We start from the raw sequence: 55,638 nt of genomic DNA, 5'->3' as shown, positions 1-55,638 counted from the left end.
CAGCGCCTGCTCGCGTACACGGCCGCCGAGGTGGTGGGCAGCCAGGTGACCGGCCTGCTGTCCGCCGAGGACGCCGCGCGGGTGCCCGAGCTGGCCGAGCGGTGCCGCAGGGACGGCGGCTGGGCGGGGCTGCTGACCGCGCGGCGCAAGGACGGCCGGCCGGTGCGGGTCATGGTGCGGATCACGCCGGCGGTGGAACCCGGCGGGGCGCCGCACTGGCTGGTTCTCGTCTCCGACGTGTCCGGGGCACGCGGCTGGGACATGAGCCGCGAGGTGCTGGAGCAGATGGTGACCGACTCCGCCGTCGGCATGGCGATCGTGGACACCGAGCTGCGGTGCGTGTGGTCGAACGAGGCCCTGGAGCGGTACGGCGGCGGCTCCCCGCGCGAGCGGCTGGGGCGGCGGCTCTCGGAGATCCAGCCGGGCATCGACTTCGCGGACATCGAGACGCAGATGCGGCGCGTGCTGGCCACCGGCCGGCCGGTGGTCGGCTTCGAGCATGTGGGCCATGTGCGGTCCACGCCGCACCGGGAGACGGCGCACATGATGTCGTTCACCCGCCTGGACGACGACCAGGGCCACCCGATGGGCGTGTACTACACGGTCGTCGACATCACCGACCGGCACCGTGCCCGGCAGCGGCTGGCCCTGCTGGACCGGGCCGGCGAGCAGATCGGCCGCACCCTGGACATCGTGCGGACCGCGCAGGAACTGGCCGACGTGGGCGTGCAGGGCTTCGCCGACTTCGTCTGCGTGGACCTGCTGGAGTCCGTGCTGCGGGGCGCCGAGCCCGAACCGCCGAGCGACATGGACCAGGTGCCGCTGCGACGGGCCGGGCACCAGTCGGTGCGCCCCGGGGTCCCGGAAGCCGTCGTCGCGATCGGCGAGGTGGCCACCTATCTCGCCGGATCGCCCCCGATCCGCAGTCTGACCACGGGCCGGTCCTGGCGCGCGGAACGGCTCGACCCGCTCGCCAAGGAGTGGGCCACCGGCATCCCGGGCGGCCGGTCGGCGACCTTCCTGGAGCTGGGTCTGCACAGCGTGATGATCGTGCCCGTGCGCGCCCGGGGCATCACGATGGGCGTCACCACCTTCTTCCGGCGCCGCCGTCAGGAACCGTTCGACGAGGACGACCTGAGTCTCGCCGAGGACCTGGTGTCCCGGGCGGCGGTCTGCGTGGACAACGCCCGCCGCTACACCCGCGAGCGGGACGCGGCCCTGGTCCTGCAGCGCAGCCTGCTGCCGCGCCGGCTGCCCGAGCAGGACGCCGTGGAGGTGGCCGCCTGCTACCGGCCGGCCGACGAGCTGACCGGCCTGGGCGGCGACTGGTACGACATCATCCCGCTGTCCGGGGCGCGCGTGGCCCTGGTCGTGGGCGAGGTGCCGGGGCACGGGATCGACGCCGCGGCGGCCATGGGGCGGCTGCGCACCGCCGTACACACCCTCGCGGCGCTCGATCTGCCGCCCGAGGAGATCCTGGCGCACCTCGACGACCTGGTGGCGCGGATGGCCCGGGAGGAGGGCCTCCGGCTCGAGGACCCGGAGGCCGCCGGTGTCCAGGCGGTGGGGGCGGGGTGTGTGTACGTCATCTACGACCCCGTCACCGGGCAGTGCACGATGGCCGCCGCGGGTCATCCCGCGCCCGCCGTCGTCCTGCCCGACGGCGCCGTCCGCTTCGTCGACCTGCCGCAGGGCCCGCCGCTCGGGGCGGGCGGCCCGCCCTTCGAGGCGATCGGACTGGCCCTGGCCGAGGGCAGCACGCTGGCCCTGCACACCGACGGGCTGCTGGTCCACCCGGACGGCAGGGACGACGCAGACGGTGCGGGGGCCGTCGCCGCGGACCGCGACCGGCTGCGCCGCGCCCTGGAACGGCGCGCCCCCACACTGGACATGCGCTGCCGGGCCGTGGTCGACGCGCTGGTCCCGGCCCGGCCGCACGACGACGTGGCCCTGCTGATGGCCCGCACCAGGCTGCTCGGCGCCGGCCGGGTCGCCGACTGGGAGCTGCCCGCCGACCCGGCCGTGGTCGCCGACGCCCGCAAGGAGGCCACCCGGCAGCTGAGCGAGTGGGGACTGGACGACCTGGTGTTCACCACGGAGCTGGTCGTGAGCGAGCTGGTCACCAACGCCATCCGGCATGCGGAGGGCCCCGTGCGGCTCCGGTTGATCAGGGAGCGGGCCGCCGTGATCTGCGAGGTCTCCGACGGCAGCGCCACCGCGCCGCATCTGCGCCACCCGCGCACCACGGACGAGGGCGGCCGCGGGCTGCTGCTCGTCTCCCAGTTCGCCGAGCGGTGGGGCACCCGCTTCGTCCCGGGCGGGAAGATCATCTGGGCCGAGCAGTCCACGCCGGAGCAGGCGGCCTGACTCCGGCGGATGGGTGGTAGCCATGACCGAGGGGGCCATCGACTACGCGGGGGTGTTCCAGGCGCTGCCGGGCATGGTGGCGCTGCTGACACCCGACCTGCTCTTCGCGGACGCCAACGAGGAGTTCCTGCGGGTGGCCGGGCGCACCCGCGAGCAGGTGGTGGGGCGCTACCTCTTCGACGTCTTCCCGGACAACCCCAACGACCCCACCGCGTCGGGCATGCGCAACCTGGCCGCCTCGCTGACCCGGGTCGTGGCCACCGGCGAGCGCGACGCCATGGCCCTGCAGCGGTACGACGTCGAGAACCCCGACCGGCCCGGGGAGTGGGAGGAACGCTACTGGAGCCCCGTCAACGCCCCGGTGTTCGGTGCGGACGGCAAGGTGGTGCTGCTGGTGCACCGGATCGAGGAGGTCACCGAGCTGATCCGGGCCCGTGGCGGTCCCACCGGCAGCCGGTCCCGCGTCCTGGAGGCGGAGCTGTACACGCGCGCCCGCGAACTGCAGGAACTGAACGAGCGGTTGCGCCAGGCCCACGCCCGCGAGCGCGAGGTGGCCCTCGCCCTGCAGAAGGCGATGCTTCCGGCGCGCCGCCAGGTCGGCCACTATCGCGCCGCCGTGCGCTACCGGCCCGCGGTCGGCGCGCTGAACGTGTGCGGGGACTGGTACGACCTCGTCGACCTGGTGGGCGGCAACCGCATCGGCGTGGCCGTGGGCGACGTGGTCGGGCACGGTCTGGACGCCGCCGGGGTGATGGGCCAGCTGCGCAGCGCGCTGAGCGCCGCCTCCCGGGTCGCCGCGGGGCCGGCCGAGGCCCTGAACGTCCTGGGCCGGTACGCGCACGTCGTCGACGGCGCCGAATCGGCCACCGCCGTGACGACGTTCATCGACTGCGACCGCCGCACGATCACCTACAGCAGTGCGGGACACCCGCCGCCCGTCCTCGTCCACCCCGACGGCCGGGTGGAGTTCCTCGACCGGGCCACCGACCCGCCGCTCGACGCCCGCCCCGACCCGATACCGAGACCCGAGGCGAGCACGACCTACCGCGACGGCGCCACCCTCGTGCTCTACACCGACGGCCTGGTGGAGCGCCGTCGTGAGGACATCGACACCGGTCTGGCCCGGCTCGCCGACTCCCTCGCACGCCATCGCGACGAGGACCCCGAGAGCCTCGCGGACGCGGTCCTGCTGGAACTGCTGCCGCCCGGGGGCGCCACGGACGACACGGCGCTGGTCATCGTGCGGCTGTGACCCACCGGCGGCGATCCCGCTCTGCGTGGAACTCACGGGGGAGACGCCGATTACAGCAGGATCGCAGGGGAAGCAAGCGTCACATGTCTGCCAGTCATGGACGGCAATCGGGCCAGGCTGCGCCGGTCTGTTGATGTGTACCTACCAGGAGCAGCAGGCTGACCCAGTGATCATCTCCCCGTCCCCGGAACACCCGCGACGCCGGCCCTGACGGCCCGTCAACAACGTTGGCAACGCGTCAACATGGACACGCCCGGACCCGGTTCCCCGTGACTGCGCCCGCACCTACACTGACCCCACGACATGCCGTTTGACCTGCGAGAACGCGGCGGTTGAGCCGATCCGCCAGAGTGAGGAGCGACCCCTTGTTCTACTACCTGCTCAAGTACGTGTTGCTGGGTCCCCTGCTGAGACTGGTCTTCCGGCCCCGGATCGAGGGACTGGAGCACGTGCCGGACTCCGGTCCCGCGATCGTCGCCGGGAACCATCTGTCCTTCTCCGACCACTTCCTGATGCCGGCGATGCTGCGGCGCCGGATCACCTTCCTCGCCAAGGCGGAGTACTTCACCGGCCCGGGCCTGAAGGGCCGGCTCACGGCGTTCTTCTTCCGCAGCGCCGGGCAGATCCCGGTGGACCGCTCGGGCAAGGACGCGGGGCAGGCGGCGATCCGCGAGGGCCTGAAGGTGCTGGGCCGGGGCGAGTTGCTGGGGATCTACCCGGAGGGCACCCGTTCGCACGACGGCAGGCTCTACAAGGGCAAGGTCGGCGTCGCGGTGATGGCGCTGACGGCCGGGGTGCCGGTCGTGCCGTGTGCGATGATCGGCACGTTCGAGGCCCAGCCGCCCGGGAAGGTCGTCCCGAACATCCACCCCGTCACCATCCGGTTCGGCGAGCCCCTCGACTTCTCCCGCTACGCCGGCATGGAGCGGGAGAAGGCGATCCTGCGGGCCGTCACCGACGAGATCATGTACGCCATCCTGACCCTGTCCGAGCAGGAGTACGTCGACGAGTACGCGGCGGTCGTCAAGGCGGCACAGGCGGCCGAGAAGAAAGAGCGCAGGTTCCCGCGGGCACCGCTGAGCTGACCGCTGTTGCCGGCAGAAGGAACATGTGAGGGGCGGCCGGAGAGTCCGGCCGCCCCTCGTCGCCGTACCGGGTCCGGTTACGGCTTGGGCGTGGCGTGCGGGCCGCAGGTCACGTCCGCGCCGTCCAGCGTGCCGTCGAGCAGGTAGGCGTCGACGCGCTGGTTGATGCAGGGGTTGACCAAGCCGGTCACACCGTGCGAGCCCGCGTCCTTCTCGGTGATCAGACGGGAGTCCCGGAACCGCTTGTGGAGCTCGACGGCGCCCTCGTACGGGGTGGCCGCGTCCCGGGTGGACTGCACGATCAGCACCTGCGGCAGGCCCTTGTGGGACCGCACGTCAACCGGGGTCCGCTGCTTGACCGGCCAGGTGGCGCACGGCAGGTTCATCCAGGCGTTGGCCCAGGTCATGAACGGGTAGTCCTTGTTGAGCTCCGTGTTGTCCCGGTCCCACTTCTTCCAGCTGGTGGGCCACTTGGCGTCGGTGCACTCGACGGCCGTGTAGACGGCGTTGCCGTTCTCCGCGGAGATGTTCCCGGCCGTGTTCGACAGGTCGGGGGCGGCGGCGTCGACCAGCGCCTTGGTGTCACCGGCGAAGTACTTGCCGAACACCGTCGCGACCGGCACCCAGGAGGAGTCGTAGTACGGCGCGCTCTGGAAGAAGGAGATCAGCTCGGCCGGGCCGACGACCCCGCCGATGGGGCTCTTCTTGGCGGTGGCGCGCAGCTGGAGCCACTTGTCCTGGACGGCGGCGCGGGTGGTGCCGAGGTGGAAGGCGGCGTCGTTCGCGGCGACCCAGTCCTCCCAGTCCTTCCAGCGGCCCTCGAAGGCGATGTCCTGGTTCAGGTTGGCCTGGTACCAGATGTTCTCGCGGGCGGGGTTGACCACGCTGTCCACGATCATGCGGCGCAGGTGGCCCGGGAAGAGGGTGCCGTAGACGGCGCCGAGGTAGGTGCCGTACGACACGCCGAGGTAGTTGAGCTTCTTCTCGCCCAGGGCGGCACGTATGACGTCCAGGTCGCGGGCGGTGTTGGGCGTGGTCATCTGCTGCAGCACGGCGCGGCCGGTGCGGTCCAGGCAGCCGTCCGCGTACTGGCGGGCCAGCTTGCGCTGGGCCAGCTTGTCCGCCTCCGTGTCCGGCACCGGGTCCATCTTCGGCGCCTTCACGAACTCCTGCGGCTCCTCGCAGGAGATGGCCGCGGAGTGGCCGACGCCGCGCGGGTCGAAACCGACGAAGTCGTAGGCCTTGGCGACGTTCGCCCAGACGGGGTTCTTGGTGGTGACCCGGCGCGGGAAACGCATGCCGGAACCACCGGGGCCGCCCGGGTTGTAGACGAGGGCGCCCTGGCGCTCCTCCTTGGTGCCGGTGTTGCCGATGCGGTCCACGGCGAGCCTGATCTGCTTGCCGTACGGGTGGGCGTAGTCCAGCGGCACGCTGACCCAGCCGCACTGGATGGGCTTCTCCAGCCCCCAGTCGGCCGGGCAGTCCTGCCAGTCGATGCCGGCCTTGGCGGCGCGGGCGGCGGCGATCGCCGCGCCCTGGGCCTCCCGGTCCTGGCCGGGCCGGCCGGCGGCACTGGCCGCGGGTGCCGAGACGGCACCGGCGACCAGGGTGGCGGTGACGAGTGCTCCGGCCGAACCGAGCGCCAGCAGGCGGCTCTTCGGTCTGTTGTCCCTCAAGTGGGCCCCTCCCCCTACATGCAGGATCACTGCGAGTGGTCAGTCCGGGGGATCCTCTCGGCTGTGAGCCGTCTGAGAACAGAGGGGTGCCCGTCATCTTTACCAATCCGATAAACGGATGGTCGTGTCCCCTTGACGGTCAACGCCCCTTCGGAGGCGCGCGCTTCAGCCGAACTGGGCCAACGCCTGGTCCAGGACGCGCCTCAGGCGCAGGGCGTCGGGCGCGACGGCGCTGACCAGAACCGCCGGGCCGGCCAGCGGTACCAGGGCCGCGCACTCGTCCACCATCCGCGCCTGCACCGGCTCCTGCGCGAACTCCGGGCGTACGACGACGAGTTGGCCCACCGCACGGTGCCCGGCGAGTACGGCGGGTCCGTCCCATCCCCCCGGCGCCCCGGGCCCACAGGACAGTTCCTGGTCCAGCACCGTCCGGCCCGCGACCCGTACCGTCAGCCGGCTGGTGAGCCGCCCGGGCTCCTCTCCGGCTCGTCCGAGCACCTGCTCCTCGCGCAGCACGAGCCGGGCGCCGGCGGCGAGTTCGGCGCGCGTGGTGACGTGCAGGTCGCTGCCGCGGGCCGAGATCAACTGCTCGGGAAGCCAGCGCAGTTCGGCGCCGTCGGCCACGTCGAGCCGTACCTCGTAGCGGGCCTCGTCCTTGGCCTGGCCCGGCAGCGCGAGGGTGGCGGCGGCGGAGCCGACGTGCAGCCGGGCGCCCTGCTCCACCCGGGCGGTGAGCGTGAAGCGGTCGCCGCCGAGCGGGCCGCTCATCGCGCCGACCACCATGACCTTCGCCCCGGTGCCGCTCGACCGGGTGCGGCGCAGGGCCAGCGGGCCGTCGCTGTCCAGGACGGGCAGCGCGGTGCCGCCACGGCCGTCCGCGCGGGCCACGATCCGCGTGTCCGCCCGTACCCCGGTGGCCGTCACGCGGTCCACGCGGCGAGCCTCTCGCGCACCCAGGCGGCCACGTCGGCGACGCCCCGCTCGCCGCGCAACGACTGGAAGACCACGGGGAGTTCGGCCCGCTGGGCCTTGGCGTCGGCGGCCATCCGGGCGAGGTCGGAGCCGACGTGGGGCGCGAGGTCGGTCTTGTTGACGACGAGCAGGTCGGCGGTGGTGACACCGGGACCGCCCTTGCGCGGGATGTCGTCGCCGCCGGCCACGTCGATCACGAAGATCTGCGCGTCCACGAGCCCCCGGGAGAAGGTCGCGGTGAGGTTGTCCCCGCCGGACTCGACGAGGATCAGGTCCAGCGGGCCGACCGCGTCCTCCAGGTCCTCCACGGCTTCGAGGTTGGCGGAGATGTCGTCGCGGATCGCGGTGTGCGGGCAGGCGCCGGTCTCCACGGCCGTGATCCGCTCGGGCGGCAGCACGGCCTCGCGGAGCAGGAACTCGGCGTCCTCACGGGTGTAGATGTCGTTGGTGACGACAGCCAGCGACAGCTCGTCGCGCAGGGCCCGGCAGAGCGCGGCGACGGTCGCGGTCTTCCCGGACCCGACGGGCCCACCGAGCCCGATGCGCAGGGCCCGCCGCGAGCCGTCGGGACGGTGCGCGTCGGCACTGACGGCGGCAGGGCCGGTGTAGGTGTGGTCGAGGTGCATAACAGCGGCTCCATTTTCAGCCAGGTCCGGCATCAATCAGCCCGTCCGGCTTTTGAGGACGAGGCCGTTCAGGCCGATCGGGGGTCCAGGGGGCGGAGCCCTCTGGCGGGGTCGAAGGGGCGAAGCCCCTGGGTATGGGACGGGTAGGGGCGGCGGGGGCGATTCCGGCTACGACGCGAACAGCCGCACGGGCCAGGCCGCGTGCCACTCCGCCCCGACCTCCAGCAAGGGCCCCGACGCGGCCGGCAGCGCGTCGACACCCTCGTCGAGCACTCTCCGCGCCGCCTCCACCGCCGCATCCGCGACGCGGTCCAGCTCCGGCGCCAGCCGGGCCAGCACACCGGTCGCGTCGAACGGGTCGAGGCTCAGCAGTCGTACGGTCGCCGTCGTCGGCCCGCTGACGCTCTCGTACACCGCGCAGTACGCCGCGTCGTCCGGCCCCAGCCCGGCCGCCCTGGCTGCGAGGCCGAGGACCACCGGCTGGTGCGCCCCCTTGGGGAACCGCCGTGCCAGCGCGTCGAGTTCGGCCGACGGCCAGGCGGATCGCGCCGCCCGCACCAGCTGCCGGCCGAGGCGGCGCGCGGCGGCCCGCAGGGCGGGCGACGGCGTACGGGCGTCCGCCGCCGCGTCCAGCTCCCCGGGGTCCACGCCGAGTACGGCGGCGGCCGCCAGCGCGCCCGCGACCAGCCCGGCGGTGTGCAGCCGGCCCCGGCAGAAGTCCTCCAGGCTCGCGGCGGAGCTGATCCGGCCCGCCTTGACGGCGGCCTCCGCCCCGCCGGAGTGCGCGTGTCCTCCGGCGGGGAAGCGGCCGTCGGCCAGGACGAGAAGTGCTGCCCGTGACATGACGATCCCCTCAGAAGAGGAAGTAGCGCTGGGCCATGGGCAGTTCGGCGGCCGGGGTGGCCTCGACCAGTTCGCCGTCGATGTGGACGGCGAAGCTGTCGGGGTCGATCCGCACGTCGGGCCGGGCGTCGTTCTCGCGCATGTCGGCCTTGGTCACCGCACGCGTGGACGCGATCGCCGTGAACCGCTTGCCGAGGCCCAGCCGCTCCGGCAGCCCGTCCTCGATCGCCAACGGGGCCACGAAATTGACCGAGTTGGCGGCCGGGGCCCGGCCGATCGCGCCGTACATCGGGCGGGGCAGGATCGGCTGCGGGGTGGGGATGGAGGCGTTGGCGTCGCCCATCTGCGCGTAGGCGATCTGCCCGCCCTTGAGCACGAGGTGCGGCTTGACCCCGAAGAACGCCGGTTCCCACAGCACGAGGTCGGCGAGCTTGCCGGTCTCCACGGAGCCGATCTCGGCGGCGAGGCCCTGGGCCAGCGCGGGGTTGATCGTGTACTTGGCGACATAGCGACGCACGCGGTGGTTGTCCGCGCGTCCGTCACCGGGCAGCGCCCCGCGCCTGCGCTTCATCACATGGGCCGTCTGCCAGGTGCGCAGGATCACCTCGCCGACGCGGCCCATGGCCTGGGAGTCGGAGGAGATGATCGAGATCGCGCCGAGGTCGTGCAGGACGTCCTCGGCACCGATGGTGGACGGCCGGATCCGGGACTCGGCGAACGCCAGGTCCTCGGGGACGGCGGGGTTGAGGTGGTGACAGACCATCAGCATGTCGAGGTGTTCCTCGGCGGTGTTGACGGTGTAGGGCCGGGTCGGGTTGGTGGAGCTGGGCAGCACGTTGGGCTGCGAGACCACGGTCATGATGTCCGGCGCGTGCCCGCCGCCGGCACCCTCGGTGTGGTACGAGTGGATGCCCCGGCCCGCGATCGCGGTGAGGGTGTCGCCGACGAAACCGGCCTCGTTCAGGGTGTCGGTGTGGATGGCGACCTGGATGCCCGTGCGGTCGGCAACGGTCAGCGCGGCGTCGATGACGGCCGGGGTCGAGCCCCAGTCCTCGTGCAGCTTCAGGCCGGCCGCGCCGCCCCGGATCTGGGAGAGCATCGCCTCGTGCGAGACGGTGTTGCCCTTGCCGAGGAAGCCGACGTTGACCGGGTAGGCCTCCATCGCCTCGAACATCCGGGCGAGGTGCCAGGGGCCGGGCGTGACGGTGGTGGCCTTGGAGCCCTCGGCGGGGCCGGTGCCGCCGCCGACCAGGGTGGTGATGCCGGAGGCCAGCGCCTCGTCGGCGATCTGGGGGCAGATGAAGTGGACGTGCGCGTCGATGGCGCCGGCGGTGAGGATCCGCCCGTTGCCCGCGATGATCTCGGTCTCGGGGCCGATGACCAGGCCGGGGTGGACGCCGTCCATCGTGTCCGGGTTGCCGGCCTTGCCGATCGCCGTGATCCGGCCGTCGCGGATGCCGACGTCGGCCTTGACGATCCCCCAGTGGTCGACGATGACGACCCCGGTGATGACCGTGTCGGGGGTGCCCTCGGCCCGGGTGGCGCGGGACTGGCCCATGGACTCGCGGATGACCTTGCCGCCGCCGAACACCGCCTCGTCGCCGGACGCGCCGGGTCCGCCGGAGCGGTCCTCCTCGATCTCGATCAGCAGGTCGGTGTCGGCGAGCCGGATGCGGTCACCGGTGGTCGGCCCGAACAGGTCGGCGTAGGCGCCGCGGGAGATCTCAGGCATCGAGGGCACCTCCGGTCTCCCCGCGCAGCCCCGGCACGATCCGGGCGCCGGTCAGGGGCACGAGTTCGACGTCCACGGGGATCCCGGGCTCGAAGCGCACGGCGGTGCCGGCGGCGACGTTCAGCCGCTTGCCACGCGCCGCGGCACGGTCGAACTCCAGGCCGGGGTTGGCCTCGGCGAAGTGGTAGTGGGAGCCGACCTGGACCGGACGGTCGGCGGCGTTGAGAACGGTGAGGCGGGTGACCTCGCGGCCCTCGTTCACCAGGACGGGATCGTCCGCGAACAGGATCTCTCCGGGAATCATCGCGGCCCCCTCAGATGATCGGCTCATGGACGGTGACGAGCTTGGTGCCGTCCGGGAAGGTGGCCTCGACCTGGACGTCGTGGATCATCTCGGGGACCCCCTCCATGACGTCGTCCCTGGTGAGGAGCTTGCGACCGGAGGACATGAGTTCGGCGACGGTACGGCCGTCACGCGCGCCCTCCAGGATGTGCGACGTGATGAGGGCGACCGCTTCCGGGTGGTTGAGCTTGAGCCCGCGCGCCCTGCGCTTCTCGGCCACGTCGGCCGCCACGTGGATCAGCAGCCTCTCTTGCTCATGCGGGGTCAGTTGCACGTCCCACCTCACAGTCCTTGCTCCGGACCGTGCGGGGTCCGGGTTGCCGCAGCCATCGCGACGGGGATAGGTGTAACACACAGACAAATACCCGGATCGTCGTCAATCCGGGCAGAAAAACCCCTGATGGCGTGGATCGGCAGGCTAGAGCGCCGGAGTTTCAGTGACGTTAACCAGACCTTGATCCACCGATGACCGGGCGATGGGAGCCGCGATACCGCCGACAGGTCAGGACACGCCCGGGCCGCCGTGCCCGCCGGGCATGCCGTGACCGCGGTGCTCGGCGGCCACACCGTGACCGGAATGCTCGGCGGCGATCCCGAACCGCCGCTGTTCGCGCGGGGCGGAACCGACCTCGCGCACCCCGGACACCGAGCTGATCACCTGCTCCTCGGCCGGCTCCTCGAGCGCGTCCAGCCGCTCCAGGTCGGCGGCCGAGACCAACGCGACCAGCGGCTTGCCGTGCCGTGTCACGACGACGCGCTCACCGCCGTACACCACCCGGTTGATCAGATCGGCGAGCTCAGCCCTGGCTTGCGTCACCGGAATCTCGTAGGCCATACCGCCATCGTACGTCAGGTACGTCCTGTACATTTTTTACAGAAGCCGAGCCCGCCGGGCTCCGTGCGATGAGAAGGGGTGTCCCATGTCCCGAGCGTCCGCCCGTCATGTCCTGCCCGAGTTCACCGAGCGCACCGGCAGCGGTGCCCGCACGCTCGATCCCTACGGCAAGCTCTTCGAGGACCGGATCGTCTTCCTCGGTACCGCGCTGGACGACACGGCGGCGAACGACGTGATGGCGCAGTTCATGTACCTCGAACACGCCGCCCCGGAGCGGGACATCACGCTGTACGTCAACTCCCCCGGCGGCACGTTCAGCGCGCTGACGGCGGTCTACGACACGATGCGCTACGTCAGTTGCGACGTGGCGACCTACTGCCTGGGACAGGCCGCCTCTCACGCCGCGCTGCTGCTCGCGGCCGGCACGCCGGGCAAGCGGTTCACCCTGCCGGGCGCCCGCATGGTGATCGAGCAGCCGCAGCTCCCGGAACCGATGCAGGGTCAGTTCAGCGATCTGCTCATCCAGGCCGAGGAGTTGGCCCGGATGCGCACGGTGGCGGAGGAGATGCTGGCACGGCACACCGGGCGCACGGCCGAGCAGGTGCGGCGCGATCTGGAGCGGGACCTGGTCCTCGACGCCGCCGGGGCGGTGGCCTACGGCCTGGTCGACGCCGTCGTGCCCGGCCGGCGGAGCACCCCCGGCGCACCGGACGCGAGGTGAGCCGCCGATGCTGCCGGAGCTGCCGCCACTGCCCGCACTCACGCGTGCCGAGGGCGATCTGATCGACCGTTATCTCGAGGCCGCCGACCTGCTGGGCCGCATCAACCCCGCGCACGGCGGGGACACCTATCACGGGCTGCGCGCCGCCCAGGCCCTGGCACGCAAGGCCGCAGAGCTGCGTGACGCCCTCGCGTTGATGCACCGGCGGGGCGAGACGGAGCTGCACGGGGACACGCTGGCACGGGCCTTGCGGGTGCTGGACGGCGAACGCCGTACCGCGCGCGTCGCGCTCCCGCCCGACGGTGTCGGCTGATCCGGACGCCGGACCGGCCTGACGCGGCCCGGGTGTCGACAGGAGCCGCCCTCGCCGGAGTTGAAACGGCCCGAACGACGTACCGCCGACCGGTGTATATCCCGATCATTCTACGAGCCTCCCGACTTGCGCCCAGCGTGTGTCCGCCGTTCCCGAGAAAGCGCTTCTTCCCAGGTCGGGGGCTACGTCGGGGATCTGACGGCGCCTCGAACAGAACACTGTCCACCCGAACGGGCGAGTGGTGAGTAACACCACAAATCCACGGATGCATTGGGATTTTCGGACCGGTGTGGGCGAAGATCCCGTCCGACGACAAGCCCCCGCCACCGCGGCGGGGCGGTCCGGGCGGACGCCGAGTCCTGCCGCCGTCCCGGATGACCGGTCGACAGGAGTGGATCGGCAGGAGTGGAGGACCCAGGCAAGACGGGTCGCCGGAACGGATGTTCGTCTGCACGTCGCAGACGGCCGGACGTTCCGAGCAACCCTTGGGGTGAAGCCGCGGCAACGCGGCCGGGCAACTTCGCCAGCCCGAATCCGACAGGTCATCCTTCACAGGCGGCTGACGAAGGGTTGCGCATGACTGCGCCTAATCGTGTCCCGTCGCTCATGGTCCGGGCCGGCACGGCCTCGGCCCTCACCCTCGCCGCCGTCGGCGGCTCGATCGCGGTCCCCGGGCTCGCCACCGATGCCTCGGCCGCGACCCTCGCGACCAAAGCACTGCAGGTCGCGGCCTCGAAGAAGGGGTCCCCGTACCAGTACGGGGCCACCGGGCCGCGCAGGTTCGACTGCTCGGGGCTGACGCTCTACTCGTTCAAGAAGGCGGGCAAGACCCTGCCGCGGACCGCCGCGCAGCAGTACAACCGGACGAACCACATCTCCGCCAGCCATCGCAGGGCTGGTGACCTGGTGTTCTTCCACTACGGCTCGAACGTCTACCACGTCGGCATCTACGCCGGGCACAACAAGATCTGGCACGCCCCGAGGACCGGTTCCGTGGTCCGGCTCGAGAAGATCTGGACGTCGAGCGTCTGGTACGGCCGGGTCAGCTGACCCGCCGTCAGGGCAGGAGCGGCTCCAGCAGCAGGGCCGCTCCCAGCACCGTCAGCGCCACCCCGGTGCCCGCCTGGAGCCCACGGGCGGCCCGGGGCCGGCGCAGCCATCCGCCCAGCCGGTCCACCAGCAGCGCGACCACCTGGAACCACACCAGCGCCAGCGCGCACACGATGAGCGCGAGCAGCAGGGTCCGGGGCAGCGCGGGGCTCCCGGCGGGCACGAACTGCGGCAGCAGGCTGAGGAAGGTCAGCGAGGCCTTCGGATTGAGGACGTTGGTGACGAAGCCCTGCCGGAGCGGGTGCGCCGGCTCGGCCGCCGTGTCCTTCGGCGACTGGACGGCTCCCCGCAGCGACCACAGCGTGCGCACCCCGAGGTGCAGCACATAGGCGCCGCCCAGCAGTTGCAGCGCCCGGAACAGCGCGGGCACGGCCACCAGCACCGCCGCGACACCGGCCACCGCCAGGGTGGTGTGCACCAGGAGTCCGCCCGCGATACCGAGCCCGCAGACCGCGCCGGCCCGGCGTGAGACCAGCGCGTTGCGTACGACCACGGTGAAGTCGGCGCCCGGCATGGCGACCAGACCGGCGGCGATACCGGTGAAGGCGATGAGCTGTCCGTCCATGTGCCCAGACTGCCTTGGCAGAGCCTTCAGCAGGTATTTCGGCTTTTCTGGGTGAGCCTGAAGCAATGCTTTAGGCTGGTCCCATGTACGACCCCACCCGGCTGGCCGCACTGGTGGCCGTCGCGGAGGCCGGCTCCATCACCCGGGCCGCCGACCGGCTCGGCTACACGCCGCCCGCCCTCTCCCAGCAACTGGCCAAGCTGGAGCGGGAGGCGGGTACCGCGCTGCTGGTGCGGCACCATCGCGGGGCGCGGCTGACCGAGGCGGGCGAGGTGCTGGTGGCCCGGGCCCGGCGGGTGCTGGACGAGCTGGAACAGGCCCGGCACGAGCTGGCCCGGCTGACCGGTCTCACCGGCGGCGCGCTGCGGCTCGGCACCTTCCCGACCGCAGGGGTGCATCTGCTGCCACCGGCGCTGAGCGCGTTCCGCCGGGCCCACCCGGACGTGACGCTGTCGGTCGCGGACTACGATCCGCCGACCGGGGTCACGGCGGTGGCGGCCGGCGAGGTGGACCTGGCGCTGACCCACACCTACCACCCGGCCGAGCGCTCCCCGGTGCCGTCGTCGGTGCGTCTGGAGCCGGTCCTGGTGGAGGAGCTGGTGCTGGTGACCGCGCCCGGACACGCCCTGAGCAGCACCTCGTCCCGGCTGCCCCTGGCCGAGCTGGCAGGACAGCCGCTGATCAGCATGGCGCCGCACCATCCGGCCCGCCGGGACATCGAGGCGCTGCTGTCCGAGGCGGGCGCCACACCGGCCCTGCTGGTACCGACCCCGGGATACGCCGTGGTCTGCGCCCTCGTCAGCGCCGGGCTCGGCGTGGCCGTCGTCCCCGAGATGGTGGCCCGCACGGCCTCCACACCGGTCGGCGTACGCCCCCTGGAAGCGGGCCGCCTGCACCGCACCATCTCCGTGGCCTACCGCCCGGACGAATCCACGCCGGCCGCGGACGCCTTCCGCGCACTGCTCCGAGGAGCCTTCGGCCGAGCGGGCCGCTCGCCGGGAGCTTGAGCGCCCGAGCGGGCCGTCCCGGGGCCTTCGGTGTTGTCCTGCCGTACCGGGGTGACCTTGCCTTGCTCCCTCGGGCACCCTCGTGTGTCGTCACCCCGTCCTCCTCGATGCGGCACGCGGTGAGAGCACCAGCACCACGCGCCCGCGCCCCTGTCCGGAGGGCTACGGCTCCTGTGGTCCCGCCGCGGGAACCGGCTCGGCCGGGATGATCCACGGGAGTTCGATGGAGACCGTCTTGCCACCCTCGCGGGTGGGGCGGACACGGAGTCTGCCCCCGCACTCCGCGGTGAGCCAGCGGATGATGACCATGCCGCGGCCGTTGTCCTGCTGGACGGCGGCGGGCAGTCTCTTCGGAAAGCGCGGGTGACTGTCCGTGACGCCGATGCGCAGATGTTCGTCACGGTCCAGCGCGATGTCGACCGTGAAGGTGGGTGACTGACCGAAGGTGTGCTGTACGGCGTTCGTGGCGAGTTCGGAGACGATGAGCCGCACGGTGTCGGCCGTCTCGGTGTCCGACGGCAGGCCCCACTCCGCGAGCGTGCCCACGACATACGTGCGGGCCGCGGAGACCGAGGCGGGATCGCTCGGCAGAGTGACGGATGCTTCCAGATGGTCTGCCATGGCGACGTCGTCCCTTTCCCACGGGACCGCAGTCCGACACGGAGCCGGATGGTTCGAGTACGGTCCCGGACTGGTGCTTGCTCGTCAGACTGCCATCACGGGGCCGGTCACGGGGAGCGATCCACCAAGATATGCATATATCTGTCGCCCAAAGCGGTGAACTCTACGACGCGAGACCGTATTTGGGCGGCCCGGAAGGAGTAAGGAGGAGCCCATGCAGAACGGGCCGGCCGTGCGCCGCCGCAAACTGGGCGCCGAACTGCGCACGCTGCGCACCGGTGCTGGGCTCACGAGCGGTGATGCGGCCCGGCTGGTCGGCTGGCACCAGTCGAAAGTCAGCCGTATCGAGACCGGGGCCAGTGGTGTGAAACCAGCCGATGTGCGGTTACTCCTCGACGCCTACGAGGTACGCGACGGACAGCTGCGCGAGTTGCTGCTGATGCTGGCGGGCTCGGACGGTACGGGCGACCGGCACCGCTGGTGGCACGCCTACCGCGGGGTGCTGCCGCCCGCGTACCGGGACTTCATCAGCCTGGAGTCGCAGGCCAGCACGATGCGCACCCTGGAGACCACGGTCGTACCCGGCCTGCTGCAGACGCCCGAGTACGCCCGTGCGGTGACCCGGGCGGCCGTGTCGGACCTGGACGAGGAGGGTCTGGACGCGCTGGTCGAGGTACGGCTGGCCAGGCAGGACGTGCTCCGCGCCGACCCCCCGCTGGAGCTGAGCGCGGTGCTGGACGAGGCGGTGCTGCGGCGCGAGGTCGGCGGCCCCGAGGTCATGACCCGGCAGCTGGAGCGGCTGATGGAGGCGGCCCGGCTGCCCCAAGTCCGGCTCCAGGTACTGCCGTTCAGCGCCGGAGCGCATGTCGGCCTCACCGGGCCTTTCGTTATCTTGTCATTTCCGAGCACTTCTGATCTGGACGTGGTTGTTCTCGACCAGTTGACGAGTAGCCTCTACCTCGAACGGAAAGAAGACCTCATGGCCTACGCGGAGGCCTTCGACACCCTTCGGATGCACGCCCTTTCACCCGAGGACACGTTGGACTACATCGCCGGGATAGGTGACGGCGCGTAAGGAGGCACCATGTCAGCTCTGCCTCGGAACGTCCCTGCCAGTACCGACCTGCACGACGTGCGCTGGTTGCGCAGCAGCTACAGCACGGGAGCCAACAACTGCGTGGAGACGGCCCGGCCGCGCTCCGGCCCCGGGGCCGGACTGCTCGCCGTGCGCGACTCCAAGAACCCGGCCGGACCCGCGCTGCTCTTCTCCGCCGGGAGCTGGTCCGGTTTCCTCAGCACTCTCTGATCAGAACCGATCTCGACCGGTCACTCATAGCCATCCAAGGTTGAAGCACGGCCGTGTCACGCCGACTCATGGTCGCGTTTCGCCGATCACCCGTACAGCGCGTTCGATCTCGGCCCCGGACAGGTCCGCGCGGGCCGTCAGCCGCAGCCGTGAGATGCCGTCGGGCACGGAAGGAGGACGGAAACAGCCCACGGCGAGCCCCGCGGTACGGCAGTCGGCCGCCCAGCGCACGGCCTGCTCCGGGGACGGAGCCCGCACGGAGACCACCGCGGCGTCCGGACGCACCGCTTCCAGACCCGCGGCGGTCAGCCGTGCGTGCAGGTCCGCCGCCACCGCGCGGGCCCGCGCCGCACGCTCCGGCTCGCGGACGAGCAGCCGCAGTGCCGCGAGCGCGGCGCCGGCCGCCGCCGGGGCGAGGCCGGTGTCGAAGATGAAGGTCCGGGCCGCGTTGACCAGGTGGTCGATCACCCGCGCCGGGCCGAGCACCACTCCGCCCTGACTGCCCAGCGACTTGGAGAGAGTGGCCGTGACCACCACGTCCTCGGCACCCGAAAGACCGGCCGCGTACGGAGCGCCCCGGCCGCCGTCGCCCAGCACCCCGAGCCCGTGCGCGTCGTCCACGACCAGTCCCGCGCCGTGCTCCCGGCACGCCTCGGCCAGCCCGGCCAGCGGGGCCCGGTCGCCGTCGACCGAGAACACCGTGTCGGAGACGGCGATCGCCGGTCCCTGGTGGGTGGCCAGGGCCTTGCGCACCGCCTCCGGATCGGCGTGCCCGACGACCTGCCGCTCGCCCCGCGCCAGCCGGCAGCCGTCGATGAGGGAGGCGTGGTTGCCGGCGTCGGAGACGATCAGCGAGCCGTGCGGGCCGAGCGTGGTGACCGCGGCCAGGTTGGCGGCGTAACCGGAGGAGAACACCAGCGCCGCCTCGAAACCGCAGAAGGCGGCCAGTTCGCGCTCCAGCTCGGTGTGCAGCTCGGTGGTGCCGGTGACGAGCCGGGAGCCGGTCGAGCCGCCGCCCCAGGTCCGGGCGGCCCGCACGGCCCCCTCGGTGACCTCGGGATGGTGGGCGAGGCCCAGGTAGTCGTTGCTCGCCAGATCCAGCAGGGCTGACTCGGCGGGGCGCGGGCGCAGGGTGCGTACGAGTCCGGCGCGGCGGCGCGCCTCGGCCTGCTCGTCGATCCAGCCGAACGCCATGGGTCCTCCGGGGCTTTTGTAGGTAGCGGACAGACACTAGCGGCACTACCGGTCACCCACGGTGTGGCAATACCCACACGGTGATCCGCCTTCGTTGTGCGAACTCTCCTTGGCCCGGGGCGGTCCCGTAGGACAGGATCAGGCCTCATGGACCTGCTGAACACGCTGGTGGACAAGGGGCTGCGGCGCGAGCTGCCGACCCGCGAGGAAGCGCTCGCCGTGCTGGCCACCTCCGACGACGACGTGCTCGATGTGGTGGCCGCGGCCGGAAAGGTGCGCCGGCACTGGTTCGGGCGACGGGTGAAACTCAACTATCTGGTGAACCTCAAGTCGGGCCTGTGCCCGGAGGACTGCTCCTACTGTTCCCAGCGACTCGGCTCGAAGGCCGACATCCTGAAGTACACGTGGCTCAAGCCCGACGAGGCCTCCAAGGCGGCCGCCGCGGGCCTCGCGGGCGGCGCCAAGCGGGTCTGCCTCGTGGCCAGCGGGCGCGGCCCGACGGACCGTGACGTGGACCGGGTCTCGGAGACGATCCGGACCATCAAGGAGCAGAACGAGCAGGTCGAGGTCTGCGCCTGCCTCGGTCTGCTCTCCGACGGCCAGGCCGAGCGGCTGCGCGAGGCGGGCGCGGACGCCTACAACCACAACCTCAACACGTCCGAGGGGACGTACGCGGACATCACGACCACGCACACGTACGCCGACCGGGTGGACACGGTGCAGAAGGCGCACGCGGCCGGTCTGTCCGCCTGCTCCGGTCTGATCGCGGGCATGGGCGAGAGCGACGAGGACCTGGTGGACGTGGTCTTCAGCCTGCGCGAACTGGACCCGGACTCGGTGCCGGTGAACTTCCTCATCCCGTTCGAGGGCACCCCGCTGGCCAAGGAGTGGAACCTCACCCCGCAGCGGTGTCTGCGGATCCTCGCGATGGTCCGGTTCGTCTGCCCGGACGTGGAGGTCCGGATCGCGGGCGGCCGTGAGGTCCACCTGCGCACGATGCAGCCGCTCGCGCTGCACCTGGCCAACTCCATCTTCCTCGGCGACTACCTGACCAGTGAGGGCCAGGCCGGCAAGGCCGACCTGGAGATGATCGCGGACGCCGGGTTCGAGGTGGAGGGCGCCGGCGAGGTGACGCTGCCGGAGCACCGGGTCGAGGCCGCGGCCGGCTGCGGATCGGTCTGCGGCTCGCACGAGGGCTGTGGCTCGCACGAGGGCTGCGGCTCGCACGAGGGCGCGGACGCGTGCGGTCACGAGGGCGCGGGTGTCTGCGGTACGACGGCGGCGCCGGCCGCGCAGGAGGCGCGCACCGATCTCGTCGCCGTCCGCCGCCGGGGCGCCGGAACGGACCTCGCGCCCAATGCCTGACCTGCCCGGCCTGACCGTGCCCGAGCTGCTGGAGCTGGACCGACGGCACGTGTGGCATCCGTACGGCCCCATGCCCGGACGTGCCGAACCGCTCGTCGTGGAGTCGGCGAGCGGGGTCCGGCTGCGGCTCGCGGACGGCTCGGGCGAGTTGGTGGACGGCATGTCGTCCTGGTGGTCGGCGATCCACGGCTACAACCACCCGGTCCTCAACGAGGCGGCGCGCGACCAGCTCGGGCGGATGAGCCATGTGATGTTCGGCGGGCTCACCCACGAGCCGGCCGTACGGCTGGCGAAGCACCTTGTCGACATGTCGCCGAATGGTCTGGAGCACGTCTTCCTCGCCGACTCCGGTTCGGTCTCGGTCGAGGTCGCGGTGAAGATGTGCCTGCAGTACTGGCGCTCGCTCGGCCGGCCCGGCAAGCAGCGGCTGCTGACCTGGCGGGGCGGCTACCACGGCGACACCTGGAACCCGATGTCGGTGTGCGACCCCAAGGGCGGCATGCACGCCCTGTGGTCGGGCGTGCTGCCGCACCAGGTCTTCGCGGACGCGCCGCCGCCGGAGTACGAGGAGTCGTACGCCGACCATCTGCGCGAACTGATCGCCCGCCACGCGGACGAGCTGGCCGCGGTGATCGTGGAGCCGGTGGTGCAGGGTGCGGGCGGCATGCGCTTCCACTCCCCCGCCTATCTGCGCGTGCTGCGCGAGGCCTGCGACGCGCACGACGTGCTGCTGGTGTTCGACGAGATCGCCACCGGCTTCGGCCGCACCGGCGCGCTGTTCGCCGCGGAGCACGCGGGCGTCACCCCGGATGTGATGTGCGTAGGCAAGGCGCTGACCGGCGGCTATCTGACGCTGGCGGCCACGCTGTGCACCGCACGGGTCGCCGACGGCATCTCACGGGGTGAGGTGCCGGTGCTCGCGCACGGACCGACGTTCATGGGCAACCCGCTGGCGGCGGCCGTGGCCTGCGCGTCCATCGAACTGCTCCTGGGGCAGGACTGGCGGACGGAGGTCAAGCGGATCGAGGCGGGTCTGTGGGCGGGCCTGTCGCCGGCGCGCGAGCTGCCCGGTGTACAGGACGTCCGCGTCCTCGGGGCGATCGGCGTCGTCCAGCTCGACCACGAGGTGGACATGGCCGCGGCCACCGCCGCCGCCGTGCGGGAGGGCGTGTGGCTACGCCCGTTCCGCGACCTGATCTACACGATGCCGCCGTACATCACCTCGGACGAGGACGTGGCACGGATCGCGCGCGCGGTGTGCGCCGCGGCGCGGGAGGGATGACATGACGGTACTGGTGATCACGGGCACGGGCACGGAGGTCGGCAAGACCGTCACCACCGCCGCCGTCGCCGCCGCGGCGCTCGCGGCGGGGCGCTCGGTGGCCGTGCTGAAGGCCGCGCAGACGGGCGTACGGCCGGACGAGCGCGGGGACGCCGACGAGGTCGCGCGGCTCGCGGGGACGGTCACGGCCACGGAACTGGCCCGCTTTCCTGAGCCGTTGGCGCCCGGTACCGCTGCCCGGCGGGCGGGCATGGCCCCCGTCCACCCGCACGAGGTGGCCGAGCGGGCGGCCAAGCTGGCCGCTGAGCACGAGCTGGTGCTGGTCGAGGGGGCGGGCGGACTGCTCGTCCGCTTCGACGCGGCCGGCGGCACGCTGGCCGACGCGGCCGAGCTGCTCGGCGCACCGGTGCTGGTGGTCGCCCAGGCAGGCCTGGGCACCCTCAACACCACCGAGCTGACGGCGCTCGAACTACGGCGCCGGAACCTGGAGTTGGCCGGCGTGGTGATCGGCAGCTGGCCCGACTCCCCCGACCTCGCCGCCCGCTGCAACGTGGCCGACCTCCCGGAGGTCGCAGGCGCTCCACTGCTCGGCGCGATCCCCGCCGGGGCGGGGACGCTGGCACCGGCCGACTTCCGCACAGCGGCACGGGAGTGGCTGGCGCCCCGCCTGGACGGCACGTGGGATGCGGAGGCGTTCCGGACACGCTCGACGCCCTAGGCGAGAGACTGCGCATGCCCGGTACGACCACCACTCCGGCCGGGCTCGTTCCGGCACCCCGGGGACCGGCAGGAAGGTGACCGACGCGACGCGGGACCTCGGCCCTACAGGCGCCACAGCCAACCCGACAGGGGGCCCGGGCCTGGCAGGAGCCGTGCCCCGGGCGGCCTCCGGGCCCGGACGGCGCGTGGCCCGGGTTCCGCCTCCGCAGCCGACCGAGCCGAGTGGCGGGCCCACCCTCCAGCCGGCCGAGTCGGGTGGTGGGTGGGCGAGGGTGGGGTCCAGGGGCGGAGCCCCTGGCGGGGTTCGGGGCGGGGCCCCGTGACGCGCGCTGCTGCCAAGGGTGGGAGAGCCGTCGTACGGGGACACTCCTGGTAGGCCGTCCCCTGGGAGGTTCGCCATGCGGCTGCTGTCCGGCTCCGAGAAAGTGGCGCGGAATCCCGTCCACCACCCCCTGTTCGCCCGCTGCTACGCCCGGTACAGCGTGCGCGCGGAGACCCGGCTGGGCTTGGCCGGGATACGGGAGCGGATGCTGGCCGGGCTGTCCGGGCGGGTGATCGAGATCGGCGCGGGCAACGGGCTGAACTTCTCGCACTACCCCGGTACCGTCGCCGAGGTCGTCGCGATCGAACCGGAGCCGCTGCTCAGGAAGCTGGCGCTGGAGTCGGCCCTGCGCTGCGGGGTTCCGGTCGACGTCGTGCCGGGCGCGGCGGAGGCGCTGCCGGTCAAGAGCGAGGCCTTCGACGCGGCCGTGCTGTCCCTGGTGCTGTGCAGCGTCCGGGACGTGGCCCGCGCGCTGGGCGAGGTGCGGCGGGTGGTCAAACCGGGCGGACAGGTGCGGTTCTTCGAGCACGGTCAGGGCGGCGGCCGGGTGATGAGACTGACCCAGCGCACCCTGGACCGGACCGTGCGGCCCGCCCTGGCCGGGGGCTGTCATCTGGCCCGGCAGCCGGTGGCCGCACTGCGCGAGGCGGGGTTCGTCCTCGGACCGCAACGGCAGGTGGTGATGCCGGAGACGGGCCCGACGCTGCCGGCCTCCTACTGCACGCTCGGGATCGCCTGGCGGCCGGACGAGCCGGACGCACGCTGATCCCGGACTCGGGCCCCGTGCCCGCGGCCGCCCGCCCCGGCAGCGCACCCGAAGTCACAGGCTCCAGCGGCGCAGTTCGCGCGCGATGTCGTCCACCCCGGCAGCGCCCTCCTTCACCAGCCGGGCAAGGTCCCGCACCTGCTCGGCCGAGGTGGCCACCTTCTCGCCGCTGGCGACCAGGTAGGCATAGGCGACCGCCGAGGCGAACAGCGCGTTGGAGCGCTCCAGCGCCGGGAGGTGGATGAGCAACTGGAGCAGGGAGGCGGCACGGGCGTGCGGGTCGTCGTAGACGGGCACGCCGAATATCTCGGCCCGGTGCCGGGCGACGGCGGCGACCAGCGCGCCCCAGTCGGTGACCTGAGGGTCCCCGGGCGTCTTCTGTTCGGCGAGCATGAGGAGCCAGGCGAGGTCGATGCTGAGCTCGTTCAAGGGATCAGCGGCCGTCCCCGACAGCGGTGCCGGTGCCGCGGGTCTCGGCGAACTCCTCGGCGAACACGGACTCGTACTGCTTCATGAAGTCGGCGGCGGCCTCCACGAACGTACGGCCCGCCTCACCGGTGTCCTGTCTGACCAGCTCTTCGATATAGCGGTTGACGCTGATACCGCGGGCCAGGGCGCGTTCGCGGGCGGCGCGGGCGGTGCCCTCGTCCACGCGCACGTTCAGCTGGGTCTTCGCCATACCTCGACGCTAGCGCTCGGATGCTAGCAAGGCAAGGGCGCGTGAATCGGTGCGCCGGGCCGGCTTCTCGCCTACGCTCGCCCGGGACGGGCGGTTCCGGCGACCGGGAGGCGGTCTTGTCCACACCTGCTGCGCAGCACGCGCCGGGCGGCGCCGTCGCGGCCCGCGCCCGCGGGCTGACCAAGGCGTACGGCTCCGGCGAGACGGCCGTCATCGCCCTCGACTCGGTGGACGTGGAGATCGCGCGCGGCCGCTTCACCGCCGTGATGGGGCCGTCCGGGTCCGGGAAGTCCACGCTGATGCACTGTCTGGCGGGGCTCGACACGGTGTCGGCGGGTCAGGTGTGGCTGGGCGACACCGAGATCACCGGGCTCCGGGACCGGGACCTGACCCGGCTCAGGCGGGACCGGGTCGGGTTCATGTTCCAGTCGTTCAACCTCATCCCGACGCTGACGGCCGCCGAGAACATCACCCTGCCCATGGACATCGCGGGACGCAGGCCCGATCCGCGGTGGCTGGACCAGGTCATCGACACGCTGGGCCTGCGCGACCGCCTCACGCACCGGCCCGCCCAGCTCTCCGGCGGTCAGCAGCAGCGGGTCGCCTGCGCGCGGGCGCTGGCCTCCCGGCCGGAGCTGATCTTCGCCGACGAGCCGACCGGCAACCTCGACTCGCGGGCCGGTCTGGAGGTGCTGGGCTTTCTGCGCGGCGCGGTGGACGATCTCGGGCAGACGGTCGTCATGGTCACGCACGACCCGGGCGCCGCCGCCCACTCCGACCTGGTGCTCTTCCTGGCCGACGGACGCATCGTGGACGACATGGAACGGCCGACGGCGGACGCCGTACTGGACCGCATGAAGCGCTTCGACGTGGTCCGGGAGCGGCTGGTCGAGGGCGACGGCGACGACGGCACCACCCGAGAGGACTGACCGGGTGCTCAAGGCGACCCTGAGGAGTTTCCTCGCGCACAAGGGGCGGCTCGCGCTGTCCGCGCTGGCCGTGATCCTGTCCGTGGCGTTCGTCGCGGGCAGTCTCATCTTCTCCGACACCGTCACGCGCACCTTCGACCGGCTGTTCGCCTCCACCGCCGCCGATGTGACGGTCCAGCCGAAACAGCTGGACCTGCGCTCGGCCCGGGTGAGCGGTTCGGTGCAGACGCTCCCGGCCGCGCTGCGGGACCGGGTGGCGCGGGTCGACGGCGTCGCGGCGGCCCGTGCCGAGGTGTCGGTGCAGAACGCGGTCGTGGTCGACAGCCGCGACAGGTCCGTCGGCCCGACCACCGGCGCTCCGACCATCGCGCTGGCCTGGTACGTCACCCACCGCAGCCCGGTGCGCCTCACCTCCGGCCACGCACCGCACGGCGCCGGTGAGGCGCTGCTCGACGCCGACACGGCGCGCAAGAAGCACGTACGGATCGGCGACACGCTGACCGTGCAGGCCCAGCCCGGCATGTTCCGGGTGCGGGTCGTCGGCATCGCCACCTTCACCACCACCAACCCCGGCGCAGCCCTGGTCTTCCTGGACCCGGCGGTGGCGGGCCGCGAACTGCTCGGTTCGGCCGCGAAGGCGACCAGCATCGCGGTGGACGCGGCCAAGGGCGTGTCCGACACGGAGCTCAAGCGGCGGGTCGCCCGGGCGGTCGACACCGGCAGCTACGACCTGAAGACCGCGAACGAACAGGCCAAGTCGGCGGCGGCCAGCCTCGGCACGTTCCTGGACGTGATCAAGTACGTGATGCTGGGCTTCGCCGGTGTCGCGCTCCTCGTCGGCGTGTTCCTCATCGTCAACACCTTCTCCATGCTCATCGCCCAGCGCACCCGCGAACTCGGCCTGCTGCGGGCCCTGGGCGCGGACCGGCGGCAGGTGCGGCGCTCGGTGCTCACCGAGGCGCTGCTGCTCGGGCTGGTCGGTTCGACGCTGGGCCTCGCGGCCGGGATCGGGCTGGCCCTGGGGCTGATCCGGCTCATGAGCGCGTTCGGGATGAACCTGAAGGCCACGGAGATGGTCATCGGCTGGGGCACGCCCGCCGCGGCGTACGTCGTCGGTCTCGGCGTCACGTTCGTGGCCGCCTACCTGCCCGCGCGGCGCGCGGCGGCCGTCTCGCCGATGGCGGCGCTGGTGGACGCCGAAGTGGCCGGTGTGGGCAAGCCGTTGCGGACGCGGGCGGTCGTCGGTGCGGTGATCGGGACGGTCGGCGCGGCGGCGCTCGCGGGGTGTGCGGCGGCCACGAAGACCGCCCAGGCGGCCTCGCTGCTCGCTCTCGGCGTGGCCCTGACGCTGATCGCGACCGTCGTCGCCGGCCCGCTGCTGGTGCGGCCGGTGATCCGGGTGCTGGGCGCTGCCTTCCCCGCGCTGTTCGGTCCGGTGGGCCTGATGAGCCAGCGCAACGCCCTGCGCAATCCCCGCCGTACCGGCGCCACCGCCGCCGCGCTCATGGTGGGCCTGGCCCTGGTCGGCGGGATGTCGGTGGCGAGCGCCTCTATGTCCGCGTCGTTCGACCGGCAGATCGACCGCACGCTCGGCGCCGACTTCATCGTCCAGAACACCAACTTCACGCCGTTCACCCAGGAGGTGCGGAACACCCTGGCCCGCACGCGCGGTGTGGGGCTCGTCGTACCGCAGCGGCTCACCCAGGTCGCCGTACGGCTGCCGAACGGCGCCCGGGTCACGACGGCCGCCGCCGCGTACGGCCCCCGGCTCGACGACGTCGTGCACCTCACCTACGCCCAGGGCGGTTCGGCGGCGGCGCTGGCGGACGGGCACCTCGCCATGGACGCCGACTACGCCCGGGACCACGGTGTGCGGGTCGGCAGTGTCCTGCCGGTGGACTTCCCGGGCGGGCGGCACGCCGAGCTGACCGTCGCCGCCCTCACCAAGCAGGAGACGGCCGAGGGCTTCGGCGCCCAGGGCGGCCTGTTCTTCGGCCTCGCCACCCTCGAGAAGTACGCCCCGGACGCGCAGGACTCCGCGCTCTTCGTCAACGCGGCCACCGGCACGCAACCGCAGGACCTGCGCCCCCGGCTGGAGCACGCGCTGAAGCCGTTTCCGCAGGTCCAGGTGCGCAACCAGACCGACTACAAGCAGCTCGTGCACGACCAGATCGCCGTCCTGCTCTACCTGGTGTACGCGCTGCTCGGACTGGCGATCGTCATCGCCGTGCTCGGTGTGGTCAACACCCTCGCCCTGTCGGTGGTGGAGCGCACCCGTGAGATCGGGCTGCTGCGGGCGATCGGGCTGGGGCGACGGCAGTTGCGCCGGATGATCCGGCTGGAGTCGGTGGTGATCGCGGTGTTCGGCGCGGTCCTCGGGCTGGCGCTGGGGCTCGTGTGGGGCGTGTGCATGCAGCAGGTGCTGGCCCTGCGCGGGCTGACGGCGCTGGCGTTCCCCTGGAGCACGATCGTCGGCGTCGTGATCGGCTCGGCGGTGGTGGGCGTGGTGGCGGCCCTGCTGCCGGCGCTGCGGGCGTCGCGGATGAACGTGCTGGCGGCGATCGCGCACGAGTGATGGAATCACGGCGGTAGCCCAAGTCACCCGTCACCAGGGAGAGTTGATGTCCCGTCCGTTCCGCTTCGGGGTCAGTCTGCTCACGCCCGCGCCCGCCGCCGAGTGGCGCGCGAAGTGCCGGCGCGCCGAGGAGCTGGGCTACGACGTGATCCTCGTCCCGGACCACCTCGGGATGCCCGCTCCGTTCCCGGCCCTGGTCGCGGCGGCCGAGGCGACCGAGCGGCCCCGGCTCGGCACGTTCGTGCTCAACGCGGGGTTCTACAACCCGGCGCTGCTGGCCCGTGAGGTGGCGACCACGGACGCGCTCACCGGCGGACGCCTCGAACTCGGGCTGGGCACCGGGTACGTGCCGGCCGAGCACGAGACGGCGGGGCTGCCGTACGGCTCACCGGGCGAACGGGTGGACCATCTGCGGCGCACGGTCGAGGAACTGGACCGGCTGCTGGGCTGCGACAACCACCAGCCGTGTCCCGCCCAGTCCCGGGTGCCGCTGCTGATCGGCGCCAACGGCGACCGGATGCTGCGGCTGACCGCCGAGCACGCGGACATCGCGGCCTTCACCGGAGCCCGGCCGGGCTCCGCTCCGGGGTCGCTGGCACCGCTCACCGCCGAGGAGCTGGACGAGCGGGTGGCGCGCTACCGGGCCCTGGCGGCGGGCCGCGCGGAACCGGCGGAACTGAACCTGCTGATCCAGCTCGTGGCGGTCACCGACGACCCGGAGCCCGTGCTGAAGCCACTGCTGGAACGGCAGCCGCAGCTGAGCCTGGACTCCGCACTGGCCCTGCCCCTCGTGCTGGCCGGTCCCCTGGAGGAGATCGTGGCGCGGGTGCGGGCGCAGCGCGAGCGCTTCGGCTTCTCCTACCTGACCGTGCTGGAACCGTACATGGAGGCCTTCGCACCGGTGATGGAGCGGCTGCGCGAGGAGCCCGCCTGAAGAGCCCGCCAGAGGAGTCCGCATGATGGAAATCCCCGCGCACGGCTCGCGCCGCGTGCTCCGATGATCACATGACTCATCTGCGCATCCGCCCGGCGGCCCGCGACGACCTCGACACCGTGCTCGCCTTCTGGAAGACGGCCGCCGAGGGCACCAGCATCAGCGACGACCGGGACGGGGTGGAGCGGCTGGTGGCCCTCGACCCCGAAGCGCTGATCCTTGCCGAGCAGGCGGGCGAGCTGCTGGGCACGGTGATCGCGGGATTCGACGGCTGGCGCTGCCATCTCTACCGGCTCGCGGTGCATCCGGAGCGGCGCCGGCAGGGCATCGGGTCGGCGCTGCTGGCCGCCGCCGAGGAGCGGTTCGTACGGCTCGGCGGGCGCCGCGCGGACGCGATGGTGCTGGTCCGCAACGCGACCGCGCACCACGCCTGGAGCGCCGCCGGTTACGACCCCGAGGAACACTGGCGGCGCTGGGTGAAGCCGCTCACCGACTGAAGACACCAGGCCTTCTTTGCCCATCCTTTACCATGGAGGGAGCACTCGGCCCTCTATGAAAGGTTGTGAGCGTCCGCCCATGGGCGAGCCTCCCAGTTCGCGTCACCGCGCGTCCCGTCGCGCCCTGTCCGATCATGGGACGGGGGTGACCCGATGACCGAAGTGCTGCTCCTTCTGGTGGCCATCCTGCTGTCCATGGCCTGCGGGGCCTTCGTCGCGGCGGAGTTCTCGCTGACCACGGTGGCGCGCGGCGAACTCGAGCGGGCCGCCGAGCGCGGCGAGCGCGGTGCCGCCGGCGCCCTGAAGGCCGTACGGAACCTGACCTTCCAGCTGTCCGGCGCACAGCTCGGCATCACCGTGACCAACCTGGTCGTCGGCATGCTTGCCGAACCGTCGATCGCCAAGCTGCTCGCCGGTCCTTTCCGGGCCATGGGTCTGTCGGAAGGCGCGGCGAGCTCGGCCGCCCTGGTGCTCGGTACGGCGCTGTCGACGGTGTTCCTGATGGTCGTCGGTGAGCTGGTGCCGAAGAACTGGGCGATCTCCGCGCCGCTGGCCATGGCCAAGCGGGTCGGCAACCCGCAGCGCTGGTTCAGCGCGGCCTTCCGGCCCTTCATCACCCACCTGAACAACACGGCCAACCACGTCGTACGCCGGCTGGGCGTGGAACCCGCCGAGGAGCTGGCCTCGGCGCGCGGCCCGCAGGAGCTCGCGGCCCTCGCCCGGCACTCCGCCAAGGAGGGCGCGCTGGAGCCGGACACCGCCGAGCTGTTCGTGCGGACGCTGAACCTGGCCGACCTGACCGCGGAGAACGTGATGACCCCGCGCGTCCAGGTCATCGCACTCGACGCGCAGGCGACCTGCGAGGACGTGGCGAACGCGACGCGCGCCACCGGCCTGTCCCGGTTCCCCGTCTACCAGGGCACGCTGGACTCGGTCGTCGGGACCGCCCACATCAAGGACGTGCTGGCCGTCCCCGCCGACCAGCGGCGCCATCGCACGGTGGCCCAGGTGATGCGCGAGCCGCTGCTGGTGCCCGAGTCCCTGACCGTCGACCGGCTGCTGGACCGCCTCGGCGGCCGGCGCACCATGGCCGTCGTCATCGACGAGTACGGCGGCACGGCCGGTGTGGCGACCCTGGAGGACATCGTCGAGGAGGTCGTGGGCGAGGTGCGGGACGAGCACGACCCGCACGAGACGCCCGACCTCGCCCCCGCCGGGGCGGACGAGCAGGGCCGGGCCCTGTACTCGGCCGACGGCGCCGCCCGCACCGACCAGCTCGCGCGCGTGGGACTGCGGGTGCCCGAGGGGCCGTACGAGACCCTGGCGGGGCTGGTCGCGACCCTGCTGGGCCGGATACCGGTGACCGGTGACGCGGTCGAGGTCGAGGGCTGGCGGCTGGACGTGGTGGACGCCACGGGCCGCCGGGCGGCGCGGGTGCTGCTGCACGCGCCCCTGGACGACGAGCGGGCCCAGGAGTCCGCGGAGGGGGCGCGATGACCGCCGTACAGCTGCTGATCGGACTGGCGACCCTCGTTGTCAACGCCTTCTTCGTCGGCGCCGAGTTCGCGCTGATCTCCGTGCGCCGCTCGCAGGTCGAGCCGCTGGCCCAGGAGGGCGACCGGCGCGCGAAGGCCGTGCTGTGGGGCCTGGAGCACGTCTCCGCGCTGCTGGCCGCCGCCCAGCTCGGCATCACGCTGTGCACGCTGGTCCTGGGCGTGGTCGCCGAGCCGGCGATCGCGCATCTGCTGGAGCCGGTGTTCCACGCGGTCGGGGTGCCCGTGAGCGCGGGTCACGCCGTGTCCTTCGTCATCGCGCTGACCCTGGCGACCTATCTGCACATGCTGCTGGGCGAGATGGTCCCGAAGAACATCGCGCTCGCCGAACCGGTGCGCAGCGCGCTGCTGCTCGGCCCTCCCCTGGTCGCGCTGTCCCGGGCCCTGCGCCCGGTGATCTTCACGGTCAACGCCTTCGCCAACGGGCTGCTGAAGCTGCTCAGGGTGGAGGCCAGGGACGAGGTCGCGGCCACCTTCACGGACGCCGAACTCGCCGAGATCGTCAAGGACGCCAGTCAGGCGGGCCTGATCGACGACCGGGCGCAGGAACGGCTGCACGACGCCCTGGAGCTGGGCAGCCGACCGGTGCGGGATGTCGTGGTGCCGCTGCAACGGGTGGTGTACGCGCACATGGGCGTCACTCCGGAGCAGTTGGAGCGCCTCTCGGCCGACTCGGGCTTCTCCCGGTTCCCGGTGGTCGACGTGGGGCGTCGGATCGTGGGGTATCTGCACGTCAAGGACGCCCTGGACGCCTCGCCGCGGGACGTTCCGTTCCGGCTGCGGGACATGCGGCCCATCGCCCGCGTGCGGGAGCGGACCCCGCTGGACGACGTGCTCACCGCGATGCGCGGCAGCCGCACGCACGTCGCGGCGGTACTCGGCGACGACGGCCGCCTGGCCGGCCTGGTGACCATGGAGGACGTCCTACGGGAACTCTTCGGCCAGCCCGCGTGAGCCTCCGGCGGGTGCGGCGGGGGCTGGGGGCTGGGGCCGAGGCCAGGGCATCGGGGTGCCGGGGCCAGGGCATCGGGGTGCCGGGGCCGTGGGGGCTGACCGGCCGGGGCGAGGGAATCCGCGGCTGCGGGCGGGTCCGGGCGCCGGGCGGGCGGTGCGGCCGTGCGAGTCCGGCGCCGGTACTGCCCGGCCGGGCGCCGGGCGGGCGGGGCGGCCGTGCGAGTCCGGCGGCGGTACTGCCCGGCCGGAGGCCCGTGCGGGCCTGGAGGCCCGGCGAGTCCGGAGACCCAGGAGGCCACGGACTCGGGACCTGTGGGGCCGAGGAGCCGTGGGGCCGAGGGGCCGAGGGGCCGAGGGGCCGAGGGGTCGAGGGGTCGAGGGGCCGTGGGGTACAGGCGGGGCGGCGTGGGCCGGGCGGGCATAGGTTTCCGGGGCGACCGACCGGCGGGTATGTCGACGGGATACCATCGCTGGCGCCATGCAGACGAATCCCACACCTCCCCCCTACAGCAGCCTGGTCGCGGTCGGCGACTCCTTCACCGAGGGCATGTCGGATCTGCTGCCCGACGGCTCCTACCGGGGCTGGGCCGACCTGCTCGCCGCGCGGATGGCCGCCCGCACTCCGGGCTTCAGGTACGCCAACCTGGCCGTGCGCGGGAAGCTGATCAAGCAGATCGTCGACGAGCAGGTGGACGTGGCGGCGGCCATGAACGCCGATGTGGTCACACTGGTCGGCGGGCTCAACGACACCCTGCGGCCCAAGTGCGACATGGGCCGGGTGAAGGGCCTGCTGACTGAGGCCGTGGAGCGGCTGGCGCCGTCCTGCAAGCAGCTGGTGCTGATGCGCAGCCCCGGCCGGCAGGGCCCGGTCCTGGAGCGGTTCCGGCCCCGCATGGAGGAGCTGTTCGCCTGCGTGGAGGAGCTGGCCGACCGGCACGGCGCGGTCGTGGTCGACCTGTACGGGGCGCCCGCGCTGGGCGACCCCCGGCTGTGGGACGTGGACCGGCTGCATCTGACGGCGGAGGGGCATCGCCGGGTCGCCGAGGCGGTCTGGCAGACGCTCGGGTACGAGCCGGAGGACGCCGAGTGGCACGTGCCGATGCCGGCCACGCTCCCGCCGGGCTGGGTGACACGCCGGGTCGCGGACGCGCGGTTCGCCCGTGAGCACCTGCTCCCCTGGATAGGCCGGCGCCTGACCGGCCGTTCCTCCGGCGACGGCCGCCCGCCGAAGCGTCCCGAGCTGCTGCCGTACGAGGCTCAGGCGTAACGGAGTGACCGGGGTCTCGTAGCTTCCGCCGAACCACGGCATGGCGTTGGCCTGCACAAACCACCAGTACAATCCGTACACGTGACTTCTGCCGCGCCCGCCAAGCCCCGCATCCCCAACGTCCTCGCCGGACGCTACGCCTCCGCCGAGCTCGCCACGCTCTGGTCCCCCGAGCAGAAGGTGAAGCTGGAGCGGCAGCTCTGGCTCGCCGTCCTGCGCGCCCAGAAGGACCTCGGCATCGAGGTGCCGGACGAGGCGATCGCCGACTACGAGCGTGTCCTCGACACCGTCGACCTCGCCTCGATCGCCGAGCGCGAGAAGGTCACCCGGCACGACGTGAAGGCGCGGATCGAGGAGTTCAACGACCTCGCCGGGCACGAGCACGTGCACAAGGGCATGACCTCCCGTGACCTCACGGAGAACGTCGAGCAGCTGCAGATCCGGCTCTCGCTGGAGCTGATGCGCGACCGTACGGTGGCCGTGCTGGCGCGTCTCGGCAAGCTGGCCGGCGAGTACGCCGAGCTGGTCATGGCCGGCCGCTCGCACAACGTGGCCGCGCAGGCCACCACCCTCGGCAAGCGTTTCGCGACCGCCGCCGACGAGCTGCTCGTCGCCCACGGCCGCGTCGAGGAGCTGCTGGCCCGCTACCCGCTGCGCGGCATCAAGGGCCCGGTCGGCACGGCGCAGGACATGCTGGACCTGCTCGGCGGTGACGCCTCCAAGCTCGCCGAGCTGGAAGACCGGATCGCCGGGCACCTGGGCTTCTCGCAGGCGTTCACCTCGGTCGGCCAGGTCTACCCGCGCTCCCTGGACTACGAGGTCGTCACCACGCTGGTGCAGCTGGCGGCGGCGCCGTCCTCGCTGGCCAAGACCATCCGGCTGATGGCCGGGCACGAACTGGTCACCGAGGGCTTCAAGCCGGGCCAGGTCGGCTCCTCGGCGATGCCGCACAAGATGAACACCCGCTCCTGCGAGCGCGTCAACGGCCTCATGGTGATCCTGCGCGGCTACGCCTCGATGACCGGCGAGCTGGCCGGCGACCAGTGGAACGAGGGCGACGTGTCCTGCTCGGTGGTACGCCGCGTCGCCCTCCCGGACGCCTTCTTCGCGCTGGACGGCCTGCTGGAGACCTTCCTGACGGTCCTCGACGAGTTCGGCGCCTTCCCGGCCGTCATCGCCCGCGAGCTCGACCGCTACCTGCCGTTCCTCGCCACCACCAAGGTGCTGATGGGCGCCGTGCGGGCCGGGGTCGGCCGTGAGGTCGCGCACGAGGCGATCAAGGAGAACGCCGTCGCCACCGCGCTCGCCATGCGCGAGCAGGGCGCCGAGCGCAACGACCTGCTCGACAAGCTCGCCGCCGACGACCGTCTGCCGCTCGACCGCGACCGGCTGGCGGCGCTGATGGCCGACAAGCTGTCCTTCACCGGCGCCGCCGCCGACCAGGTCGGTGTCGTCGTGGCCCGGATCGAGGAGATCGTCAAGCAGCACCCGGAGGCCGCCGGCTACACCCCCGGAGCGATCCTCTGACCCGGCTGACGAAGGCCGACCTGGAGGCCGCCCGCGACCGTCTGGTACCGGACGTCGTCGCGGACGGCCTCCGCGTCTTGTTCTGCGGCATCAACCCGGGGCTCATGACGTCGGCGACCGGTCACCACTTCGCCCGCCCCGGCAACCGCTTCTGGCCGGTGCTGCACCTGTCGGGCTTCACCCCGAGGCTGCTGAAGCCGGCCGAGCAGCAGGAGCTGCTCGCGTACGGACTGGGCATCACGAACGTCGTGGCGCGGGCGACGGCACGGGCCGACGAGCTGACCGCCGAGGAGTACGTCGAGGGCGGACGGCTGCTGACCGAGAAGGTGGCGCGGCTGCGGCCGGGTTGGCTCGCGGTGGTCGGGGTGACCGCCTACCGGGCGGCCTTCGGCGATCGCACGGCGCGGGTGGGACCGCAGGAGCGGACCATCGGTGCCAGCCGGGTGTGGGTGCTGCCGAACCCCAGTGGGCTGAACGCCCATTGGACGGTGGCGACGATGGCGGCGGAGTTCGCCCGGCTGCGGACGGCCGCGCAGGCCTGACGGGTCAGGGAGGGTCGGTCTCGGTGACCACCGCCAGCAGCTGGAACGGCAGTTCGCCGTCCCACTGGGACACGCCGAGCGCGACCCAGCGGCCCGACCCCGATCGCCACAGATGCACATCGGGCACGTGCGAGGCGAGAGAGCCCCAGGGCTCCGCTATGTCCTCACCCTCCATGCTCCGCAGGAACACCCCGGCCAGACCGATCACGTCGGCGGGCCCCCACCGCTCGGCGAGCCGCTCCCCCAGCGCGTCCCGGTCCGCCTCGTACTGCGCCTCCGTCTCCTCGCGCTCGGTGCCGTCGTCCTCATGGAAGTCGCCGCTGGTCTGTAATGCGGCTATCAGGTACCCGGGCCCGCCCATGCCGACGTCCGTCCTGCCGTGCTCCGCCGGAAACACCCGGTCGCACAGCTGGTCGATCACAGCAAGGTGGTTCGCGATGTCCATGTGATCCAGTAAAGCGGGCCCCACTGACAATTGGTGGGCTGTCAGGCGTCCCGGCGCCCCACGCTCCACGCTCCCGCGAGCAGCGCGGCCGCTGTCCACAGCGCGCTCACCGCGAGTCCGGTCCACGGGCCGAGCGAGCCGTCCCAGCTGCTGTGCAGGACCACTTGACCGGCGCGGTCGGGCAGGAAGTCGGCGAGGCCGGAGGACATGTCGCCGATGACGAAGGACACGATCAGCAGGAACGGGATCAGGATCGAGAGGGTCGCGACCGAGCTGCGCAGCACGGCGGCGAGTCCGGCCGCGAACAGCGCCATCAGCGTGAGCTGCAGGCCGCAGCCGATGGCACCGCGCAGGCCCTCGGTCCAGGTCGGGCCGGAGGTGCCGAGTGCGGACTTTCCCACCAGCAGGGTCACCGCCCCCGTGACCAGTCCGACGGCCAGCACGGGCAGCGCGATCGCCGTGGCCTTCGCGGCGAACCACCGCCGCCGGTCCGGCACGGCCGCCAGCGTCAGCCGCAGCGCGCCGCCGCGAAACTCCGACGCCAGGGCCGTCGTACCGAAGGCGATCGCGGCGATCTGCCCGAAGCTGATGCCGAAGAACGCCGAGAACAGCGGGTCCGTGTCGCCGGCGCCGGCATCGGCGGAGGCGGAGGCGAGCGCGGAGAACGCGGCGGTGGCGAGGAGGATCGCGGCCAGGGCGCCGACGAGCGAGCGCAGTGTCCGGATCTTGATCCACTCGGCGCGCAGAACGGGGGTGAACGGCATGGTCAGACCTCCTGGGGCTGGGCGGTGAACTCGGCTTCGGCGGCGGTCAGATCGAGGTAGGCCTGCTCCAGGGTGGCCTCCTGGGCGGCGAGTTCCAGTACGGGCAGTCCCGCCTCGGACATGAGACGGCCGAGGGACTCCACGTGCGCGTGCCGCACGATCCACGTCCCGTCGTCCTCCCGGGTGGCGTCGTGGCCGTGCCGGGCGAGCAGTTCGGCGAGCGCGGCGGCGTCGGTGGTGCGGACCCTCACCTGTGGCTGTACGCGTGCGTGGATGAACTCCTTGACGGAGGTGTCGGCGAGGAGGCGGCCACGGCCGAGGATCACGAGGTGGTCCGCGCAGGCGGCGGTCTCGTTCATCAGATGGCTGGAGACCAGGACCGTACGGCCGTCCGCGGCGAGTCCGCGCAGCAGGGTGCGGATCCACACGATGCCCTTGGGGTCGAGGCCGTTGGCGGGCTCGTCCAGCAGGATCACCTCCGGGTCGCCCAGCAGGGCCGCGGCGATGCCGAGCCGTTGACGCATGCCCAGGGAGTAGGTCCTCACCCGGCGCCCGGCCACCTCGGCGAGGCCGGTCTGCTCCAGGACCGTGTCGACCCGGTGGTCCGGGATGCGGTTGCTCGCCGCCAGGGCCCGCAGATGGGCGTGCGCGGTGCGGGAGCCGTGCGCGGCCCCCGCGTCCAGCAGGGCGCCCACCCGGCGCAGCGGCTCGCGGAGTTCGGCGTAGGGTCGGCCGCCGATCGTGGCGGTGCCGGCCGTGGCCCGGTCCAGACCGAGGACGAGCCGCATGGTGGTGGACTTGCCGGCGCCGTTGGGGCCGAGGAAGCCGGTGACGCGGCCGGGGCGGACGCTGAAGGTCAGGTGGTCGACGGCCCGCCGGGCGCCGTACTCCTTGGTGAGGTCGCGTACGTCGATGCTGGTCATGGATTCAGCCTGGCGTTTTACGGGAGTTGGCTCCTCCCCCGCCGGTGGAGATCGTCTCCCCCGTGCGGGGGAGGCCCGTTGTCAGTGCCGTTTGCGACGATGGCTTCATGGTCCACATGCCCCGCTTGCTTCGCCCGCTGCTGCGCGGGACGACGTACACGCGGCTGCTGCATCTGTGGGTGCCGATGCTGATGGAGAGCGTGTGGCTGTTCATCGACATGTCGAAGCCCTGGGTGCCCGCGCTGGTGCTCGTCCCCGTGGGACTCCTGCCCGCCGTGCGGACGGGCGAGGGGGTGCAGGCGCGGCTGCTGCTGACGCCCGGTGAGCGGGAGCCGGGCATCTCCGAGGCGCCGTCCGGGACATGGCGGGACCGGCTGCGCACGGTGCTGTGGCTGGAGGTGCGGTGGGTCTTCGGCATCGCCGCGTCTTTCGCCACGGTGTGGTTGCCCGTCATCGCGGTCGAGCTGGCGCGCTGCGCGTGGGGTCGGGCGCCGTCCGGGGTGCCGGTGCTGGACCTGCTGCCGCCGGACCGCGGGTGGGCGCTGCTGACGCCGCTTCCGCTGCTCGTGCTGTACGGCGTGGTCGTCGGGCTCGGCGAGCTGATCACGCTCTTGGCGCGCCGGCTCCTCGGGCCGTCCGCGGCCGAGCGGCTGACCGCGCTGGAGGAGCGCACCGAGCAGTTGCTGGAACGCACCCGCATCGCACGGGAGTTGCACGACTCGATCGGGCACGCGCTCACGGTGGCCGTGGTGCAGGCCGGTGCGGCGCGGGCGGCGGGGGACCCGGAGTTCACCGACCGCGCGCTGGACGCCATCGAGGAGACCGGGCGGGCCGCGCTGGCCGACCTGGAGCGGGTGCTGGGCGTGCTGCGCGAGGCCGAGCGTCCGGCGAGCGCCCGGCCCACGCTGGCCGACGCCGGCCGGCTCCTGGAGTCGGCGCGGGCCTCCGGGGCGAAGGTCGACGCGGAGGTGACCGGACCGGTCGGCACCGTGCCGGGGCCGGTGTCCCGCGAGGGCTACCGGATCCTCCAGGAGGCGCTCACCAACGTGCTGCGGCACGCGGGTGCCGTCCCGGTCCGGGTCCGGGTGGCGGTCGGCGACGGAACGCTCGCGCTGGAGGTCCGCAACCCGCTGCCGGACCCCATAACCGGCCCGGGCCGGGGCAGCGGCCTGCGGGGCATACGGGAGCGGGCCGCACTGCTCGGCGGCACGGCCCGGACCGGTCCCCAGGAGGGCGACTGGGAGGTGCGCGCGGAGCTGCCGATCAGCTGATCTAGGCTGGCCGGATGCCGGTCACCGTACTCCTCGTAGACGACGAACCCCTGGTCCGCGCGGGTCTGCGCGCCGTGCTGGAGGCACAGCCCGGCATCGAGGTGGTCGGCGAGGCGGCCGATGGGGCTGCGGTCATCCCGCTGGTGCGTCAACTACGGCCGGACGTGGTCGCCATGGACGTGCGGATGCCCCTCATGGACGGGATCGAGGCCACGCAGGCGGTGCTGCGCACGGTGGACGACCCGCCGAAGATCCTCGTGGTGACCACCTTCGAGGACGACGAGTACGTGTACGAAGCGCTGCGCGCGGGCGCCGACGGCTTCCTGCTGAAGCGGGCCCGGCCCGCCGAGATCGTGCACGCCGTACGCCTGGTGGCGGAGGGCGAGTCGCTGCTGTTCCCGGCTTCCGTACGACGGCTCGCCGCCCGGTACGGCGACGGCGACCGGCCGGCGCGCGCCGTGCTGGACCGGGCCCGGCTGACCGAGCGGGAGGCGGAGGTGCTGCGGCTCATGGCGCGCGGGCTGTCGAACGCGGAGATCGCGGCGCGGCTGGTCGTGGGCACGGAGACGGTCAAGTCGCATGTGAGCGCCGTGCTGGCCAAGCTCGGCGCGCGCGACCGCACCCAGGCGGTGATCGCGGCGTACGAGTCGGGGTTCGTCGAGCCTCGGTGAGGCAGGGCCGCGGCCCGGCACTCGCCGGGGTGCGCCGGGCCGAGTACGATCCGCCCAACACGCCCGCGAGCTGGAAGGACGGACGGTGGGGCAGCTGACCGGCGGCGATCCCTCGCTGCTGCGAAGGATCAACTCCGCGGTGGTGCTGCACGCGCTGCGCGCCACGGACTGCGCGACGCTCACCGAGATCACCCGGGTCACCGGACTGTCCCGGCCGACCGTCGAGGGTGTCGTCGAAGGGCTCATCGAGGGCGGGCTCGTCGTGGAGACCGCGGCCGACGGGGGCACCGCGCGCCGTCAGGGGCGGCCCGCGCGCCGGTTCCGGTTCCGGGCCGAGGCGGGGCATCTGCTGGGCCTGGAGATCGGCCCGCACCGGGTCGCCGCGCTGCTGTCCGACCTGGACGGACGGGTGCTGGGTGCGCAGGGCAAGGAGGTCGACGAGACGGCCACGGCCGACGAACGGCTGGACCGGCTGCGCGGCGCGGTCGCCGAGCTGCTGCGCCGCGCCGGGGTCGCGCGCGGGTCGCTGCGGGCCGTCGGGGTGGGCACGCCGGGGATCGTGGAGGCCGACGGGACGGTACGGCTGAGCACGGCGCTGCCGCAGTGGACGGGCCTGAATCTGGGGGAACGGCTCAGCCGCTCCTTCAAGTGCCCGGTGCTGGTGGAGAACGACGCCAACGCGGCGGCCGTCGCCGAGCACTGGAAGGGCGCGGCCACCGAGTCGGACGACGTGGTCTTCGTGCTGGCCGGGCTGAGCCCGGGCGCGGGTTCCCTGATCGGCGGCCGGCTGCACCGCGGCTACGGCGGGGCCGCCGGGGAGATCGGCGCACTGCATCTCCTGGGCCGGGAGGCGACTCCGGAGACGCTGCTGTCCACCACCGACGAGCCGCTGCACCCGCTGGACGAGCAGGCGGTCGCCGAGGTGTTCGCGCTGGCCCGCAAGGGGGACCAGCGGGCGCGGGCGGCGGTGGAGCGGTTCATCCAGCGGCTCGTGCACGACGTGGCCGCGCTGGTGCTGGCGCTCGACCCCGAGCTCGTCGTGATCGGCGGGTGGGCGGCCGGTCTCGACGGCGTCCTGGAACCGCTCCGCCGCGAACTGGCCCGCTACTGCCTGCGGCCGCCGCAGGTGGCACTGTCCGTTCTCGGTGAGGCGGCGGTCGCGACGGGGGCGCTGCGCCTGGCATTGGACCATGTCGAGGAGCAGCTGTTCGCTGTCGAGGGAACGGTGACGCGGCGCTGAGCTGTGACCGCTCGGGACGCGGTGACGCGGCGCTCGGTGTTCGGCGTGCCGGGCACGGTGACGGGGTGCTGCGCGGTCGCCGTGCCGGGCGCGGTGGCCCGGTGCTGAGCGTTCGCCGTTCCGGGCACGGTGACCCGGTGCTGCGCGTTCACCGTGCCGGGCACGGTGACGCGGCGCTGTGCGGTCGCCGTGCGCGGTGCGGGTCGTCGTGCCGCTGCGGTGCCGTCGTGGCTGGTCGCGCCCACGCGGCGGAGCCGCACATCGACACGGCCCCGCGCCCCTTGGTCGGTTGCCCCGCCGGGTCGTTCGGACACCCGGGATGCGGGAACGAGGTACCCGGAGGTCAGGAAGCCTGGCGGTCCGGGTTGTGGTGTATCTCGACGTCAGGTGAGTCGCCGAAGGTCAGGCGGCAGGTGTCGGCGCGGTAGGTGGCGACGGACAGGGCGGCGGTGCGGCCCTCGGCGAAGAAGCGGGTGGTGACGACGAGGACCGGGGCGCCGGGAAGCCGGTCGAGGTCCTTGGCGTCGTCGGCGCGGGCGGAGCCCAGTTCGACGGCACGGTCCTGGCCCTCGAGCGTCAGGTGCTGGAGTTCACGCAGCACCGCACGCGCGCGTGCCGGGCCGGACGGGGCGTCGATGGCGGTGAGGTCCGGGACCGAGGCCGCCGGGACGTAGAGGAGTTCGGTGGCGACCCGCTGGCCGTGCGACATCCGGGAGCGGCGCACGGTGTGCACGGGCTCGTCCGCGCCGGACTCCAGGACCGAGGCGACGGCGGCGGGCGGCACCGCCTGCTCGCAGTCGACGGGCTGCCAGGAGTCCGAGCCGGCGCCGGGCCAGACGTGCTGCTCGGTGCCGACGGCCACGCCCACGCGCGGCGGCGCCACGGTCGTACCGACGCCGCGGCGGCGCTGCAGCCGGCCCTCCAGCTCCAGCTGTTCGAGGGCCTGGCGGAGCGTGGCGCGGGCCACGCCGAAGCGGGCGGCGAGGTCGCGCTCGTTGGGCAGGATCTCGCCGACCGAGAACTCGGAGTCCAGTGCCTCGCTGAGCACGGTCTTGAGATGCCAGTACTTCGGTTCCGGTACCGATTCCAGCTGCGTGGTCCCCACCCTGTCCTCCGCAAGAGCCGTGGTCCGGCGGTTTTTAGCGCCCTTGTTTATTAAAGGTTGTTGCACTTCTCTGCGACCATAGGGCGGCCTTCACCCTTGGTCAAGACCAATCCTCGATCCCCCGGGCAGCCCGCAGGTGACCCGCCGCGGAGCGTTCACAAGGCGTTCGTGCACGGCGGTGTGTGTGACATCGCGGCAAAGCCCCCGTCGCAGGACGGGGGCTCGCGGGGCGCGTGGGGTCCGGCGGTGTGGCTCAGCGGTCGGCGAGATGCCGCAGCTTGTCCGGGTTGCGGACGACGTACACGGTGGCCACGCGGCCGTCGGCGACGTCCACCTGGACCAGGCTCTCGGGCTTGCCGTCCGACAGGACGAGCAACGCCGGGCCGCCGTTGGCCTCCAGGAAGCGGTAGGACAGGGCCGCCGTGGTCTGCTGAGCGACGGCGACGAGGAACCGGCCGACCTTGTCGGCGGTGTGCAGGATGCGCAGCGGCGCCTTGGCCTTGCCGCCGCTGTCGCCGACCAGGCGGACGTCCGGGGCCAGCACGGACATCAGCCCGTCCAGGTCACCGTCGGCCGCGGCGGCGAGGAAACGTTCGGTCAGCTCGCGTCGCCGGCCGGGGTCGACGTCGTAGCGCGGCCGCCGTTCCTCGACGTGCCGGCGCGCCCGACCGGCCAGTTGCCGTACCGCCGCCTCACCGCGGTCGAGCAGGGCGGCGATCTCGGCGTACGGGTAGCCGAAGGCCTCCCTGAGCACGAAGACGGCCCGCTCCAGCGGCGACAGCGACTCCAGGACGACCAGCAGGGCGAGGGAGACGCTGTCGGCGAGCACGGCGCGGTCGGCCGCGTCCGGGGCGACATCGCCGAACTCGGTGAGATACGGCTCCGGCAGCCAGGGGCCGACGTACGCCTCGCCGCGCGTCCGCACCTGGCGCAGCCGGTCGATGGCCAGGCGGGTGGTGATACGCACCAGGTAGGCGCGCGGTTCGCGGACCTCCGCGCGGTCGGCGCGGGACCAGCGCAGCCAGGCGTCCTGGACGACGTCCTCGGCGTCGGCCACGCGACCGAGCATGCGATAGGCGACACCCATCAGCAGGGGGCGGTGCTCTTCGAAGACATCGGTCGCGGTGTCGGTGGTCACCGGTCCATCCCAGCCGACACGCACCGCAGCTGTCCACCCGGAATCGGCCCGTCCGGCGGCGGCCCGGATCACAATGACCGCGGACCGCCGGAAGTCGGCGGCCGGTGACGGAAGGTGGCCGATGCGATACGCGGTGCTGGGCACGGGCGAGGTGGGCCGCACGCTGGGCGGCAGGCTGGTGGAGCTGGGGCACGAGGTGACCCTGGGATCGCGCGTCAAGGACAACCCGGTGGCGCTGGAGTGGGCCACGGCCTCCGCCGAGCGGGCCCGCGCCGGCACGTTCGCGGAGGCGGCCGCCTCGGCCGAGGTGGTCATCAACGCGGTGGGCGGCCGGGTGGCGCTGGACGCCCTGCGGGCGGTCGGCGCGGAGCACCTCGACGGCAAGGTCGTGGTGGACGTGTCCAATCCGCTGGCCTTCGAGGACGGCCAGCCGCGGCTGGACCCGGTGGAGTCGGACAGCGTGGGCGAGCAGATCCAGCGGGCCTTTCCGCACGCGCGCGTGGTGAAGACGCTGAACACGGTGAACTGTCAGGTGATGGTGGATCCGGGCCGGGTGCCGGGTGCGCACCACCTGTTCGTCTGCGGTGAGGACGCCGGGGCCAAGGAGCAGGTGACGGCGCTGCTCGGCGAGTTCGGATGGCCGGCCGAGCGGGTGCTGGACCTGGGCGGGATCCGGGCGGCCCGGGTGACGGAGATGTACCTGCCGCTGTGGCTGACCCTGATGCGGACGTTGGGGACCGCCGACTTCAACATCGAGGTGCGGCGGGCGGATTGACCACCACCTCGGAGCGGACGCCCTCCCCTCGGGGGCTACCGGCTGGTAGCAATTGCTGACAAGCTGTCTACAGCGTCCGTCAGTACCCAGACGAGGAGCACCCGATGTCCGCCACCGTCTCCTTCAAGGTCCCCACTCCGCACGGCCCGAAGGACGTGGCCGTGTCCTACGCGCGCGTGGGCCGCGGCGAACCGCTGGTGCTGCTGCACGGCATCGGCCATCACCGGCAGGCCTGGGACCCGGTGGTGGACATCCTCGCCACCGAGCGCGACGTTATCGCCGTCGACCTGCCGGGCTTCGGCGCGTCCCCGGGCCTGCCCGAGGGCCTCGCCTACGACCTGCCCACCACGAACACGGTGCTCGGCACCCTGTTCGAGGCGCTCGAGCTGGACCGGCCGCACATCGCGGGCAACTCGCTGGGCGGCCTGCTCGCCCTGGAGCTCGGCCGGGAGAAGCTCGTACGGTCCGTCACGGCCCTCTCCCCGGCCGGGTTCTGGACGGAGGCCGAGCGCCGGTACGCCTTCACGGTGCTGCTCGCGATGCGGGGCATCGCCCAGCGGCTCCCGCTGCCGCTGGTGCAGCAGTTGTCGCGCAGCGCGGCCGGACGTACCGCGCTGACGAGCACCATCTACGCGCGACCCGCGCGCCGCGCCCCGGAGGCCGTGGTCGCCGAGACGCTCGCGCTGGTGGGCGCCACCGGGTTCGACGCGACGCTGCGCGCGGGCGCCGCCGTCCGCTTCACCGACGACCTGCCGGGTCTGCCGGTCACGGTGGCCTGGGGCGCCCGGGACCGGCTCCTCGTACGCCGCCAGGGCGTGCGCGCCAAGCAACTGATCCCGCACGCCCGGCTGGTACGGCTGCCCGGCTGCGGCCACTGCCCGATGAACGACGACCCGGCCCTGGTCGCGCGGGTCATCCTGGACGGCAGCCGCTGAACGCACCGACCCGGTCGGCGCCTGCGACGGACCGACCGGGCCCGGCTCGGTGAGGGGACCGGCGCCGGCCGCCGGCGACGGGCCCCGGACGCCCGGCGAGCCCTCGCCGACTCGTCTGGCGTCACCGAGGTCGCCGCCACACCGCAGGGAGCAGGTCGGACGTCACTGGCGCGTCGCCGCAGGGGGCAGCGGCCGGTTCAGGCCTGTGCCGAAGGACTTGTCCCGGCCATCGGTGTCGCGCAGACGTGCGGCGGGCGCGGGCGGTTGGGGACCGCACGCCCACGATGACCGGTCGCGGTCGCGCCGGCACCGCCGCCGGTTCTGGTCCCTCGCGTGGTGCGCCGGTGTCCCGTGCACGCGTGCGCGGGCGGCCGCCTTCCGCGACGCCGGACGCGTCCCGCACACCGCGTACCCGGTCGGCCGGCCCGCCTCGGCTCACGCCGTCTGCCCCGGACCACACGATCTGCTTCGGCTCACGCAGTACGCGCGCGTGCGCTCGGGTCACGCAGTACGCGCGCGTGCGCTCGGTTTCGTTGCGGCGGGACCCCGACGCGCCTGGTCCGCCGTACGGCAGACGGGGCATTCGGCCGCTGCATCTCCTCGGGCGGCCCTGTCCAAGCCCCGTTGTTCACTTCCGGTTTCCGCGCGCGCCGCAGCTGCCCAGTAGGTGTGGCTCTGCACACTGGCCGGATCCCGCTCCTGGAGGCGCAGCCATGTCAGACCGTCCGTTCCCCGGCCGCCGCAGCGTGCTGCGCGGCTCCCTGGCCGCGTCGGCGGCCGTCACCCTGCCCGTCGGCCTCGGCGCGGCCCCGGCGTTCGCCCGCTCCGGGCGCCCGCGGGCGAGCTGGGGCGTGCAGGCGGGCGATGTGACCACCGACTCCGGTCTGGTGTGGGTGCGTTCGGACCGGCCGGCCCGGATGATCGTGGAGACCTCGGCCACCGAGTCGTTCCGCGACCCGCGCAGATGGCACGGTCCGCTGCTGGGCTCCGGCACGGACTTCACCGGCACCACCCGGCTGCACGGCCTGCCGTCGGGCGAGCAGATCCACTACCGCGTGCTGCTCGCCGACCCGGACGACCCGCGCCGTACGGGCGAGCCGGTCACCGGCACCCTCCGTACCGCGCCCGCCCGGCGCCGCCAGGGCGTGCGGTTCGTCTGGTCCGGCGACCTGGCCGGGCAGGGCTGGGGCATCAACGAGTCCATCGGCGGCTACCGCATCTTCGACGCGATGGCGAAGGCCGACCCCGACTTCTTCCTGTGCAGCGGGGACAACATCTACGCCGACGGCCCCATCGCGGCGACGGCGACCCTGCCCGACGGCAGCCTGTACCGGAACGTCACCACCGAGGAGAAGTCGCACGTCGCGATCACCCTGGACGACTACCGAGGCAACTTCCGCTACAACCTGCTGGACTCGGCGCTGCGCCGGTTCAACGCCCAGGTGCCGAACATCATCCAGTGGGACGACCACGAGGTCCGCAACAACTGGTACCCGGGCGAGGTAATCGGCAGCGGCACGCCCTACCCGGCGGGCACGAAACTCGACGACCTGGCGCTGCGCTCCCGGCAGGCGTTCTCCGAGTACTTCCCGGTCTCGACCCTCAGCGAGCGCCCGGACGGCCGGATCTACCGGGTCGTCCACCACGGACCGCTGCTCGATGTGTTCGTGCTCGACATGCGCACCTACCGCGACGCGAACTCCCCCGACGACCAGACCACGGACCCGGTGGGCATCCTCGGCCGCGAGCAGCTGGAGTGGCTCAAGCGGGAGCTCGCCAGGTCGCGCGCGGTGTGGAAGGTGATCGCCAACGACATGCCGCTCGGTCTTGTCGTGCCCGACCCGGTCGAGGGCAAGCCGGACTTCGAGGCCGTCGCGCAGGGCGACCCGAGGGCTCCGCTGGGCCGCGAGCTGCAGATCGCCGAGCTGCTGCGGTTCATCAAGCACCGTCGGATCACCGGCACGGTGTGGCTGACGGCGGACGTCCACCACACCTCCGCCCAGCACTACGACCCGTCGCGGGCCGCGTTCAAGGACTTCGAGCCCTTCTGGGAGTTCGTGTCCGGCCCGCTCAACGCCGGTGCCTTCCCGGCCAACGCGCTGGACGGCACCTTCGGCCCGGACCGGGTGTTCGTCAAGGCACCCACCGCGTCGAACGTCTCGCCGGCCCAGGGCTACCAGTTCTTCGGCGAGGTCGACATCGACGGCGACAGCGGCGAACTGACGGTCCGGCTGCGCGAGTACGACGGCACCGTGCTGTTCACGCAGACGCTCCAGCCGGGCCGGGTCGGCCAGTAGGCACCGACGGGCCCGCCGGTCCCGTACCCTTCGTCCGTGCCGCGCACCGGCGTCATCCCACGGGGCGCGGCACGGGCAAGTCCTCTGTTGTGCGGCCCTTTTCGCAGGTCAGGCCGATTGTCAGTGGTCGCCTCTACGGTTTTCGTATGACGCGAGCACGGGATGACGACAACGCCACGATCTGGGGCCGGACGGCGCGGCGCCGGCAGGCCGTAAAAAATCCAACAAAACGGACGGAGCATGCTTTACCCATCGGTCACAATCAGTTCGTGATCACGCAACACCGTTCCTTCACAGTGGATGCATGACTCCAGAGATGTCTGATGTGACCCGGGCGAAGCACGGCCGCCCCGTGCACCACTGGCGGCGGGACGTCGTCGAGCTCGCCGCACTGTTCACCGCCGTCGCCGTGGCCGACGGGGTGGCGAACCTGGTCGGGCACGGCCCCGGCGGTCCCGCCCTGCTGGTGATCTCGGCGCTCGCGCTGGCCGCGACGGCCGGCTTCCACACCTGGTGGGCACGGCGCCACGGACACGCACCGCCGGCCGGTGATACCGGCGCCCGGCCGGCCGCCGAGGCGCGGTCGGGCGGGCCCTCCGGGCAGCCGGGCGACGGTGCGGACGGCGCCGACGACGTGGGCGAGCCCGGTGCGCTGTGGCGGATGCGGACCACGGTGAAGGACCAGCCGGGCTCGCTGGCGGCGCTGTGCACGGCACTGGCCGAGCGGCGCGTCGACATCCTGAGCCTGCAGACGCACCCGCTCGGCGACGGCACGGTGGACGAGTTCCTGCTGCGGGGTCCCGGTGCGCTGGAGGCGGCCGAGATCACCCGGGCGGTCTCGCGGGCCGGCGGGGAGTCCACCTGGATCGAGCGGGCCGACGCCCACGACCTGGTCGACGCCCCCACCCGAGTGCTCGGGCTGGCCGCGCGCACCGCGCTGGACGCCGCCGAACTGCCGTTGGCGCTGCGCCAGTTGCTGGGCCGGTGCACGATCCGGCAGCTGCCCGGGACACCGGTCGGCGGGGGCCGCGGGCCCGAGCCGGTGCCGGTCGAGGGCGTGCTGGAGGACACCGTGATGCGGCTGCCGGCGCCGGAGGGCGGAGTGCTCACCGTGGAACGGCCGTATCTGCCGTTCACCCCCACCGAGTTCGCCCGGGCCCGGGCGCTGGTGGACCTCGACAACCGGCTCGGTCCGCGGATCCCGCGCGGCCAGGACGTACTGACCCTGCCCGAGGGCAACGACATCACCGTCCGCCGGGTGGACACCGGGGACCTGGCCGCGGCCAGGGCGATGCACGAGCGGTGCTCGCCGCGCACCCTCGGCATGCGCTACCACGGCCCGGTCGGCGACGCGGACCGCTATCTGAACCACCTGCTCAGCCCCCGTTTCGGCCGGACGCTGGCGGCGCAGACCACCTCCGGCCGCATCGTCGGCCTCGGGCATCTGCTGTGGGACGGCGACGAGACCGAGGTGGCCCTGCTGATCGAGGACGACTGGCAGCAGCGCGGCATCGGCGGTGAACTGCTCGACCGGCTGGTGGCGATGGCCGTGGAGGCCGGCTGCGAGAGCGTGTACGCCGTGACGCAGGCGTCCAACACCGGCATGGTCGCCGCGATGCGCGGCCTGGGCCTGCCGCTGGACTACCAGATAGAGGAGGGCACGCTGGTCATCACGGCCCGCCTGGACCCGGCACAGGCGGCCGGCTCCGGGGCGCCGTACGACACCGGCCTGCGCCACCTCGGCGCCTCGGCGCGGCGCGACTGACGCAGGGGCACGAAGGCGCGTCCGGCCTCTCGCGGCCGGCGCCGGTCACGCACCGGCTGCGGCCCGGCGCCGGCCGCCGGGCCGCTCTCCCCCTCACCGGGCCGCCCCGTGAATCCGCCGCGCACGCGGTGTCCGGCGGTGCCGCCCCGCCGCCACCGCAGACCGCGACGGCTCAGCGCACCGCTTCCCGCAGCGGCACCGGCGTCCGGGTGGGCTCCCCCAGCGCCTGGTCCAGGTCCCGCCACAGATCGTCCACGTCCTCCAGCCCGACGGACAGCCGCAGCAACCGATCACTCACCCCCGCCCCGCGCCGGTCGTCGGCGTCGACGATGCGGTGGCTGATGGAGGCGGGGTGCTGGATGAGCGTGTCGACGCTGCCGAGGCTCACCGCCGGGGTGACGAGCCGGACCCCGGAGATGACCTCGTGCGGATCGCCGTGCACCTCGAAGGCGATCATCGCGCCGCCGATGCGCGGATAGTGGACACGGGCCACCCGCGGGTCGGCGGCGAGCCGCCGGGCCAGTTCGGCGGCGTTCGCGGAGGCGGCCCGCACCCGCACCGGCAGCGTGGACAGTCCCCGCAGCAGCAGATAGCCCGCCAGCGGATGCAGCACGCCACCGGTGGCGAACCGTATCTGCCGCAGCCGGCCCGCGAACTCCTCGTCGCAGGCGACCACACCGGCCAGCACATCGCCGTGGCCGCCGAGGTACTTGGTGGCGCTGTGCAGCACCAGGCGCGCACCGTGCTCGGCCGGGCGCTGGAGCACGGGCGTGGCGAAGGTGTTGTCGGCGAGCAGCGGGACCGAACCGCAGGCGTGCGCCACGGCCCGCAGATCGAGTTCGGCCAGGGTGGGGTTGGCCGGGGACTCGACCATCACCAGGCCGGTGTCCGGGCGCAGCGCGTCGGTGATGCCGGCCGGGTCCGTCCAGGTGACCTCGGTGCCGAGCAGCCCGGCGGTGAGCAGGTGGTCGCTGCAGCCGTACAGGGGCCGTACCGCGACCACGTGCCGCAGGCCCGTGGCGGCGCGGGCCAGCAGGACCGCGCTGAGCGCCGCCATCCCGCTGGCGAAGGCGACCGCGGACTCGGTGCCCTCCAGGCGGGCCAGGGCGGTTTCGAAACGGGCGACGGTCGGGTTGCCGAGACGGCCGTAGACGGGCGGTCCGACCGGGTCGGCGCCGTCGGTGGCGAAGGCGTCGATGCGGGCGGCCTCACCGCGGCTGTCGTACGAGGGGTAGGTGGTCGACAGGTCGATCGGCGGGGCGTGCAGGCCCTGGCGGGCGAGGTCGTCGCGGCCGGCGTGCACGGCTTCCGTGGCCAGGGCTCTCGATGCGGTGCGTACGCCGTCGTAGGCACCGGTGCTCGCTGTGTCCATGGGCGGAAGGGTGAACAGGCAACGGTTCCCCGGAATCGAACACCGTGCTACGTTCGGCCAATGGCCGAATCTGTCGTACTGGATCCGGTGGATCTCCATCTGCTGCGGCTGCTGCAGAACGACGCCCGGACCACCTACCGCGACCTCGCAGCTCAGGTGGGCGTGGCGCCGTCGACCTGCCTGGACCGGGTGACCCGGCTGCGCCGCTCCGGCGTGATCCTCGGCCACCGGCTGGAGCTGGATCCGGCCAAGATCGGCCGCGGACTCCAGGCGCTGCTGTCCGTGCAGGTACGGCCGCACCGCCGGGAGCTGGTCGGACCGTTCGTGGAGCGGATCCGGGCGCTGCCGGAGGCGCGGACGGTCTTCCATCTGACCGGGCCGGACGACTATCTGGTGCATGTGGCCGTCGCGGACATGGCCGATCTGCAGCGGCTGGTGCTCGACGAGTTCACCGCGCGGCGCGAGGTGGCCCGGGTGGAGACCCGCTTGATCTTCCAGCAGTGGGAGTGCGGACCGCTGCTGCCGCCCGGCCACGCCCAGAGCTGAATCCGGAAACGTGGGTGACGCACTGATCCTTCTCGTACGAGGATGGGCGCATGTCTGAGACCAAGAGCCCGCTGCCCCGCCAGGTGGCAGACGCGTACGTGGACGACCTCATCGCCCTCGACCCGGTCACCGGTACCTACCTCGGGGTGAAGGAGAGTTCGAGCCGGCTGCCCGACTACTCGCCCGCGGGCCAGGCGGCCCTGGCGGAGCTGGCGCGCAACACGCTCGCGAAGCTGGACGAGGCGGAGCGGCAGCCCGGGGCGGACAGTGACGCGGAGCGGCGCTGCGGGCGGCTGCTGCGGGAGCGGCTGACCGCCGAACTCGCCGTGCACGACGCCGACGAGCACCTGCGCGCGGTCGGCAACATGGCCACGCCGGGCCACTCGGTGCGGGACGTCTTCACGGTCACCCCGTCGCAGACGGACGAGGACTGGTCGGCGATCGCCGAGCGGCTGCGCGCGGTGCCGGACGCGCTCGCGGGCTACCGTGAGTCGCTTCAACTCGGCCTGGACCGCAAGTTGTTCGCGGCGCCCCGGCCGACGGCGACGTACATCGATCAGCTCACCGAGTGGACGGACACGGACGGCAAGGGCCGTGGCTGGTACGAGGACTTCGCCGCCGCCGGGCCCCAGGCGCTGCGCGCGGAGCTGGACGAGGCGGCCCGCGCGGCGACCGGTGCCCTGGTGGAGCTGCGGGACTGGCTGCGGGACGTGTACGCGCCGGCCATCGAGGGCGCCCCGAACACGGTGGGCCGCGAGCGGTACGCGCGCTGGTCCCGCTACTTCAACGGCACCGACCTGGACCTGGACGAGGCGTACGCGTACGGCTGGTCGGAGTTCCACCGGATCCTCGGCGAGATGCGGCTGGAGGCGGAGAGGATCCTGCCCGGCGCCGAGACGCCCTGGGTGGTGCTCGCGCACCTCGATGAGCACGGCCGGCACATCGAGGGCGTGGAGGAGGTGCGGGAGTGGCTGCAGGGCCTGATGGACAAGGCCATCGAGGACCTGGACGGCACGCACTTCGAACTCGCCGAGCGGGTGCGGAAGGTGGAGTCGCGCATCGCCCCGCCCGGCGGTGCGGCGGCCCCCTACTACACGCCTCCGTCGGAGGACTTCTCCCGCCCCGGCCGCACCTGGCTGCCGACCATGGGACAGACCCGCTTCCCGGTCTACGACCTGGTCTCGACCTGGTACCACGAGGGCGTGCCCGGGCATCACCTCCAGCTCGCGCAGTGGGTGCACGTGGCCGAGAGCCTCTCCCGCTACCAGGCGACGATCGGCGGGGTCAGCGCCAACGCCGAGGGCTGGGCGCTGTACGCGGAGCGGCTGATGGACGAGCTGGGCTACCTCACCGATCCCGAGGAGCGGCTCGGCTACCTGGACGCGCAGATGATGCGGGCGGCCCGGGTGATCGTGGACATCGGCATGCACCTGGAGCTGGAGATCCCCGCCGACTCGCCGTTCCACCCCGGTGAGCGGTGGACGCCGGAGCTGGCGCAGGAGTTCTTCGGCTCGCACAGCAGCCGGCCGGCGGACTTCGTGGAGAGCGAGCTGACCCGGTATCTGACGATTCCGGGGCAGGCGATCGGCTACAAGCTCGGTGAGCGGGCGTGGCTGCTGGGCCGCGAGAAGGCGCGCGAGCGGCACGGCGACGCGTTCGACCTGAAGGCCTGGCACATGGCGGCGCTGTCGCAGGGTTCGCTGGGCCTGGACGACCTGGTGGACGAGCTGTCCCGGCTCTGACGGTCCCGCGTCAACGCCGGAAGCCTCCTTCCGAGTTGATGACCTCCCCGGTGATCCAGCCGGCCTCGTCGGTGGCCAGCCACGCGATGAGGCGGGCCGGGTCGTCGGGGAGGCCCCAGCGTCCGCCGGGGAAGCGGGCGGCGACGGACGCGTGGAGGTCTGCCCCTGCGTAACCGGTGTCCACCGGGCCCGGGTTGACCGCGTTCACGGTGATGCCCTGCTCGGCGAGCGGGCCGGCCAGGGAGCGGGTGATCGAGGCGAGGGCGCCCTTCTGGAGCGCGTAGGCGATCTCGCCCGGCATGCCGCCGCCGAGGTCCTGTCCGGAGGTCATCAGCACCACCCGCCCGCCGGGAGCACCGTCGCTCAGCCGCGCGCGCGAGCGGGCGTGGGCCTGGACGAGTAGCAGGACCGAGCGGGTGTCGACCGCCCAGTGCGCGTCGAGCATCGCCGCGTCGATCTCGTCCAGGGTGCCGTCCGAGCCGCTGAGGGCGTGGTTGGCGACGAGGATGTCCAGACGCCCGAACTCCCGGACGACGGTGTCGACCAGCCGGGCCGGTTCCGCCGGGTCGGCGAGGTCACCCGGTCCGGTGACGACGCGGGCCCCGGGGTCGCCGAGCGCCGCACGCACGGACCCGGCCACGGCCTCGGGACGGTCCGCGCCCCACGGCATGGCGGCGTCGTGCGGCACATGATGATGCACGTACACACTCGCCCCGTACGCCGCCAGCCGCCGCGCCACCGCATGCCCGATCCCGGCCCGCCGGCTCGCCCCGGTCACCAGGGCGGTACGACCACGCAGGGGCAGCGGGTCGCGCCGCAGGTCTTCCGGGGCGGGGAGCTTGTTCACGGACATGGCGGCTCACTTTAGGGCGCGGGGACAACCGGCGCGAGCGGATTAGGGGCGGGGTCGGGGCACCTGGGCCGGCAGCGCATGGTGGGGGGTGCGCGGATGTGGCGGCGGGCGTCGGACGCGCAGCCGATCGGAGACCGGGCGGGGAATCACCGGGGTCGGGTCGAGGCGCGCATCCCTGACCTCGCCCCCGGCGTGCCTGCCCTTGCGCCCCCGCGACGCGTCTGTCCTCGGGCGCGGCTCCCCGACGCGTCCGACGACCAGCCACGACGCCACCCCACCACCGGCGCTGCCGGCGAGGCCGACCGCAGCCGCCGTAGGCCCGCGTGGCCGTGGTCATGGGCAGCCCGTACCGCACATCGATCGGCCGTCCGGCCGTCCCCGGTGGCAGGGCTGGGCGGGTGGGGGCTGGCTGGTGAGGGAGGCGATGCGGAGGAGGTGGGGCGGTATGCGGCGGAAGAGGTCGGCGCAGCAGGCGCTCCGTACGCCGCAGGCCGCCGGGCTGGCCGGAGTCCTGTTCGCGCTGCTGCTGGCAGCGGCGGTCGTCCTCGTCCGGCTGGGGGTGCCGCAGGGAGCCGGCGCGGTCACCGCCCAGGGATTCACGAACTCCGTGCGGCGCGGGGCGCTGCGGACGGCCCTCGCGCTCGTGCCGTTCGCCGGCATCTTCTTCCTGTGGTTCATGGGCGCGATCCGGGCGCATGTCGGCGCGGCCGAGGACAGGTTCCTGGCCACCGTGTTCCTGGGCAGCGGCCTGGTCTTCACGGCCACGATGTTCGCCGCCGCCGCGGCGGCCGGTGCCGTGCTCTCGGTCGGCCACCCGGCCGGCACGGCGCCGTCGGCCGCGTACTGGGACTTCGGCCGCCACTTCGCGTACACGATGATGGTGGAGTACGCGATGCGGATGGCGGCCGTCTTCGTGTCCGCCGTGTCGGCGATCGGCCACCGTCTCGGGGTCCTGCCCCGCCGGCTCACCGCCCTGGGCGGTCTCACCGCCCTGACGCTGCTGTTCGTCTCGAGCAACGTGCCGTGGTCGGAGCTGGTCTTCCCCGCCTGGTCGCTGGTGCTCGGCCTGTACATCCTCCTGGCCGGCGGCCGGCCGCGCCCACGTCCCGCGGCTCGGGCGTGACGGACCGGGGGGGGCGCGCCCGGCGTGGCCACCGCCCGGACGGATTGCCCGACGGGCGATCTCGCCGCACCGCACTCATGCTGGCAGACGGGACATGACCGCCGTCCGGGGAATGCCGCGCGAAACGGCCGGCGCGCACCGGACCTGGCCACCGGAAGGGCGGAGCGCCGATGCGGCTCGTCGTCGATCTCAACAAATGTCAGGGCTACGCCCAGTGCGCGTTCCTCGCGCCCGACGTCTTCGCCATGCACGGCGACGAGGCGTTGATCTACAACCCGCACGCGCCGGAGGAGCAGCGGGAAAGGCTGGCCCGCGCCGTCGCCGCCTGCCCGGTGCAGGCGATCACCGCGGACGGGCTGGACGGCACGGAGGGCGCTGAGGAGGCGTCGGATGCCCGCTGACTACGTCGACTGGCTCAGGCGCGAAGGCCGGATCGTGATCGTCGGTGCCTCGCTGGCGGGCCTGCGGGCCGCCGAGACGCTGCGCGCCGAGGGCTTCGCGGGTGAGCTGACCCTGATCGGCGACGAGCCGTACGAGCCGTACGACCGGCCGCCGCTGTCCAAGTCGGTCCTGCTGGGCAAGGCGTCCCCGCACCGCACCGAGCTGCCGCACCGGCGGCAGATCGACGCCAAGTGGCGGCTCGGCGTCGCGGCCACCGGTCTGGATCTGACCGCCAAACGGGTCCGGCTGGCCGACGGTGACGAGGTGGAGTACGACCGGCTGCTGATCGCGACCGGTGTGCGCGCCCGGCCCTGGCCGAAGGAGGACGAGGCCCGGCTGGACGGCGTCTGCCTGCTGCGGACCCGGGACGACGCGGCCGATCTGTACCGGCGGCTCAAGGCGGGGCCGCGCCGGGTGTTCATCATCGGCGCGGGCTTCGCCGGTTCGGAGGTGGCGTCCGCCTGCCGGGAGATGGGGCTGCCCGTCACCGTGGCGGAGCGCGCCGGGGCGCCGCTCGTGGGCGCGCTCGGCGGGGTGATCGGCGCGGTCGCCGCCGACCTGCAGACCGAGAACGGCGTGGACCTGCGTACCCACGTCACGGTGACCTCCCTGGAGGGAGATCCGGTCGGCCGGGTACGGGCCGTCCATCTGTCCGACGGGAGCGTCGTCGAGGCGGACGTGGTGGTGGTGTCGCTGGGCTCGCTGCGCAACACCGACTGGCTGACCGGGTCGGGGCTGGGCGCCGGGCCCCGCGGCATCGCCTGCGACGCGGGCTGCCGCGCCTTCGACTTCCGGGGCATCGTCACCGACCACGTCTTCGTGGCGGGTGACGTCGCACGCTCGCCGCACGCGCTGTTCGGGTACCAGTTCCTGTCGCTGGAACACTGGGGCAACGCGGTCGCGCAGGCGGAGACGGCCGCGCACAACATGATCTGCCACGGCGCCGAGCGGCGGCCGCACCTGTGGCTGCCCGCCTTCTGGTCGTCGATGTTCGGCGTGAACATCAAGTCGGTCGGCGTGCCGCCCATGGGCGAGCAGCTCATGATCACGCAGGGTTCGCTGGCCGAACGCCGGTTCGTCGGCGTGTACGGCTACCAGGGCCGCGTCATCGCCGCGGTGACCTTCGACAACACCCGGTGGCTGGAGTTCTACGCACGGCAGATCGAGCGCGGGGCGCCGTTCCCGGTGGAGTACCCGACGGTGGACCGGCGTCCCGAGGGCCGCCAGCCGGTGGACGCCGACTTCCCCGACCCGTCCCTGCCGACCCACGGCCCCATGGTCACCCTCAGTGGCTACTCACCGGCCGACCAGCAGCTGCTCTTCCACCCCGCCCGCCACTGACCGCCGCCGCCCGGGCCCGACGTTCCAAGGACCTGTCATGCCGCACGCCTCCATGTTGCGCCAGATCACCGACTTCGCGAACCGCGCCAACCCGTACCCGATCTATGAGGAACTCCGTAAGACACCGGTGCTCCACGAGGAGGACGGTCCTTACATCATCAGCTCGTACTACGACATCGAGGCGCTGCTGCACGACCCGCGGATCAGCTCCGACGCGGCCAATCTCGCCGCCGCCGGGGACGACGAGCTGTCCGGGCCGGAGGCGACGGGGCTGCCGCCCAGCTTCATCCGGCTCGACCCGCCGGAGCACGACCGGCTGCGGAGGATCGCCAACAGCTCCTTCGGGCCACCGCACCGGCCGCGCCGGATCGAGAACATGCGGGGCGAGCTGGGTGAGATCGTCACCGGACT

Annotated in this window: 55 protein-coding genes and 1 riboswitch (2 of these 56 only partly in view); of the genes, 35 read left to right on the top strand and 20 right to left on the bottom strand. The window is 72.9% G+C overall.

Features of this window, described 5'->3' with window-relative positions; genetic code table 11:
- The 3 genes from ABB07_RS33175 to ABB07_RS33165 form a co-directional block, all read left to right on the top strand.
- Positions 1-2,367, top strand: partial view of a SpoIIE family protein phosphatase gene (locus ABB07_RS33175; RefSeq protein WP_208902172.1) — the 3' portion only. The gene continues 111 nt to the left of window position 1, outside the view; only the last 2,367 of its 2,478 coding nucleotides appear in the window; the start codon falls outside the window, past its left edge; it ends in the stop codon at positions 2,365-2,367.
- A 22-nt stretch (positions 2,368-2,389) separates the two neighbouring features.
- The gene (locus ABB07_RS33170; protein WP_208902171.1) at positions 2,390-3,619 is read left to right on the top strand and encodes a PP2C family protein-serine/threonine phosphatase; all 1,230 of its coding nucleotides are present in this window, start codon (positions 2,390-2,392) and stop codon (positions 3,617-3,619) included.
- Positions 3,620-3,984: 365 nt separating this feature from the next.
- Positions 3,985-4,704 (top strand): lysophospholipid acyltransferase family protein, encoded by a 720-nt coding sequence (locus ABB07_RS33165; protein ID WP_208902170.1) that lies wholly within the window; start codon positions 3,985-3,987, stop codon positions 4,702-4,704.
- Between the two features lie 77 nt (positions 4,705-4,781).
- Here the strand turns inward: ABB07_RS33165 and ABB07_RS33160 are convergent, their stop codons facing one another.
- The 8 genes from ABB07_RS33160 to ABB07_RS33125 form a co-directional block, all read right to left on the bottom strand.
- A complete protein-coding gene (locus ABB07_RS33160) occupies positions 4,782-6,380 on the bottom strand; it encodes an alpha/beta hydrolase (RefSeq protein ID WP_208902169.1) in 1,599 nt (532 codons plus the stop codon).
- Positions 6,381-6,545: 165 nt separating this feature from the next.
- The gene (locus ABB07_RS33155; RefSeq protein ID WP_208903717.1) at positions 6,546-7,304 is read right to left on the bottom strand and encodes an urease accessory protein UreD; all 759 of its coding nucleotides are present in this window, start codon (positions 7,302-7,304) and stop codon (positions 6,546-6,548) included.
- A complete protein-coding gene (gene ureG, locus ABB07_RS33150) occupies positions 7,301-7,978 on the bottom strand; it encodes an urease accessory protein UreG (protein WP_208902168.1) in 678 nt (225 codons plus the stop codon). The genes ABB07_RS33155 and ureG overlap by 4 nt, the downstream gene beginning before the upstream one ends.
- Positions 7,979-8,146: 168 nt before the next feature.
- Positions 8,147-8,821, bottom strand: coding sequence for an urease accessory protein UreF (locus tag ABB07_RS33145; RefSeq protein ID WP_208902167.1), 675 nt, complete (start codon positions 8,819-8,821; stop codon positions 8,147-8,149).
- A 10-nt stretch (positions 8,822-8,831) separates the two neighbouring features.
- Positions 8,832-10,553 (bottom strand): urease subunit alpha, encoded by a 1,722-nt coding sequence (locus ABB07_RS33140; RefSeq protein ID WP_208902166.1) that lies wholly within the window; start codon positions 10,551-10,553, stop codon positions 8,832-8,834.
- The gene (locus tag ABB07_RS33135; protein WP_055709741.1) at positions 10,546-10,857 is read right to left on the bottom strand and encodes an urease subunit beta; all 312 of its coding nucleotides are present in this window, start codon (positions 10,855-10,857) and stop codon (positions 10,546-10,548) included. Before ABB07_RS33135 ends, ABB07_RS33140 begins: the two co-directional genes overlap by 8 nt.
- Before the next feature lie 10 nt (positions 10,858-10,867).
- Positions 10,868-11,170 carry an urease subunit gamma gene (locus ABB07_RS33130; protein WP_208902165.1) on the bottom strand — a complete coding sequence of 101 codons (303 nt, stop codon included), beginning with the start codon at positions 11,168-11,170 and terminating at the stop codon, positions 10,868-10,870.
- A 228-nt stretch (positions 11,171-11,398) separates the two neighbouring features.
- A complete protein-coding gene (locus tag ABB07_RS33125) occupies positions 11,399-11,731 on the bottom strand; it encodes a type II toxin-antitoxin system Phd/YefM family antitoxin (protein ID WP_208902164.1) in 333 nt (110 codons plus the stop codon).
- 85 nt (positions 11,732-11,816) lie between these two features.
- On the opposite strand from ABB07_RS33125, the gene ABB07_RS33120 reads away from it, so the two are divergent.
- From ABB07_RS33120 to ABB07_RS33110, 3 genes are all read left to right on the top strand, one after another.
- Positions 11,817-12,452, top strand: a complete 636-nt coding sequence (locus ABB07_RS33120) for an ATP-dependent Clp protease proteolytic subunit (RefSeq protein WP_208902163.1) — start codon at positions 11,817-11,819, stop codon at positions 12,450-12,452.
- 7 nt (positions 12,453-12,459) lie between these two features.
- A complete protein-coding gene (locus tag ABB07_RS33115) occupies positions 12,460-12,765 on the top strand; it encodes a hypothetical protein (RefSeq protein WP_208902162.1) in 306 nt (101 codons plus the stop codon).
- Between the two features lie 419 nt (positions 12,766-13,184).
- Positions 13,185-13,338, top strand: a riboswitch (cyclic di-AMP (ydaO/yuaA leader).
- A 3-nt stretch (positions 13,339-13,341) separates the two neighbouring features.
- Entirely contained in the window at positions 13,342-13,815 is a 474-nt protein-coding gene (locus ABB07_RS33110) for a C40 family peptidase (RefSeq protein ID WP_208902161.1), read from the top strand.
- 7 nt (positions 13,816-13,822) lie between these two features.
- Here the strand turns inward: ABB07_RS33110 and ABB07_RS33105 are convergent, their stop codons facing one another.
- On the bottom strand, positions 13,823-14,440 hold the full coding sequence (locus ABB07_RS33105) for a LysE family translocator (protein ID WP_208902160.1): 618 nt from the start codon (positions 14,438-14,440) through the stop codon (positions 13,823-13,825).
- An 83-nt stretch (positions 14,441-14,523) separates the two neighbouring features.
- Between ABB07_RS33105 and ABB07_RS33100 the strand changes: the two genes are divergently transcribed.
- Positions 14,524-15,447: a LysR family transcriptional regulator gene (locus ABB07_RS33100; RefSeq protein WP_208902159.1), complete on the top strand. Its 924-nt coding sequence runs from the start codon at positions 14,524-14,526 to the stop codon at positions 15,445-15,447.
- Positions 15,448-15,609: 162 nt separating this feature from the next.
- On the opposite strand, the gene ABB07_RS33095 is transcribed toward ABB07_RS33100, so the two are convergent.
- Positions 15,610-16,068, bottom strand: coding sequence for an ATP-binding protein (locus ABB07_RS33095; protein ID WP_208902158.1), 459 nt, complete (start codon positions 16,066-16,068; stop codon positions 15,610-15,612).
- 214 nt (positions 16,069-16,282) lie between these two features.
- Between ABB07_RS33095 and ABB07_RS33090 the strand changes: the two genes are divergently transcribed.
- On the top strand, positions 16,283-17,143 hold the full coding sequence (locus tag ABB07_RS33090; protein WP_208902157.1) for a helix-turn-helix domain-containing protein: 861 nt from the start codon (positions 16,283-16,285) through the stop codon (positions 17,141-17,143).
- 9 nt (positions 17,144-17,152) lie between these two features.
- Complete coding sequence (locus ABB07_RS33085) at positions 17,153-17,374, top strand: DUF397 domain-containing protein (RefSeq protein WP_208902156.1); 222 nt, start codon at positions 17,153-17,155, stop codon at positions 17,372-17,374.
- 66 nt (positions 17,375-17,440) lie between these two features.
- On the opposite strand, the gene ABB07_RS33080 is transcribed toward ABB07_RS33085, so the two are convergent.
- Entirely contained in the window at positions 17,441-18,568 is a 1,128-nt protein-coding gene (locus tag ABB07_RS33080; RefSeq protein WP_208902155.1) for an 8-amino-7-oxononanoate synthase, read from the bottom strand.
- A 147-nt stretch (positions 18,569-18,715) separates the two neighbouring features.
- Between ABB07_RS33080 and bioB the strand changes: the two genes are divergently transcribed.
- The 4 genes from bioB to ABB07_RS33060 all read left to right on the top strand — a co-directional run bounded on the left by bioB (position 18,716) and on the right by ABB07_RS33060 (position 23,023).
- Positions 18,716-19,933 carry a biotin synthase BioB gene (bioB, locus tag ABB07_RS33075; RefSeq protein ID WP_208902154.1) on the top strand — a complete coding sequence of 406 codons (1,218 nt, stop codon included), beginning with the start codon at positions 18,716-18,718 and terminating at the stop codon, positions 19,931-19,933.
- Positions 19,926-21,215, top strand: coding sequence for an adenosylmethionine--8-amino-7-oxononanoate transaminase (locus tag ABB07_RS33070; protein ID WP_208902153.1), 1,290 nt, complete (start codon positions 19,926-19,928; stop codon positions 21,213-21,215). Before bioB ends, ABB07_RS33070 begins: the two co-directional genes overlap by 8 nt.
- 1 nt (position 21,216) lies before the next feature.
- Entirely contained in the window at positions 21,217-21,933 is a 717-nt protein-coding gene (bioD, locus tag ABB07_RS33065) for a dethiobiotin synthase (RefSeq protein WP_208902152.1), read from the top strand.
- Between the two features lie 400 nt (positions 21,934-22,333).
- A complete protein-coding gene (locus ABB07_RS33060) occupies positions 22,334-23,023 on the top strand; it encodes a class I SAM-dependent methyltransferase (RefSeq protein WP_208902151.1) in 690 nt (229 codons plus the stop codon).
- A 54-nt stretch (positions 23,024-23,077) separates the two neighbouring features.
- On the opposite strand, the gene ABB07_RS33055 is transcribed toward ABB07_RS33060, so the two are convergent.
- Positions 23,078-23,452, bottom strand: coding sequence for a fic family toxin-antitoxin system, toxin component (locus ABB07_RS33055; RefSeq protein ID WP_208902150.1), 375 nt, complete (start codon positions 23,450-23,452; stop codon positions 23,078-23,080).
- 4 nt (positions 23,453-23,456) lie between these two features.
- Positions 23,457-23,702, bottom strand: a complete 246-nt coding sequence (locus tag ABB07_RS33050; protein WP_208902149.1) for a toxin-antitoxin system HicB family antitoxin — start codon at positions 23,700-23,702, stop codon at positions 23,457-23,459.
- Positions 23,703-23,818: 116 nt separating this feature from the next.
- Here ABB07_RS33050 and ABB07_RS33045 point away from each other — a divergent pair, with 116 nt between their 5' ends.
- The 9 genes from ABB07_RS33045 to mug all read left to right on the top strand — a co-directional run bounded on the left by ABB07_RS33045 (position 23,819) and on the right by mug (position 34,480).
- Positions 23,819-24,631, top strand: coding sequence for an ABC transporter ATP-binding protein (locus tag ABB07_RS33045; protein WP_208902148.1), 813 nt, complete (start codon positions 23,819-23,821; stop codon positions 24,629-24,631).
- Between the two features lie 4 nt (positions 24,632-24,635).
- Complete coding sequence (locus ABB07_RS33040; RefSeq protein ID WP_208902147.1) at positions 24,636-27,206, top strand: ABC transporter permease; 2,571 nt, start codon at positions 24,636-24,638, stop codon at positions 27,204-27,206.
- A gap of 46 nt (positions 27,207-27,252) precedes the next feature.
- Complete coding sequence (locus tag ABB07_RS33035) at positions 27,253-28,140, top strand: LLM class F420-dependent oxidoreductase (RefSeq protein WP_208902146.1); 888 nt, start codon at positions 27,253-27,255, stop codon at positions 28,138-28,140.
- Positions 28,141-28,211: 71 nt separating this feature from the next.
- A complete protein-coding gene (locus ABB07_RS33030) occupies positions 28,212-28,637 on the top strand; it encodes a GNAT family N-acetyltransferase (RefSeq protein WP_208902145.1) in 426 nt (141 codons plus the stop codon).
- Between the two features lie 153 nt (positions 28,638-28,790).
- Complete coding sequence (locus ABB07_RS33025; RefSeq protein WP_208902144.1) at positions 28,791-30,134, top strand: hemolysin family protein; 1,344 nt, start codon at positions 28,791-28,793, stop codon at positions 30,132-30,134.
- Positions 30,131-31,144 (top strand): hemolysin family protein, encoded by a 1,014-nt coding sequence (locus ABB07_RS33020; protein ID WP_208902143.1) that lies wholly within the window; start codon positions 30,131-30,133, stop codon positions 31,142-31,144. Before ABB07_RS33025 ends, ABB07_RS33020 begins: the two co-directional genes overlap by 4 nt.
- A 478-nt stretch (positions 31,145-31,622) precedes the next feature.
- Positions 31,623-32,411, top strand: coding sequence for an SGNH/GDSL hydrolase family protein (locus ABB07_RS33015; protein WP_208902142.1), 789 nt, complete (start codon positions 31,623-31,625; stop codon positions 32,409-32,411).
- Positions 32,412-32,492: 81 nt separating this feature from the next.
- Entirely contained in the window at positions 32,493-33,938 is a 1,446-nt protein-coding gene (gene purB, locus ABB07_RS33010) for an adenylosuccinate lyase (protein WP_208902141.1), read from the top strand.
- The gene (gene mug, locus ABB07_RS33005; protein WP_208903716.1) at positions 33,935-34,480 is read left to right on the top strand and encodes a G/U mismatch-specific DNA glycosylase; all 546 of its coding nucleotides are present in this window, start codon (positions 33,935-33,937) and stop codon (positions 34,478-34,480) included. The genes purB and mug overlap by 4 nt, the downstream gene beginning before the upstream one ends.
- Before the next feature lie 4 nt (positions 34,481-34,484).
- Here the strand turns inward: mug and ABB07_RS33000 are convergent, their stop codons facing one another.
- Genes ABB07_RS33000 through ABB07_RS32990 form a run of 3 tightly spaced genes read right to left on the bottom strand, consistent with a single transcriptional unit; the run spans position 34,485 to position 36,612 of the window.
- Positions 34,485-34,925, bottom strand: a complete 441-nt coding sequence (locus ABB07_RS33000) for a hypothetical protein (RefSeq protein ID WP_208902140.1) — start codon at positions 34,923-34,925, stop codon at positions 34,485-34,487.
- Positions 34,926-34,966: 41 nt separating this feature from the next.
- The gene (locus ABB07_RS32995) at positions 34,967-35,689 is read right to left on the bottom strand and encodes an ABC transporter permease (RefSeq protein WP_208902139.1); all 723 of its coding nucleotides are present in this window, start codon (positions 35,687-35,689) and stop codon (positions 34,967-34,969) included.
- Positions 35,690-35,691: 2 nt separating this feature from the next.
- Positions 35,692-36,612: an ABC transporter ATP-binding protein gene (locus tag ABB07_RS32990; RefSeq protein ID WP_208902138.1), complete on the bottom strand. Its 921-nt coding sequence runs from the start codon at positions 36,610-36,612 to the stop codon at positions 35,692-35,694.
- Positions 36,613-36,728: 116 nt separating this feature from the next.
- Here ABB07_RS32990 and ABB07_RS32985 point away from each other — a divergent pair, with 116 nt between their 5' ends.
- From ABB07_RS32985 to ABB07_RS32975, 3 genes are all read left to right on the top strand, one after another.
- Complete coding sequence (locus tag ABB07_RS32985; RefSeq protein ID WP_208902137.1) at positions 36,729-37,883, top strand: sensor histidine kinase; 1,155 nt, start codon at positions 36,729-36,731, stop codon at positions 37,881-37,883.
- 14 nt (positions 37,884-37,897) lie between these two features.
- On the top strand, positions 37,898-38,554 hold the full coding sequence (locus ABB07_RS32980; RefSeq protein WP_208902136.1) for a response regulator: 657 nt from the start codon (positions 37,898-37,900) through the stop codon (positions 38,552-38,554).
- Positions 38,555-38,639: 85 nt separating this feature from the next.
- The gene (locus tag ABB07_RS32975; RefSeq protein ID WP_208902135.1) at positions 38,640-39,794 is read left to right on the top strand and encodes an ROK family transcriptional regulator; all 1,155 of its coding nucleotides are present in this window, start codon (positions 38,640-38,642) and stop codon (positions 39,792-39,794) included.
- A gap of 343 nt (positions 39,795-40,137) precedes the next feature.
- On the opposite strand, the gene ABB07_RS32970 is transcribed toward ABB07_RS32975, so the two are convergent.
- Complete coding sequence (locus ABB07_RS32970; protein ID WP_208902134.1) at positions 40,138-40,899, bottom strand: GntR family transcriptional regulator; 762 nt, start codon at positions 40,897-40,899, stop codon at positions 40,138-40,140.
- A 253-nt stretch (positions 40,900-41,152) separates the two neighbouring features.
- Complete coding sequence (locus ABB07_RS32965) at positions 41,153-42,037, bottom strand: RNA polymerase sigma-70 factor (RefSeq protein WP_208902133.1); 885 nt, start codon at positions 42,035-42,037, stop codon at positions 41,153-41,155.
- Between the two features lie 121 nt (positions 42,038-42,158).
- Here ABB07_RS32965 and ABB07_RS32960 point away from each other — a divergent pair, with 121 nt between their 5' ends.
- From ABB07_RS32960 to ABB07_RS32945, 4 genes are all read left to right on the top strand, one after another.
- The gene (locus tag ABB07_RS32960; protein ID WP_208902132.1) at positions 42,159-42,812 is read left to right on the top strand and encodes an NADPH-dependent F420 reductase; all 654 of its coding nucleotides are present in this window, start codon (positions 42,159-42,161) and stop codon (positions 42,810-42,812) included.
- A 104-nt stretch (positions 42,813-42,916) separates the two neighbouring features.
- A complete protein-coding gene (locus tag ABB07_RS32955; RefSeq protein ID WP_208902131.1) occupies positions 42,917-43,747 on the top strand; it encodes an alpha/beta fold hydrolase in 831 nt (276 codons plus the stop codon).
- Positions 43,748-44,460: 713 nt separating this feature from the next.
- Positions 44,461-46,044, top strand: a complete 1,584-nt coding sequence (locus ABB07_RS32950; RefSeq protein WP_208902130.1) for an alkaline phosphatase D family protein — start codon at positions 44,461-44,463, stop codon at positions 46,042-46,044.
- A gap of 304 nt (positions 46,045-46,348) precedes the next feature.
- Positions 46,349-47,809 (top strand): GNAT family N-acetyltransferase, encoded by a 1,461-nt coding sequence (locus ABB07_RS32945; RefSeq protein WP_208902129.1) that lies wholly within the window; start codon positions 46,349-46,351, stop codon positions 47,807-47,809.
- A gap of 172 nt (positions 47,810-47,981) precedes the next feature.
- On the opposite strand, the gene ABB07_RS32940 is transcribed toward ABB07_RS32945, so the two are convergent.
- Positions 47,982-49,181 carry a trans-sulfuration enzyme family protein gene (locus tag ABB07_RS32940; RefSeq protein WP_208902128.1) on the bottom strand — a complete coding sequence of 400 codons (1,200 nt, stop codon included), beginning with the start codon at positions 49,179-49,181 and terminating at the stop codon, positions 47,982-47,984.
- 60 nt (positions 49,182-49,241) lie between these two features.
- On the opposite strand from ABB07_RS32940, the gene ABB07_RS32935 reads away from it, so the two are divergent.
- Positions 49,242-49,727 carry an Lrp/AsnC family transcriptional regulator gene (locus ABB07_RS32935; RefSeq protein WP_055705616.1) on the top strand — a complete coding sequence of 162 codons (486 nt, stop codon included), beginning with the start codon at positions 49,242-49,244 and terminating at the stop codon, positions 49,725-49,727.
- A gap of 50 nt (positions 49,728-49,777) precedes the next feature.
- A complete protein-coding gene (locus ABB07_RS32930; protein WP_208902127.1) occupies positions 49,778-51,469 on the top strand; it encodes a DUF885 domain-containing protein in 1,692 nt (563 codons plus the stop codon).
- Positions 51,470-51,479: 10 nt separating this feature from the next.
- Here ABB07_RS32930 and ABB07_RS32925 read toward each other — a convergent pair whose 3' ends face one another.
- Positions 51,480-52,322, bottom strand: a complete 843-nt coding sequence (locus ABB07_RS32925; protein WP_208902126.1) for an SDR family oxidoreductase — start codon at positions 52,320-52,322, stop codon at positions 51,480-51,482.
- A 445-nt stretch (positions 52,323-52,767) separates the two neighbouring features.
- On the opposite strand from ABB07_RS32925, the gene ABB07_RS32920 reads away from it, so the two are divergent.
- The 4 genes from ABB07_RS32920 to ABB07_RS32905 form a co-directional block, all read left to right on the top strand.
- On the top strand, positions 52,768-53,445 hold the full coding sequence (locus ABB07_RS32920; protein ID WP_208902125.1) for a hypothetical protein: 678 nt from the start codon (positions 52,768-52,770) through the stop codon (positions 53,443-53,445).
- Between the two features lie 170 nt (positions 53,446-53,615).
- Positions 53,616-53,846 carry a ferredoxin gene (locus tag ABB07_RS32915; RefSeq protein ID WP_208902124.1) on the top strand — a complete coding sequence of 77 codons (231 nt, stop codon included), beginning with the start codon at positions 53,616-53,618 and terminating at the stop codon, positions 53,844-53,846.
- Entirely contained in the window at positions 53,836-55,227 is a 1,392-nt protein-coding gene (locus tag ABB07_RS32910) for an NAD(P)/FAD-dependent oxidoreductase (RefSeq protein WP_208902123.1), read from the top strand. The genes ABB07_RS32915 and ABB07_RS32910 overlap by 11 nt, the downstream gene beginning before the upstream one ends.
- A gap of 37 nt (positions 55,228-55,264) precedes the next feature.
- A protein-coding gene (locus ABB07_RS32905) for a cytochrome P450 (RefSeq protein WP_208902122.1) crosses the window boundary here: on the top strand, positions 55,265-55,638 show its beginning. The gene runs 853 nt beyond the window's last position; the window shows 374 of its 1,227 coding nt (coding positions 1-374); the start codon lies at positions 55,265-55,267; its stop codon lies off the right edge, out of view.

This window comes from Streptomyces incarnatus (assembly GCF_001027185.1).
In the GTDB taxonomy this organism is placed as follows: Bacteria; Actinomycetota; Actinomycetes; order Streptomycetales; family Streptomycetaceae; genus Streptomyces; species Streptomyces puniciscabiei.
This window is presented reverse-complemented; position numbering and strand designations above follow the sequence as displayed.

Excerpts from the sequence above, each read along its gene's own strand:
- ABB07_RS33170 (WP_208902171.1), top strand. The coding sequence starts at position 2,390 with ATGACCGAGGGGGCCATCGACTACGCGGGGGTGTTCCAGGCGCTGCCG.
- ureG (WP_208902168.1), bottom strand. The coding sequence starts at position 7,978 with ATGCACCTCGACCACACCTACACCGGCCCTGCCGCCGTCAGTGCCGAC.
- ABB07_RS33145 (WP_208902167.1), bottom strand. The coding sequence starts at position 8,821 with ATGTCACGGGCAGCACTTCTCGTCCTGGCCGACGGCCGCTTCCCCGCC.
- ABB07_RS33140 (WP_208902166.1), bottom strand. The coding sequence starts at position 10,553 with ATGCCTGAGATCTCCCGCGGCGCCTACGCCGACCTGTTCGGGCCGACC.
- ABB07_RS33135 (WP_055709741.1), bottom strand. The coding sequence starts at position 10,857 with ATGATTCCCGGAGAGATCCTGTTCGCGGACGATCCCGTCCTGGTGAAC.
- ABB07_RS33125 (WP_208902164.1), bottom strand. The coding sequence starts at position 11,731 with ATGGCCTACGAGATTCCGGTGACGCAAGCCAGGGCTGAGCTCGCCGAT.
- ABB07_RS33120 (WP_208902163.1), top strand. The coding sequence starts at position 11,817 with ATGTCCCGAGCGTCCGCCCGTCATGTCCTGCCCGAGTTCACCGAGCGC.
- ABB07_RS33115 (WP_208902162.1), top strand. The coding sequence starts at position 12,460 with ATGCTGCCGGAGCTGCCGCCACTGCCCGCACTCACGCGTGCCGAGGGC.
- ABB07_RS33110 (WP_208902161.1), top strand. The coding sequence starts at position 13,342 with ATGACTGCGCCTAATCGTGTCCCGTCGCTCATGGTCCGGGCCGGCACG.
- ABB07_RS33105 (WP_208902160.1), bottom strand. The coding sequence starts at position 14,440 with ATGGACGGACAGCTCATCGCCTTCACCGGTATCGCCGCCGGTCTGGTC.
- ABB07_RS33100 (WP_208902159.1), top strand. The coding sequence starts at position 14,524 with ATGTACGACCCCACCCGGCTGGCCGCACTGGTGGCCGTCGCGGAGGCC.
- ABB07_RS33095 (WP_208902158.1), bottom strand. The coding sequence starts at position 16,068 with ATGGCAGACCATCTGGAAGCATCCGTCACTCTGCCGAGCGATCCCGCC.
- ABB07_RS33090 (WP_208902157.1), top strand. The coding sequence starts at position 16,283 with ATGCAGAACGGGCCGGCCGTGCGCCGCCGCAAACTGGGCGCCGAACTG.
- ABB07_RS33085 (WP_208902156.1), top strand. The coding sequence starts at position 17,153 with ATGTCAGCTCTGCCTCGGAACGTCCCTGCCAGTACCGACCTGCACGAC.
- ABB07_RS33080 (WP_208902155.1), bottom strand. The coding sequence starts at position 18,568 with ATGGCGTTCGGCTGGATCGACGAGCAGGCCGAGGCGCGCCGCCGCGCC.
- bioB (WP_208902154.1), top strand. The coding sequence starts at position 18,716 with ATGGACCTGCTGAACACGCTGGTGGACAAGGGGCTGCGGCGCGAGCTG.
- ABB07_RS33070 (WP_208902153.1), top strand. The coding sequence starts at position 19,926 with ATGCCTGACCTGCCCGGCCTGACCGTGCCCGAGCTGCTGGAGCTGGAC.
- bioD (WP_208902152.1), top strand. The coding sequence starts at position 21,217 with ATGACGGTACTGGTGATCACGGGCACGGGCACGGAGGTCGGCAAGACC.
- ABB07_RS33060 (WP_208902151.1), top strand. The coding sequence starts at position 22,334 with ATGCGGCTGCTGTCCGGCTCCGAGAAAGTGGCGCGGAATCCCGTCCAC.
- ABB07_RS33050 (WP_208902149.1), bottom strand. The coding sequence starts at position 23,702 with ATGGCGAAGACCCAGCTGAACGTGCGCGTGGACGAGGGCACCGCCCGC.
- ABB07_RS33035 (WP_208902146.1), top strand. The coding sequence starts at position 27,253 with ATGTCCCGTCCGTTCCGCTTCGGGGTCAGTCTGCTCACGCCCGCGCCC.
- ABB07_RS33030 (WP_208902145.1), top strand. The coding sequence starts at position 28,212 with ATGACTCATCTGCGCATCCGCCCGGCGGCCCGCGACGACCTCGACACC.
- ABB07_RS33025 (WP_208902144.1), top strand. The coding sequence starts at position 28,791 with ATGACCGAAGTGCTGCTCCTTCTGGTGGCCATCCTGCTGTCCATGGCC.
- ABB07_RS33020 (WP_208902143.1), top strand. The coding sequence starts at position 30,131 with ATGACCGCCGTACAGCTGCTGATCGGACTGGCGACCCTCGTTGTCAAC.
- ABB07_RS33015 (WP_208902142.1), top strand. The coding sequence starts at position 31,623 with ATGCAGACGAATCCCACACCTCCCCCCTACAGCAGCCTGGTCGCGGTC.
- ABB07_RS33000 (WP_208902140.1), bottom strand. The coding sequence starts at position 34,925 with ATGGACATCGCGAACCACCTTGCTGTGATCGACCAGCTGTGCGACCGG.
- ABB07_RS32995 (WP_208902139.1), bottom strand. The coding sequence starts at position 35,689 with ATGCCGTTCACCCCCGTTCTGCGCGCCGAGTGGATCAAGATCCGGACA.
- ABB07_RS32990 (WP_208902138.1), bottom strand. The coding sequence starts at position 36,612 with ATGACCAGCATCGACGTACGCGACCTCACCAAGGAGTACGGCGCCCGG.
- ABB07_RS32985 (WP_208902137.1), top strand. The coding sequence starts at position 36,729 with ATGCCCCGCTTGCTTCGCCCGCTGCTGCGCGGGACGACGTACACGCGG.
- ABB07_RS32980 (WP_208902136.1), top strand. The coding sequence starts at position 37,898 with ATGCCGGTCACCGTACTCCTCGTAGACGACGAACCCCTGGTCCGCGCG.
- ABB07_RS32960 (WP_208902132.1), top strand. The coding sequence starts at position 42,159 with ATGCGATACGCGGTGCTGGGCACGGGCGAGGTGGGCCGCACGCTGGGC.
- ABB07_RS32955 (WP_208902131.1), top strand. The coding sequence starts at position 42,917 with ATGTCCGCCACCGTCTCCTTCAAGGTCCCCACTCCGCACGGCCCGAAG.
- ABB07_RS32950 (WP_208902130.1), top strand. The coding sequence starts at position 44,461 with ATGTCAGACCGTCCGTTCCCCGGCCGCCGCAGCGTGCTGCGCGGCTCC.
- ABB07_RS32945 (WP_208902129.1), top strand. The coding sequence starts at position 46,349 with ATGACTCCAGAGATGTCTGATGTGACCCGGGCGAAGCACGGCCGCCCC.
- ABB07_RS32940 (WP_208902128.1), bottom strand. The coding sequence starts at position 49,181 with ATGGACACAGCGAGCACCGGTGCCTACGACGGCGTACGCACCGCATCG.
- ABB07_RS32935 (WP_055705616.1), top strand. The coding sequence starts at position 49,242 with ATGGCCGAATCTGTCGTACTGGATCCGGTGGATCTCCATCTGCTGCGG.
- ABB07_RS32930 (WP_208902127.1), top strand. The coding sequence starts at position 49,778 with ATGTCTGAGACCAAGAGCCCGCTGCCCCGCCAGGTGGCAGACGCGTAC.
- ABB07_RS32925 (WP_208902126.1), bottom strand. The coding sequence starts at position 52,322 with ATGTCCGTGAACAAGCTCCCCGCCCCGGAAGACCTGCGGCGCGACCCG.
- ABB07_RS32920 (WP_208902125.1), top strand. The coding sequence starts at position 52,768 with ATGCGGCGGAAGAGGTCGGCGCAGCAGGCGCTCCGTACGCCGCAGGCC.
- ABB07_RS32915 (WP_208902124.1), top strand. The coding sequence starts at position 53,616 with ATGCGGCTCGTCGTCGATCTCAACAAATGTCAGGGCTACGCCCAGTGC.
- ABB07_RS32910 (WP_208902123.1), top strand. The coding sequence starts at position 53,836 with ATGCCCGCTGACTACGTCGACTGGCTCAGGCGCGAAGGCCGGATCGTG.